At 71.8% G+C, this 56,034-nt stretch carries 52 protein-coding genes, 2 tRNA genes and 2 pseudogenes (2 of these 56 only partly in view); 18 read left to right on the forward strand and 38 right to left on the reverse strand.

The genetic code is table 11. The features are described 5' to 3' along the window. From ACZ4N4_RS19540 to ACZ4N4_RS19565, 6 genes are all read right to left on the reverse strand, one after another. Positions 1-61: the start of a hypothetical protein gene (locus ACZ4N4_RS19540; protein ID WP_467590245.1), read on the reverse strand. The gene continues 491 nt to the left of window position 1, outside the view; 61 of the gene's 552 nt are visible here — the first part of the coding sequence; its start codon is at positions 59-61; the stop codon falls past the left edge of the window. 119 nt (positions 62-180) lie between these two features. Next, positions 181-369: a hypothetical protein gene (locus ACZ4N4_RS19545; RefSeq protein ID WP_453567931.1), complete on the reverse strand. Its 189-nt coding sequence runs from the start codon at positions 367-369 to the stop codon at positions 181-183. Positions 370-484: 115 nt separating this feature from the next. Beyond that, positions 485-1,387, reverse strand: coding sequence for a sugar phosphate isomerase/epimerase family protein (locus tag ACZ4N4_RS19550; protein ID WP_467590248.1), 903 nt, complete (start codon positions 1,385-1,387; stop codon positions 485-487). A 3-nt stretch (positions 1,388-1,390) separates the two neighbouring features. Continuing rightward, positions 1,391-2,302: an ATP-binding cassette domain-containing protein gene (locus ACZ4N4_RS19555; protein ID WP_467590251.1), complete on the reverse strand. Its 912-nt coding sequence runs from the start codon at positions 2,300-2,302 to the stop codon at positions 1,391-1,393. Between the two features lie 4 nt (positions 2,303-2,306). Next, positions 2,307-3,383: an ABC transporter permease gene (locus tag ACZ4N4_RS19560; RefSeq protein WP_450758468.1), complete on the reverse strand. Its 1,077-nt coding sequence runs from the start codon at positions 3,381-3,383 to the stop codon at positions 2,307-2,309. Then, on the reverse strand, positions 3,383-4,402 hold the full coding sequence (locus ACZ4N4_RS19565) for a sugar ABC transporter substrate-binding protein (RefSeq protein ID WP_453567923.1): 1,020 nt from the start codon (positions 4,400-4,402) through the stop codon (positions 3,383-3,385). Before ACZ4N4_RS19565 ends, ACZ4N4_RS19560 begins: the two co-directional genes overlap by 1 nt. 311 nt (positions 4,403-4,713) lie before the next feature. On the opposite strand from ACZ4N4_RS19565, the gene iolD reads away from it, so the two are divergent. From iolD to ACZ4N4_RS19600, 7 genes are all read left to right on the forward strand, one after another. Next, positions 4,714-6,585: a 3D-(3,5/4)-trihydroxycyclohexane-1,2-dione acylhydrolase (decyclizing) gene (gene iolD, locus ACZ4N4_RS19570; protein WP_467590254.1), complete on the forward strand. Its 1,872-nt coding sequence runs from the start codon at positions 4,714-4,716 to the stop codon at positions 6,583-6,585. 29 nt (positions 6,586-6,614) lie between these two features. Next, on the forward strand, positions 6,615-7,400 hold the full coding sequence (locus tag ACZ4N4_RS19575; protein ID WP_467590257.1) for a GntR family transcriptional regulator: 786 nt from the start codon (positions 6,615-6,617) through the stop codon (positions 7,398-7,400). A 348-nt stretch (positions 7,401-7,748) separates the two neighbouring features. Beyond that, on the forward strand, positions 7,749-9,062 hold the full coding sequence (locus ACZ4N4_RS19580) for an ABC transporter substrate-binding protein (RefSeq protein WP_453567916.1): 1,314 nt from the start codon (positions 7,749-7,751) through the stop codon (positions 9,060-9,062). A 9-nt stretch (positions 9,063-9,071) separates the two neighbouring features. Next, positions 9,072-10,052 (forward strand): carbohydrate ABC transporter permease, encoded by a 981-nt coding sequence (locus tag ACZ4N4_RS19585; protein WP_453567914.1) that lies wholly within the window; start codon positions 9,072-9,074, stop codon positions 10,050-10,052. After that, positions 10,049-10,936 carry a carbohydrate ABC transporter permease gene (locus tag ACZ4N4_RS19590; protein ID WP_351705783.1) on the forward strand — a complete coding sequence of 296 codons (888 nt, stop codon included), beginning with the start codon at positions 10,049-10,051 and terminating at the stop codon, positions 10,934-10,936. Before ACZ4N4_RS19585 ends, ACZ4N4_RS19590 begins: the two co-directional genes overlap by 4 nt. Before the next feature lie 27 nt (positions 10,937-10,963). Then, positions 10,964-12,286, forward strand: coding sequence for a glycoside hydrolase family 36 protein (locus ACZ4N4_RS19595; protein ID WP_467590262.1), 1,323 nt, complete (start codon positions 10,964-10,966; stop codon positions 12,284-12,286). Further along, on the forward strand, positions 12,283-14,295 hold the full coding sequence (locus ACZ4N4_RS19600) for a beta-galactosidase (protein ID WP_467590265.1): 2,013 nt from the start codon (positions 12,283-12,285) through the stop codon (positions 14,293-14,295). The genes ACZ4N4_RS19595 and ACZ4N4_RS19600 overlap by 4 nt, the downstream gene beginning before the upstream one ends. Before the next feature lie 120 nt (positions 14,296-14,415). Here ACZ4N4_RS19600 and ACZ4N4_RS19605 read toward each other — a convergent pair whose 3' ends face one another. The 13 genes from ACZ4N4_RS19605 to ACZ4N4_RS19665 all read right to left on the reverse strand — a co-directional run bounded on the left by ACZ4N4_RS19605 (position 14,416) and on the right by ACZ4N4_RS19665 (position 29,901). Beyond that, on the reverse strand, positions 14,416-15,081 hold the full coding sequence (locus tag ACZ4N4_RS19605) for an NUDIX domain-containing protein (RefSeq protein ID WP_467590268.1): 666 nt from the start codon (positions 15,079-15,081) through the stop codon (positions 14,416-14,418). Between the two features lie 235 nt (positions 15,082-15,316). Continuing rightward, positions 15,317-17,083 carry an ABC transporter ATP-binding protein gene (locus tag ACZ4N4_RS19610; RefSeq protein ID WP_467590271.1) on the reverse strand — a complete coding sequence of 589 codons (1,767 nt, stop codon included), beginning with the start codon at positions 17,081-17,083 and terminating at the stop codon, positions 15,317-15,319. A 187-nt stretch (positions 17,084-17,270) separates the two neighbouring features. Continuing rightward, positions 17,271-18,275, reverse strand: coding sequence for a sugar kinase (locus ACZ4N4_RS19615; RefSeq protein ID WP_467590274.1), 1,005 nt, complete (start codon positions 18,273-18,275; stop codon positions 17,271-17,273). Next, positions 18,272-18,907, reverse strand: a complete 636-nt coding sequence (locus ACZ4N4_RS19620) for a bifunctional 4-hydroxy-2-oxoglutarate aldolase/2-dehydro-3-deoxy-phosphogluconate aldolase (RefSeq protein ID WP_453567899.1) — start codon at positions 18,905-18,907, stop codon at positions 18,272-18,274. Before ACZ4N4_RS19620 ends, ACZ4N4_RS19615 begins: the two co-directional genes overlap by 4 nt. A gap of 193 nt (positions 18,908-19,100) precedes the next feature. Further along, positions 19,101-19,907, reverse strand: coding sequence for a hypothetical protein (locus tag ACZ4N4_RS19625; protein ID WP_467590277.1), 807 nt, complete (start codon positions 19,905-19,907; stop codon positions 19,101-19,103). After that, positions 19,907-21,052, reverse strand: a complete 1,146-nt coding sequence (gene dgoD, locus ACZ4N4_RS19630; RefSeq protein ID WP_453567896.1) for a galactonate dehydratase — start codon at positions 21,050-21,052, stop codon at positions 19,907-19,909. The genes ACZ4N4_RS19625 and dgoD overlap by 1 nt, the downstream gene beginning before the upstream one ends. Continuing rightward, positions 21,049-21,792, reverse strand: a complete 744-nt coding sequence (locus ACZ4N4_RS19635; RefSeq protein WP_453567894.1) for a FadR/GntR family transcriptional regulator — start codon at positions 21,790-21,792, stop codon at positions 21,049-21,051. Before ACZ4N4_RS19635 ends, dgoD begins: the two co-directional genes overlap by 4 nt. A 40-nt stretch (positions 21,793-21,832) precedes the next feature. Next, on the reverse strand, positions 21,833-22,606 hold the full coding sequence (locus ACZ4N4_RS19640; RefSeq protein WP_467590281.1) for an SDR family NAD(P)-dependent oxidoreductase: 774 nt from the start codon (positions 22,604-22,606) through the stop codon (positions 21,833-21,835). 40 nt (positions 22,607-22,646) lie between these two features. Continuing rightward, a complete protein-coding gene (locus ACZ4N4_RS19645) occupies positions 22,647-24,692 on the reverse strand; it encodes an alpha-galactosidase (protein WP_467590284.1) in 2,046 nt (681 codons plus the stop codon). Then, on the reverse strand, positions 24,689-25,537 hold the full coding sequence (locus tag ACZ4N4_RS19650) for a carbohydrate ABC transporter permease (protein WP_467590287.1): 849 nt from the start codon (positions 25,535-25,537) through the stop codon (positions 24,689-24,691). The genes ACZ4N4_RS19645 and ACZ4N4_RS19650 overlap by 4 nt, the downstream gene beginning before the upstream one ends. Next, a complete protein-coding gene (locus ACZ4N4_RS19655) occupies positions 25,537-26,475 on the reverse strand; it encodes a carbohydrate ABC transporter permease (protein WP_467590290.1) in 939 nt (312 codons plus the stop codon). Before ACZ4N4_RS19655 ends, ACZ4N4_RS19650 begins: the two co-directional genes overlap by 1 nt. 1 nt (position 26,476) lies before the next feature. Beyond that, positions 26,477-27,766: an ABC transporter substrate-binding protein gene (locus ACZ4N4_RS19660; RefSeq protein ID WP_467590293.1), complete on the reverse strand. Its 1,290-nt coding sequence runs from the start codon at positions 27,764-27,766 to the stop codon at positions 26,477-26,479. Positions 27,767-27,780: 14 nt separating this feature from the next. Further along, positions 27,781-29,901 (reverse strand): DUF8189 domain-containing protein, encoded by a 2,121-nt coding sequence (locus ACZ4N4_RS19665; RefSeq protein ID WP_467590295.1) that lies wholly within the window; start codon positions 29,899-29,901, stop codon positions 27,781-27,783. 280 nt (positions 29,902-30,181) lie between these two features. Here ACZ4N4_RS19665 and ACZ4N4_RS19670 point away from each other — a divergent pair, with 280 nt between their 5' ends. Further along, positions 30,182-34,252, forward strand: a complete 4,071-nt coding sequence (locus ACZ4N4_RS19670) for a discoidin domain-containing protein (RefSeq protein ID WP_467590298.1) — start codon at positions 30,182-30,184, stop codon at positions 34,250-34,252. 149 nt (positions 34,253-34,401) lie between these two features. Here the strand turns inward: ACZ4N4_RS19670 and ACZ4N4_RS19675 are convergent. After that, positions 34,402-34,478, reverse strand: a tRNA-Pro gene (locus ACZ4N4_RS19675). A 104-nt stretch (positions 34,479-34,582) separates the two neighbouring features. Here ACZ4N4_RS19675 and ACZ4N4_RS19680 point away from each other — a divergent pair. Together ACZ4N4_RS19680 and cobF are read left to right on the forward strand one after the other, a co-directional pair. Continuing rightward, complete coding sequence (locus tag ACZ4N4_RS19680; protein ID WP_467590301.1) at positions 34,583-35,101, forward strand: DUF309 domain-containing protein; 519 nt, start codon at positions 34,583-34,585, stop codon at positions 35,099-35,101. A gap of 44 nt (positions 35,102-35,145) precedes the next feature. Further along, positions 35,146-35,928 (forward strand): precorrin-6A synthase (deacetylating), encoded by a 783-nt coding sequence (gene cobF, locus ACZ4N4_RS19685; protein ID WP_467590304.1) that lies wholly within the window; start codon positions 35,146-35,148, stop codon positions 35,926-35,928. 120 nt (positions 35,929-36,048) lie between these two features. Here cobF and ACZ4N4_RS19690 read toward each other — a convergent pair whose 3' ends face one another. From ACZ4N4_RS19690 to ACZ4N4_RS19710, 5 genes are all read right to left on the reverse strand, one after another. Beyond that, positions 36,049-36,795, reverse strand: coding sequence for a cobalt-precorrin-6A reductase (locus ACZ4N4_RS19690; RefSeq protein WP_467590306.1), 747 nt, complete (start codon positions 36,793-36,795; stop codon positions 36,049-36,051). A 91-nt stretch (positions 36,796-36,886) separates the two neighbouring features. Then, a complete protein-coding gene (gene ykgO, locus ACZ4N4_RS19695; protein ID WP_093497747.1) occupies positions 36,887-37,009 on the reverse strand; it encodes a type B 50S ribosomal protein L36 in 123 nt (40 codons plus the stop codon). A gap of 34 nt (positions 37,010-37,043) precedes the next feature. Next, entirely contained in the window at positions 37,044-37,304 is a 261-nt protein-coding gene (locus ACZ4N4_RS19700) for a type B 50S ribosomal protein L31 (protein ID WP_453567875.1), read from the reverse strand. A 70-nt stretch (positions 37,305-37,374) separates the two neighbouring features. Then, entirely contained in the window at positions 37,375-37,539 is a 165-nt protein-coding gene (gene rpmG / locus ACZ4N4_RS19705) for a 50S ribosomal protein L33 (RefSeq protein ID WP_046728127.1), read from the reverse strand. Positions 37,540-37,642: 103 nt separating this feature from the next. Continuing rightward, entirely contained in the window at positions 37,643-38,416 is a 774-nt protein-coding gene (locus ACZ4N4_RS19710) for a sulfite exporter TauE/SafE family protein (protein WP_467590311.1), read from the reverse strand. Positions 38,417-38,597: 181 nt separating this feature from the next. Between ACZ4N4_RS19710 and ACZ4N4_RS19715 the strand changes: the two genes are divergently transcribed. Continuing rightward, complete coding sequence (locus ACZ4N4_RS19715) at positions 38,598-39,068, forward strand: Dps family protein (RefSeq protein ID WP_453567871.1); 471 nt, start codon at positions 38,598-38,600, stop codon at positions 39,066-39,068. A gap of 13 nt (positions 39,069-39,081) precedes the next feature. Here the strand turns inward: ACZ4N4_RS19715 and ACZ4N4_RS19720 are convergent, their stop codons facing one another. After that, a complete protein-coding gene (locus ACZ4N4_RS19720) occupies positions 39,082-40,014 on the reverse strand; it encodes a LysR family transcriptional regulator (protein ID WP_467590314.1) in 933 nt (310 codons plus the stop codon). 71 nt (positions 40,015-40,085) lie between these two features. Here ACZ4N4_RS19720 and ACZ4N4_RS19725 point away from each other — a divergent pair, with 71 nt between their 5' ends. Continuing rightward, positions 40,086-40,973, forward strand: a complete 888-nt coding sequence (locus ACZ4N4_RS19725) for an SDR family NAD(P)-dependent oxidoreductase (protein WP_467590317.1) — start codon at positions 40,086-40,088, stop codon at positions 40,971-40,973. A 60-nt stretch (positions 40,974-41,033) separates the two neighbouring features. Beyond that, positions 41,034-41,192, forward strand: a complete 159-nt coding sequence (locus ACZ4N4_RS19730; RefSeq protein WP_467590320.1) for a hypothetical protein — start codon at positions 41,034-41,036, stop codon at positions 41,190-41,192. Positions 41,193-41,251: 59 nt separating this feature from the next. On the opposite strand, the gene ACZ4N4_RS19735 is transcribed toward ACZ4N4_RS19730, so the two are convergent. Continuing rightward, positions 41,252-42,106 carry a Cof-type HAD-IIB family hydrolase gene (locus tag ACZ4N4_RS19735; RefSeq protein ID WP_450757716.1) on the reverse strand — a complete coding sequence of 285 codons (855 nt, stop codon included), beginning with the start codon at positions 42,104-42,106 and terminating at the stop codon, positions 41,252-41,254. A 137-nt stretch (positions 42,107-42,243) separates the two neighbouring features. Between ACZ4N4_RS19735 and ACZ4N4_RS19740 the strand changes: the two are divergent. From ACZ4N4_RS19740 to ACZ4N4_RS19755, 4 genes and pseudogenes are all read left to right on the forward strand, one after another. Continuing rightward, positions 42,244-42,333 (forward strand): annotated as a pseudogene (locus ACZ4N4_RS19740) (SAM-dependent methyltransferase); the annotation flags it as partial. Between the two features lie 43 nt (positions 42,334-42,376). Next, on the forward strand, positions 42,377-43,780 hold the full coding sequence (locus tag ACZ4N4_RS19745) for a type I glutamate--ammonia ligase (RefSeq protein ID WP_467590323.1): 1,404 nt from the start codon (positions 42,377-42,379) through the stop codon (positions 43,778-43,780). Then, a complete protein-coding gene (locus ACZ4N4_RS19750; RefSeq protein ID WP_467590326.1) occupies positions 43,780-44,922 on the forward strand; it encodes an amidohydrolase family protein in 1,143 nt (380 codons plus the stop codon). The genes ACZ4N4_RS19745 and ACZ4N4_RS19750 overlap by 1 nt, the downstream gene beginning before the upstream one ends. A gap of 42 nt (positions 44,923-44,964) precedes the next feature. Beyond that, positions 44,965-45,492: an NUDIX hydrolase family protein gene (locus tag ACZ4N4_RS19755; protein WP_351705827.1), complete on the forward strand. Its 528-nt coding sequence runs from the start codon at positions 44,965-44,967 to the stop codon at positions 45,490-45,492. A 566-nt stretch (positions 45,493-46,058) separates the two neighbouring features. On the opposite strand, the gene ACZ4N4_RS19760 is transcribed toward ACZ4N4_RS19755, so the two are convergent. Further along, entirely contained in the window at positions 46,059-46,967 is a 909-nt protein-coding gene (locus tag ACZ4N4_RS19760) for a TIGR01777 family oxidoreductase (RefSeq protein ID WP_467590329.1), read from the reverse strand. Between the two features lie 130 nt (positions 46,968-47,097). Between ACZ4N4_RS19760 and ACZ4N4_RS19765 the strand changes: the two genes are divergently transcribed. Then, a complete protein-coding gene (locus tag ACZ4N4_RS19765; protein WP_467590332.1) occupies positions 47,098-47,685 on the forward strand; it encodes a muconolactone Delta-isomerase family protein in 588 nt (195 codons plus the stop codon). Positions 47,686-47,766: 81 nt separating this feature from the next. Here ACZ4N4_RS19765 and ACZ4N4_RS19770 read toward each other — a convergent pair whose 3' ends face one another. The 10 genes and pseudogenes from ACZ4N4_RS19770 to ACZ4N4_RS19815 form a co-directional block, all read right to left on the reverse strand. Next, entirely contained in the window at positions 47,767-49,542 is a 1,776-nt protein-coding gene (locus ACZ4N4_RS19770) for a tannase/feruloyl esterase family alpha/beta hydrolase (RefSeq protein WP_467590335.1), read from the reverse strand. A gap of 475 nt (positions 49,543-50,017) precedes the next feature. Next, positions 50,018-50,091 (reverse strand) — tRNA-Pro (locus ACZ4N4_RS19775). Between the two features lie 144 nt (positions 50,092-50,235). Beyond that, positions 50,236-50,595 carry an MmcQ/YjbR family DNA-binding protein gene (locus tag ACZ4N4_RS19780; RefSeq protein ID WP_453567855.1) on the reverse strand — a complete coding sequence of 120 codons (360 nt, stop codon included), beginning with the start codon at positions 50,593-50,595 and terminating at the stop codon, positions 50,236-50,238. A gap of 30 nt (positions 50,596-50,625) precedes the next feature. Beyond that, positions 50,626-51,162: a GNAT family N-acetyltransferase gene (locus ACZ4N4_RS19785; RefSeq protein WP_467590338.1), complete on the reverse strand. Its 537-nt coding sequence runs from the start codon at positions 51,160-51,162 to the stop codon at positions 50,626-50,628. Then, positions 51,159-51,716: pseudogene (locus ACZ4N4_RS19790) on the reverse strand (helix-turn-helix domain-containing protein); the annotation flags it as partial. The pseudogene ACZ4N4_RS19790 and the gene ACZ4N4_RS19785, both read right to left, overlap by 4 nt. A gap of 287 nt (positions 51,717-52,003) precedes the next feature. Then, positions 52,004-52,906 (reverse strand): LysR family transcriptional regulator, encoded by a 903-nt coding sequence (locus tag ACZ4N4_RS19795; RefSeq protein WP_467590341.1) that lies wholly within the window; start codon positions 52,904-52,906, stop codon positions 52,004-52,006. A 30-nt stretch (positions 52,907-52,936) separates the two neighbouring features. Continuing rightward, positions 52,937-54,130: a glycine C-acetyltransferase gene (locus ACZ4N4_RS19800; RefSeq protein ID WP_450758462.1), complete on the reverse strand. Its 1,194-nt coding sequence runs from the start codon at positions 54,128-54,130 to the stop codon at positions 52,937-52,939. Positions 54,131-54,149: 19 nt separating this feature from the next. Beyond that, entirely contained in the window at positions 54,150-55,178 is a 1,029-nt protein-coding gene (gene tdh, locus ACZ4N4_RS19805) for an L-threonine 3-dehydrogenase (protein WP_467590345.1), read from the reverse strand. A 176-nt stretch (positions 55,179-55,354) separates the two neighbouring features. Then, positions 55,355-55,726, reverse strand: coding sequence for a YybH family protein (locus ACZ4N4_RS19810; RefSeq protein ID WP_467590348.1), 372 nt, complete (start codon positions 55,724-55,726; stop codon positions 55,355-55,357). 32 nt (positions 55,727-55,758) lie between these two features. Next, positions 55,759-56,034, reverse strand: partial view of an SDR family NAD(P)-dependent oxidoreductase gene (locus ACZ4N4_RS19815; RefSeq protein WP_467590351.1) — the end only. Its footprint extends 438 nt past the window's final position; 276 of the gene's 714 nt are visible here — the last part of the coding sequence; its start codon lies off the right edge, out of view — the gene reads right to left on this strand; the stop codon is at positions 55,759-55,761.

Raw genomic sequence — 56,034 nt, forward strand, 5'->3', positions numbered from 1 at the left:
GCGGCTCCGCTTCCGGGACCCCGCGCTGCGCGAGATCACCCCGGCCCTGGGCCGGCGCCATCGGCACAGCACCGAGAAGGCGGCGCGGCTGCTGGACTGGCGGCCGCGCCCGGCCCGGGAGACCGTGCTGGACTGCGCCGAGAGTCTGCTCGCCCACGGCGCGGTCCCGGTCCCGGCGGCTCAGAGGCCGTAACGCATCGCGAACTCGTCCGGGTCGTAGGCCTCCCGGTCCGGGTCGTGCCGGATCGCCGGCGTGGTCTCGACCATGTCCTCCGGGCGGATCCGCTCCGGCAGCGCCCCGAACCGCTGGTGCCGCAACACCTCGGCAGCCGCGTCGACGTCCGGCTCCGCGTGCTGTTCGTCTGTCATCCTCGACCCCATGTCCCGTGTCGCCCGCCGCGGCGGCATGGTGACCGCCGCGGCGGAGTCCGGTTTCGTGCCGTCGTCCCGAAGAACGTCCGGGTCGCGACGCCTGTTCCCGGGCTCAGGCGCCGCAGGACCGCAGGAACTGCCGGGTGCGCACCGCGATGGGCAGCGGCTTGTCCGGCTCGCAGGGGTACATGTCCTGCTCGACGATGGCGAACAGGTCGACACCGAGCCGCTGCGCCGCCTCCATCACCGGGCCCAGCTCCGGTACCCCGGTGGGAGGTTCGCACATCACGCCCTGGGCCACGGCCGGCCCGAACGGGGTGCCCTTGGACTGGACGTCGGCGAGGATCGCCGGGTCCACCTGCTTGAGGTGGAGGTAGCCGATCCGCTCGCCGTAGGTCTCGATCAGCTTGACGCTGTCGCCGCCGCAGTAGGCGTAGTGGCCGGTGTCCAGGCAGAGGTTGACCAGGTCCGTGTCGGTCGAGTCGAGGAAGCGCTCCACGTGGTCCTCGGTGTCGATGTGGGTGTCGGCGTGCGGATGGACGACGATGTCCAGGCCGTACGTCTCCTTGACCTCGTGGCCGAGCCGTTCCATGCCCTTGGTGAGGTGGGCCCACTGCTCCCCGGTCAGCTCGTGCGGCTCCAGGATCTCGGCGGTCTTGTCGTCCCGCCAGAAGGACGGGATGACCACCAGGTGCTTCGCGTCCATCGCCTGGGTGAGCGCGGCGACCTGGCTGACGTGCTCCCAGGTGGACTCCCAGACGGCCGGCCCGCGGTGCAGTCCGGTGAAGACCGTGCCGGCCGAGACCTTCAGGTTCCGCCGGGCGATCTCGTCGGTGAGGCGGGCCGCGTCGGTGGGGAGATACCCGTAGGGGCCGAGCTCGATCCAGGAGTACCCGGCCTCGGAGACCTCGTCGAGGAAGCGTTCCCAGGGGACCTGCTGGGGGTCGTCCGGGAACCAGACGCCCCAGGAGTCGGGGGCCGAGCCGACGCGGATGCGGTCGAGGGCGTTCACCATGGGTCAGGACTTTCCTTCCGGACCGGTCACCGCGGGGGCGGTGAGGTCCTCCTCTTCCGGGAGTTCCTCGGTGTCGACTCCGCGGACCTGGGACAGTTCGTGCTTGAGGGCGGCGAGTTCGGCACCGCCCGCCATGTGGTTGGTGAGCTCTTCGAGGGTGATCTCGCTGCGCTCGGCGGAGAGTTCGAGGGTGCCCAGGCGCAGCACGCTGAAGTGGTCGCCGACCATGTAGGCGTGGTGCGGGTTGTGGGTGATGAAGATGACGCCGAGGCCGCGTTCGCGGGCGGCGGCGACGTACTTCAGGACCACGCCGGACTGCTTGACGCCGAGGGCGGCGGTGGGCTCGTCCAGGATCAGCACCCGGGCGCCGAAGTAGACGGCGCGGGCGATGGCCACGCACTGGCGCTGGCCGCCGGAGAGGGTGCCGATGGGCTGGTCCAGGTCGTCCAGGATGATGCCCATGTTGCGCAGTTCGCGGTCCGCGGTCTCCTTCATCCTGGTGATGTCCAGACGCCGGACCGGCCAGGGGCCCCTGGTCATCTCGGAGCCGAGGAAGAAGTTGCGCCACACCGGCATCAGCGGGACCGTCGCCAGGTCCTGGTAGACGGTGGCGATGCCCTTGTCGAGGGCCTGGCGGGGGGTGGTGAAGCGCACCGGCTCGCCGTCGACGAGGAAGTCGCCCTCGGTGTGCTGGTGCAGCCCCGAAATGATCTTGATGAGGGTGGACTTGCCGGCGCCGTTGTCACCGAGCACACAGGTGACCTTGCCGGGGAAGACCTTCAGGTCGACGCCGTGCAGGGCGCGGATGTTGCCGTAGGACTTGCCCGCGTCGCGCAGTTCGACGATCGGGGCGCCCTCGGCGGGTGCCGTGTCCTGGAGGACGGCGCCGTGGGTTCCGGTTCCGTTGTCTGTCATCGGGTCACCTCCTGGTCGCGGTGCGCTGGACCCACAGGTTGATCAGGACGGCGCCGAGCAGCATGACGCCGAGGAAGGCCTTGAACCAGTCCGGGTTCCAGCCGGCGTACACGATGCCCTGCTGCACCATGCCGAACATGAACGCACCGAAGACCGGGCCGATCGCCGAACCCGCACCACCGGTCAGCAGGCAGCCGCCGATGACGGCCGCGGAGATGTAGATCAGCTCCTGGCCCACGCCCTCGCCGGACTGCACCGTGTTGAAGGAGAACAGCTGGTGCATCCCGACGAACCAGGCACCGAAGCCGACCAGCATGAACAGCGAGATCTTGGTGAAGGTCACCGGCACGCCGACGGCCCGCGCCGACTCCTTGTTGCCGCCGACCGCGAAGATCCAGTTGCCGTACTTGGTGCGCAGCAGCACCCAGGTGGCGATCGCCGCGAAGACCAGCCACCACACGATGGTGATCTTCACTTCCACGCCGCCGATGTGGAAGGAGGAGGCGAAAACGCTCCTGACCTGGTCGAAGCCGTCCATGTTGCTGATGTCGTCGGTGGCGACGTTGCCCGTGACCAGCTTGGTGACGGCCAGGTTGACGCCCTGGAGGATCAGGAAGGTGCCCAGGGTGACCAGGAAGCTGGGCAGCCCGGTCCTGACCACCATCCAGCCGTTGAAGGCACCGATGGCGAGCGACACGATCAGGGCGACGATCACGCCCACCCACACGTTCAGGGTCAGCTGGTAGCTGAGCATGCTCGCGGTCAGCGCCGAACTGACCACCGCGACACCGGCCGAGAGGTCGAACTCGCCGCCGATCATCAGCAGGGCCACCGGCAGCGCCATGATCCCGATGGTGGACGACTGGTACAGGATGTTCGCCATCGAGCTGGCTTCGCGCACCGGCGGGGCCGCGATCAGGAAGAAGACGTACACCGCGACGGCGCCGAGGAAGACGCCCACGTCCGGACGGGCCAGCACCCGCAGCACCAGGGGGCGTTGTGCGGTACGGCCGTCCTTCTCCTTGGGGCCGGGGGCCGGCGGTGTGGCCACCGCCGGCTGTGCCTGCTGGCTCATACCGATCACCGTGTGCCCTTCGCGGCGAACTCGGCGACCTTGTCGACGTTGGACTTGTCGACGAAGGCCGGCCCGGTCAGCACCGGCTGCTCACCGCCGCCCATGTAGTTGCCGTTGTTCTTGTAGAGCCACAGCGAGTCGACCGCCAGGTAGCCCTGCAGATACGGCTGCTGGTCCACGGCGAACTCGATGGTCCCCTTGCTGATGGCGCCGGTCAGGTCCTTGTTCAGGTCGAAGGTCGCGATCTTCGCCTTGCTGCCCGCGTCCGACACCGACTGCACGGCGATCAGCGCGATGGGGGCGCCGAGCGTGATCACGTGGTCGATGGAGCCGTCCGTCTTGAGCTTGGCGGTGATCGTGGACTTGACCGAGGTCGGGGACGTGCCGTCGACGTACAGGGTCTCCGTCGTTCCCGAGAACGTCTTCTTCACACCGTCGCACCGCTGGGTGAGGCCGACGTTGCCCTGCTCCTGGATGACACAGACGACCTTCTTGGCGCCTTCCGTGTTCAGCCGGTTGCCGAGCGCCTCGCCCGCGACCGTCTCGTCCTGGCCGAAGAACTCCAGCAGGCCGAGCTTCTTCCAGTCGCTCACACCGGAGTTGAGCCCGACGACGGGGATGTTCGCCGCGGTCGCCTTGCCGATGACGGCCTTCAGGGCGTCCGGCTTCGCAAGGGTGACGGCGATCCCGTCGACCTTCTGGTCGATCGCGTTCTGCACCAGGTTGGCCTGGTTGCCGGCGTTCGGGTCGGCGGAGTAGACGAGCTTGACGTTGTCCTTGGCGGCGGCCGCCTCGGCACCCTTGCGGACGATGTCCCAGAAGGTGTCGCCGGGCGCCTGATGGGTGACCAGCGCAACCGTCATGCGGGGGGTGCTCGCCTTGCCGGCGGCGGCGGACGCACCGCCCTCCTCCGACTTCTTTCCGCCGGAGCTGCTGGAGCAGCCGGCGAGGGTCAGGGTGGCCGCCACGGCCACGGCCACGAAGGGGGCCAGTCTCCGCGGACGGATACGGGATGAGCGGTCCATCTTGCCTGCACCTCACTGTGCGACGGGAAAGAAAGGGAATCCATGAGGATCCTGGACCCGGTCCGGAAAGCGCCGGTCCGGGTCGGTGCTGTGCGTTGGGACGGGATACAAGTCCCTGCGCGGCCCGCTGTCAATACTTTGTTAAGACATCATTTCACACTCAGGTCCGAATGTAAGTACAAACCATTGACAGTTCGACCTGCCCCGATCTACACCTGAGAGGCATCCCGCCCCACCCGGGGAGCCTCGCGATCCCTACCCGCTCCCGCCCGGCGTACCCCTGCACACCACACCGCCCGAATGAGGTCCCCATGAGCCAGCCGACCACCCGCCTGACCGTCGCCCAGGCACTGGTGCGGTTCCTGTCCGCCCAGTACACCGCGCGCGACGGCGTCCGGCACCGGCTGATCGCCGGCACCTGGGGCATCTTCGGCCACGGGAACGTGGCCGGGATCGGCCAGGCGCTCCTGGAGTACGCCGACGTCATGCCGTACCACCAGGGCCGCAACGAGCAGGCGATGGTGCACGCGGCCGTCGGCCACGCCCGCCAGCTGGACCGGCTCTCCGCACAGGCGGTGACCACGTCCATCGGCCCGGGCGCCACCAACCTGGTGACCGGCGCCGCGCTCGCCACCGTCAACCGGCTGCCGGTGCTGCTGCTCCCCGGCGACTACTTCGCGAGCCACGCGCCCGACCCGCTGCTGCAACAGCTGGAGCACCCGGTCGAGTTCGACGTCTCCGTCAACGACACGCTGCGCCCGGTCTCCCGCTACTTCGACCGGATCACCCGCCCCGAGGCGCTGATCCCCTCCGCGCTGAACGCCATGCGGGTGCTCGCCGACCCGGCCGAGACCGGCGCGGTCACCCTGGCCCTTCCGCAGGACGTTCAGGCGGAGGCGTACGACTGGCCCGAGGAGTTCTTCGCCGAGCGGATCTGGCGGGTCCGGCGGCCCGCCCCCGACCCGGTCGAGCTGGCGGCCGCCGTGAGCGCCGTACGGGCCGCTGAGCGGCCGCTGATCGTGGCGGGCGGCGGAGTCCACCACAGCCGCGCCGAGGACGCCCTGAGGGCCCTTGTGGAGGCCACCGGCATCCCCGTGGCCTCGACCCAGGCGGGCAAGGGCTCGCTGCGCCACGACCACCCGGCCGACCTGGGCGGTGTCGGCCACACCGGGACCGCCGTCGCCGACGACCTCGCCCGCACCGCCGATCTGGTCATCGGCGTCGGTACCCGGTACACGGACTTCACCACGGCCTCCGGCACCCTCTTCCAGAACCCGGACGTCCGCTTCCTCAACCTGAACATCACCGGCTTCGACGCGCACAAGCTGTCCGCCCGCACCCTCGTCTGCGACGCGCTGGCGGGGCTGGACGCCCTCACGGAGGCGCTCGCCGGGCACCGGGTGGCCGCGGACTACGAGGCCGAGTACCGGGCCGGCAAGGAGCGTTGGGAGGCCGTCGTGGCGGCGGCCTACCGCGCGGACGACGAGGACGCGGTGCCGACCCAGACCCAGGTGCTGGGCGCCCTGGACGCGGTGGTGGGCGATGGCGACGTTGTCATCAACGCGGCCGGCTCGCTCCCGGGCGACCTCCACAAGCTCTGGCGGGCCCGCTCGCCGCGCCAGTACCACCTGGAGTACGGCTACTCCTGCATGGGCTACGAGATCCCGGCCGGCATCGGCGTCCAGCAGGCCGCCCCGGACACCGTGGTCTGGTCGCTGGTCGGCGACGGCACCTACCTGATGAATCCGACCGAGATCGTCACCGCGGTCCAGGAGGGCCTGCCCGTCAACCTGGTGCTGATCCAGAACCACGGGTACGCCTCCATCGGCGGCCTCTCCGAGTCGGTGGGCGGCGAGCGGTTCGGCACCGCCTACCGCCACCGCTCCGCCGACGGCACCTTCGGCGGCGCCCCGCTGCCGGTCGACCTCGCCGCCAACGCGGCCAGCCTCGGCATGGAGGTGCTGCGCGCCAAGACCGTGCGGGAGCTGCGCGAGGCGCTCGCGGCGGCCCGGGCGAGCGACCGGCCGACCTGCGTGTACGTCGAGACGGACCCGGCGCCCACCGCTCCCGGGGCTGAGGCCTGGTGGGACGTGCCGGTCGCCGAGACCGCCACCCGCGAGGCCGCCGTACGGGCCCGCGAGGACTACGACCGACAGGTCGCCGGCCGCCGCCGGCACCTGTGAACCCACGATCCCCGGAAGGAGGTGTCCCGGTGGCCCGAACCGGTGGTTCCGCCCGCACCGCGACCGTCTCGGCGCTCGACTCCCTGGACTTCGCCCTGGACCGCGGCAGTCCCGTACCGCTCTACTACCAGCTCGCCCAGCAGTTGGAGGAGGCCATAGAGCACGGCGTGCTGGCTCCGGGAAACCTCCTGGGCAACGAGATCGACCTGTCGGTGCGGCTCGGCCTGTCCCGGCCCACGGTCCGCCAGGCCATCCAGTCGCTTGTCGACAAGGGCCTCCTTGTGCGCCGCAGGGGCGTGGGCACCCAGGTGGTGCACAGCCAGGTCAAGCGGCCGCTGGAGCTGAGCAGCCTCTACGACGACCTGGAGTCGGCCGGGCAGGGCCCGACCACCCGGGTGCTGCGCAACGAGCGGATCCCGGCGACCGCCGAGGTGGCCGCCGCGCTCGGCATCGCGGAGGGCGCGGAGGTGATCGTGCTGGAGCGGCTGCGCTGCACGCACGGCCAGCCGGTGGCGTTCCTCTGCAACTACCTGCCCGCCGACCTGCTCGAGCTCGACACCGAACGCCTGGAGTCGACGGGTCTGTACCGGATGATGCGCACGGCCGGCATCACCCTGCACAGCGCCCGGCAGACCGTGGGCGCCCGCAGCGCCACCGCCGAGGAGGCCGGCCGCCTCGACGAGAAGGAGGGCGCCGCCCTGCTCACCATGCGGCGCACGGCCTACGACGACACCGGGCGGCCGGTGGAGTACGGCAGCCATGTCTACCGGGCGTCCCGGTACGCCTTCGACTTCCAGCTACTCGTACGGCCCTAGGGCGAGCCGAGCGCGGAACGGCGCGTGGAACGGCGCGTGGCGGTGCGGCCGCCGCGGGCTTAACCGCTGGTCCCGCCACGGGAAACCAACACGCCCGCACACGGGCGCCCACGGAGTTCGCCCCCTGGGGGCTCGGTCGCACCCCCCTGTTCAACAAACCGGCAGGCAACCATGTCGATTACGTTTCGGGCAAGAGACGGGTGAGAGGGACGCAGGCTATTGACGCATGAGCGGACAAGCGGCTGTTATTGCGCCCACGATGTTCGGCCGAGTTGGTTTCTGATCGGTTTCGGGACCTTTCGAAGACCAACTCTTCCCCTTGCCGAACCCTGTTACTCAGGAGCCGCCATGCGCATCTCCCCGTCCGGTCTTCACCTGCCGGGTCCGAGCCGCCGTAACGTTCTGCGTGGGGCCGGTTCGGCCGCCCTCCTCGCCGGTGCCGGCATACCCCTGCTGTCCGCGTGCGGCGGCAGCGGGTCCTCCTCCGACCCGAAGACGGTCACTCTTGGCTCCAACGGCTCGGACGCCGTGCCGAAGAAGGCCTACGCGGAGATGTACGCGACCTTCAAGAAGCAGTCGGGCATCACGGTCGACGTCAACACGAAGGACCACAACACCTTCCAGGAGCAGATCAACTCCTACCTGCAGGGCACGCCTGACGACGTGTTCAACTGGTTCGCCGGGTACCGGATGCAGTTCTTCGCGAAGAAGGGCCTCGCCACCCCGATCGACGAGGTCTGGGACAAGATCGGCGACGGCTTCCCCGACGCGATGAAGAAGCTCAGCAAGGGCGAGGACGGCAAGTACTACTTCGTGCCGCTGGACACCTACCCCTGGGCGATCTTCTACCGCAAGAGCGTCTTCCAGCAGCACGGCTACAAGGTCCCCACCACCTGGGACGACTTCGTGGCCCTGTGCAAGCAGATGAAGAAGGACGGCCTGGTCCCGATCGCGTTCGGCGACAAGGACGCGTGGCCGGCGATGGGCACCTTCGACCAGCTCAACTTCCGCATCAACGGGTACGACTTCCACGTCGACCTGATGGGCGGCAAGGCCGAGTGGACCGACCCGAAGGTCAAGGCCGTCTTCGACCACTGGGCCGAGATCCTCCCCTACCACCAGGACGGCTTCATGGGCCGCACCTGGCAGGACGCCGCGCAGAGCCTGGTCTCCAAGAAGGCCGGCATGTACCTCCTCGGCTCCTTCGTGGCCCAGCAGTTCACCAACAAGGCCGACCTGGACGACCTCGACTTCTTCGCCTTCCCGGAGATCAACTCCGCGTACGGCCAGGACACCGTCGAGGCGCCCACCGACGGCTACATGGTCAGCAAGGCCCCGAAGAACAAGAGCGGCGCCTTCAAGCTGATGGAGTACCTCGGCACCCCCGCGGCCGAGCAGATCTACCTCAAGGCCGACTCCAGCGTGGTCGCCGCCTCCTCCAAGGCGGACACTTCGTCGTACTCCGCCCTGCAGAAGAAGGCGTACGACATGATCAGCAACGCCAAGAGCCTCACCCAGTTCATGGACCGCGACTCCCGCCCGGACTTCACCTCGACGGTGATGCAGCCCGGCCTGCAGAAGTTCCTGCAGAACCCGAAGGGCGTCGACAGCCTGCTCTCGTCGATCGAGCGCCAGAAGAAGACCATCTTCGCGTCCGAGTGAGCCTGCTGAATGACGACTGAAACCACCACGAAGTCCCAGGAGGCGGCCGCCGTGCCGCCTCCTGGGCGCGCGTCCGAGAACAAGCGGGTCCGGCAGGGGCACAAGCGCCTGCTGACCCGCCGCGACCGCATCACGCTGGCCTTCATGGCCGGCGTGCCGACGGTTCTCCATGTCCTGCTCGTCTGGGTGACCGCACTCGCCTCGATCCTGCTGGCCTTCACCACCTGGGACGGCATCGGCTTCGACTCCATCAAGTGGGTCGGGTTCGACAACTTCCAGCAACTCTTCAGCGACAACCCGCAGTTCTGGCCCGCGGTCCAGCACAACGTCATCTGGTTCGTCGTCCTCATCCTGATCCCGACGCCGTTCGGCCTCTTCCTGGCCGTGCAGTTGGACAAGAGGATCCGGTTCACGCGGGTCTACCAGACGGCGTTCTTCCTGCCGGTCGTCATCTCCATGGCGTGCATCGGGTTCGTCTGGCAGCTGATCTACAACCCGGACACGGGCCTGATCAACAGCATCATCGGCGCCAACAAGCCGGGCCACTACATCGACTGGATCGGTGACCCGAAGCTCAACCTGTGGGCGGTCCTGATCGCCGCGTCCTGGCGGCACGCCGGCTACATGATGATCCTGTACCTGGCCGGTCTGAAGAGCGTCGACCCGTCGCTGCGCGAGGCCTCGGCCCTCGACGGCGCCAACGAGTGGCAGACGTTCAAGAACGTCATCTTCCCGACCCTGCGGCCCACCAACACGGTCGTCCTGGTCGTCACCATCATCGAGGCGCTGCGCGCCTTCGACCTGGTCTTCGTCTTCAACAAGGGCGCCCAGGGCACCGAGTTGCTCTCCATCCTGGTGACCAACAACATCATCGGCGAGTCCAGCCGCATCGGTTACGGCTCGGCGATCGCGGTGGTGCTGCTGTTCATCTCCCTGATCGTGATCATCCCGTATCTGATCGCGACCTTCCGGAAGGAGCGGCGCGCATGAGCACCGTGAGCGCGCTGGCCAAACAGCGCACCCCGATCCGTCCGGCCCGCGTCCTGCTGCACGTCTTCCTCGCCGTCACGGCGCTGGCGTGGCTCGCCCCGCTGCTGTGGGCGATCTTCTCGGCGCTGCGCCCGTACAGCGAGACCAGCGACCGCGGTTACGTGTCCTGGCCGCACACGCTGAACTTCGACAACTTCAAGAACGCGTTCACGCAGTCGGACATGACCCACTACTTCATGAACACGCTGATCATCGCGGTCCCGGCCGTGCTGCTCACGCTGTTCCTGTCGTCGATGGTCGCGTTCTACGTCAGCCGCTTCGACTTCCGGCTCAACCTGGCGCTGCTGCTGGTGTTCACCGCGGGCAACCTGCTGCCGCAGCAGGTCATCATCACCCCGCTGTACCGGCTGTACCTGCTGACGAACCTGCCGGGCATCACGCAGAGCGGCAAGCTGTACGACTCGGCGCTCGGCCTGGTGCTGATCCACGTGGCGTTCCAGTCCGGGTTCTGCGCGTTCGTGCTCAGCAACTACATGCGGTCGCTGCCGCACGAGCTGACCGAGGCCGCGCTGGTGGACGGCGCGTCGGTGTGGCGGCTGTACTGGCAGATCACGCTGCCGCTGTGCCGGCCGGCGATGGCGGCCCTGGCGACCCTGTTGTCGATCTGGATCTACAACGACTTCTTCTGGGCCCTGGTGCTGATCTCGACCGGGGAGAACATGCCGATCACCTCGGCGCTGAACAACCTCTCGGGCCAGTACTTCACCGACCCGAACCTGGTCGCCGCCGGTTCGCTGCTCACCGCGATCCCGACGCTGGTCGTGTACTTCGCGCTCCAGAAGCAGTTCGTCAGCGGTCTGACCCTGGGCTCCGCCAAGGGCTGACCCGGCCTCCTCCGAAAGAGAAACCCCGTGCACAACCCGTTCACCCCGGTCGCCTCCTTGCCCGTGGACACGCGCACCGCCCGTGTTCACGAGGAGGGCTGGCAGTCCTGGTCGCCGAGCGGCTCCTACGCCCTCGGCGCCGCCCCGTACCGCCCGACGAACGACAACTGGGCGACCGTGTGCTACCGCCCCGGCCGCGGTGTGCCCGCCGGGGCCCTCCAGGGCGAGGGCCTGCTGGCGCTCGACCCGGGCGACGGCTCCCCGGTCCGGCTCTGGGCGGCGACGGACCCGTTGCACGAGGTGCCGTCGGTCCGGCTGACCGTCGCCGGCGGTGTCGCGGAGGTCGAGGCCGACGGCCCGGTCAAGGAGTGGACCGGCGCGGGCATCCAGTCCGTACTGGCCGACTGGGCCGACTCCCTGGCGCTGCCGGCGCCCCGCCCGGCGCCCACCGTCTGGTGCTCCTGGTACGAGTACTTCACGGCCGTCACCGAGGACGACATCCACGAGAACCTGCGCGCGATGGACACCCTCGACCTGCCGATCGACGTGGTGCAGATCGACGACGGCTACCAGAGCGCCCTGGGCGACTGGCTGAACCTCTCCGGACGCTTCCGCTCGCGGCGGGGCATCGCGGACGCCATCCGCGCCCGCGGCCGCCGGGCGGGCATCTGGACGGCGCCCTTCCTGGTCGATCCGGCGAGCGCGCTCGCCGAGACGTACCCGGACTGGCTGGTCCGCGACCCCGAAGGCAACCCGCTGCACGCGGGCCGCAACTGGGGCCACGACCTGTACGTCCTGGACACCACCCACCCGGCCGCCGCGGCCTACCTCACCGACGTCTTCGCCACGCTGCGCGCCGAGGGCTACGACTACTTCAAGGTCGACTTCCTGTACGCGGGCGCGATGGACGGCGTACGGCACTCGGGCGCCGACCCGCTCACCGCGTACCGGCTCGGCATCGCCCTGATCCGGGAGGCCATCGGCGCCGACGCCTACCTGCTGGGCTGCGGTGCGCCGGTCCTGCCCTCCATCGGCCTGTTCGACGCGATGCGGGTCAGCCCCGACACGGCCCCGCACCGCCGCCCCGAGGCCGGCGACTACAGCCAACCGGGCCAGGACCCGGCCGAGTTCACCGGGGTCGGCCGCCAGTGGCAGCACGGCCGGCTCTGGATCAACGACCCCGACTGCCTGATGGCCCGGCCCGCCGTGGAGACCCGCGCCCGCTGGGCGGCCCATGTGGAGGCCGTCGGCGGCCTGGTCGCCTCCAGCGACCGGCTGCTCTCCCTCGACCCGTGGGGCGTGGACACGACCCGCCGCCTTCTCACCGGAGTTACCGGAGTCAACCGATGAGCGACCGCACCCTCTCCGTCCCGGGCATCGTCTACGGCGGCGACTACAACCCCGAGCAGTGGCCCGAGGAGGTCTGGGCCGAGGACGTCCGCCTGATGCGCGAGGCGGGCGTCAACATGGTGAGCGTCGGCATCTTCTCGTGGGCGCTGATGGAGCCGTCCGAGGGTGTCCACGACTTCTCGCGGATGGACCGGATCCTCGGTCTCCTCCACGAGAACGGCATCGCCGCCGACCTCGCCACCCCGACGGCCGCCCCGCCGGCCTGGTTCTTCCGCGCGCACCCCGAGGCGCTCCCGGTGGACCACGACGGCCGCACCCTGTCCTACGGCAGCCGCCAGACGTTCTGCCCGAGCAGCCCCGCCTACCGCGAGGCCGCGCTCAGGATCGCCGGCGCCATCGCCGAGCGGTACGCGAGCCACCCGGCCGTGAGGATGTGGCACGTCCACAACGAGTACGGCTGCCACAACGCGGCCTGCTACTGCGACACCAGCGCGGAGTCCTTCCGCCGCTGGCTGCGTGCCCGGTACGGCGACGACCTGGCCGCCCTCAACCACGCCTGGGGCACCACCTTCTGGAGCCAGTGGTACTACGACTGGGACGAGATCCTGCCGCCCCGTGCGACCGGTGCCGTACCCAACCCGACACACCAGCTGGACTGGCGGCGGTTCTGCTCGGACGAGCTGCTGTCGCTGTACACGGCGGAGCGTGACGTGCTCCGGGAGGCGGCCCCCTCGATCCCCGCCACCACCAACTTCATGGTGATGCACAACTTCGACGCCCTCGACTACTGGCGCTGGGCACCCGAGCTGGACGTGGTGGCCAACGACCACTACCTGATGTCCGCCGACCCCGAGTCGCAGATCGACGTCGCGCTCAGCGGGGATGTGATGCGCTCGCTGGCGGGCGGGCCGTGGCTGCTGATGGAGCACTCGACGGGCGCGGTGAACTGGCAGCCCGTCAACCGGGCCAAGAAACCGGGCGAGTTGCGGCGCAACGCGCTCGCCCATGTGGCGCACGGCGCGGACGGCATCTGCTACTTCCAGTGGCGGGCGGCGAAGGCCGGTGCCGAGCAGTGGCACTCCGCGATGCTGCCGCACGCGGGGACGGACAGCCAGATCTGGCGGGACGTCGTCCGACTCGGCGCGGATCTGCGGGCGTTGGCGGAGGTGCGCGGCAGCACGGGCACCGCCGAGGTGGCGGTGGTCTGGGACTGGGACGCCCGCTGGGCGGTGGAGCTCCCCTCCCAGCCGAGCGGCGAGCTGCGCTATCTGGACCTGGTCCGCTCCTGGTACGAGCCGCTGTGGCGGGCGGGCGTGGCCGTGGACTTCGTCCGGCCGGAGGCGGACCTGTCGGCGTACAAGGTGGTCCTGGCCCCCAGCCTGTACCTGGTGGACGACGCGGGCGCGGCGAACCTGACCACCTTCGCGGAGGCCGGCGGCACGCTCGCCATCGGTTTCCACAGCGGCATGGTGGACGAGCACAGCCACGTGCGGCTGGGCGGTTACCCGGGGGCGTTCCGGGAGGTGCTGGGCGTCCGCACGGACGAGCTGTTCCCGCTGCTGCCGGGTGAGCGGGTGGCGCTGAGCGAGGGCGGCACCGGCTCGCTCTGGTCGGAGCGGGTACGGGTGGAGGGCGCCGAGGTGGTCACGTCGTACGCCGCCGGCGAGCTGGCCGGCGTCCCGGCGGTGACCCGGCACGCGTACGGCACGGGCAGCGCCTGGTACCTGGCGACCCTGCCGGACGCGGAGACCCTGGCGGGGCTGCTCGACCGGATCCGCGCGGAGGCGGGCGTGGCCGCGGGCCGTACCGCGCCGGACGGTGTGGAGGTCGTCGTGCGGCGCGGAGCTGACGCGGACTACGTGTTCGTGATCGACCATGCCGGCCGGGGGGCCGAGGTCGCGGTGGCGGCCGGGGCGGTGGAGCTGCTGTCCGGGAAGCCGGCCGACGGGGCGGTTGTGGTGGCCCCGGGCGAGATCGCCGTGGTCCGGGAGCCGCGCCGGAGCGCGTAGCGCCGGGGGCGGGAAGGCGGTCGGGCTGCTGCGGGTTCGTCGTGGCCGGTGGCGCAGTTCCCCGCGCCCCTGGAGGGGAACGACAGCCCCCGCGTCCTGGAAGGTGCGCGGGGGCTGGTCTCACTTGGATGCGAACGGGCCCTCCAGGGCCGCCCATTGCAGCAGCATGATCGTCTTGGCGTCGGCGATCTCCCCGGTGCGGATCATCTGCAGCGCCCGTTGGAAGGGGAGTTCGAGGATTTCGATGTCCTCGCCCTCCTCGTCCAGGCCGCCGCCCTCGTGGGTGCGGGTGGCGGGGGTGTAGGCGGCCGCGTAGAAGGAGATCCGTTCGGTGACCGAGCCGGGGCTCATGTAGACGTCGAAGACGTGCTGGACGGCGCCGACGGTGTGGCCGGTCTCCTCGACCACCTCCCGGCGGACCGCCTGTTCCGGGTGCTCGTCCTCGGCGTCCAGGAGGCCCGCCGGGGTCTCGATCAGCATGCCGTCGGGGTGGCCGTTGACGTACACGGGGAAGCGGAACTGGCGGGTGAGCAGGACGGTTTCGTGCTCGGCGTCGTAGAGGAGGAGGGTGGCGCCGTTGCCGCGGTCGTGGGTCTCGCGTTCCTCGGTGTGCCAGGTGCCGTCGGCGTGCCGGTAGTCGAAGGTGGTGGCCCGCTCGACGTACCAGTGGCTGGAGAGCAGTCTCACCTCCCGGACCCGCACGCGCGGGTTGCCGGTCAGGTCAAGGCCGGTGCGGTCGAGTCCGGTGCGGCCGCGGCGGTCGGGGGTGTCGGTCCCGGCGGTCATCGCGGGCCCGCCGGGCGGGCGGGGGCGTTCACATGGCTCATGATCACCTGTGTACCACCCGCCCGCGTCCGGCAGGCGTCTTCCGAGCCGGCCGGGCGAAGTCCGCCGCGGTTCGGCAGCGCGCCCCCGAAGGGGCGCGGGGCCGTATCACCGGGCGGCTCCCCGGCGTGAGCGCGACCAGCCACGACGAAGCCGCCGACAACCGACAACACCCTCCGCTCCTCCAGCGGAGCGCCTAGTGCACTTCGGCCGGTGCCGGGCCCTCGTCGAGGAAGCCGCCCGACTGGTGCTGCCAGAGCTTGGCGTAGGCGCCCTCGGCGGTGAGCAGTTCGTGGTGCGTGCCCTGCTCGACGATCCGGCCGCGGTCCAGGACCACGAGCCGGTCCATGGAGGCGACCGTGCTCAGCCGGTGCGCCACCACGAGTGCCGTACGCCCCTCCATGAGCCGCCACAGCGCCTCCTGGACGAGCATCTCGCTCTCGGAGTCCAGCGCGCTGGTCGCCTCGTCCAGGAGCAGGATCGGGGCGTTGCGCAGGATCGCCCGGGCCAGGGCGACCCGCTGGCGCTGGCCGCCGGAGAGCTTGACGCCACGCTCGCCGACCATCGTCTCGAAGCCGTCCGGCAGCGCGTCGGCGAACTCCGTGACGTGGGCCGCTTCGGCGGCGAGCCGGATCTCGGCGTCGCCGGCGTCGGGCCGGGCGAAGGCGATGTTGTCCCGCAGGGTGCGGTGGAACATCGCCGGGTCCTGCGGGACGTAGGCGATCTGGCTGCGCAGGTCGCCCTGGCGCAGCCGGCTGATGTCCTGGCCGCCGATGGTGATCCGTCCGGCGTCGATGTCAGTCATCCGCAGCAGCAGCCGGGTGAGCGTGGTCTTGCCACCGCCGGACCGGCCGACGAACCCGAACTTCGAGCCGCTGGGCACGTCCAGCTCCAGTCCTTCGAACAGCGGTTTGGCACCCGCGTGGGTGAAGGAGACCTTTTCGAAGCGGACGTCGGCGGCCCGCGGCGCGAGCGGCTCCGGGGTCACCGGGTCCAGCACGGTCGGCGGCTCCAGAAGCAGCTCGGTGAACTGGGCCGCCTCCGTCATGGAGCTCTCCATGCGCCGGTAGATCTGGTTGAACTCGAACATGATCCGGGTCGCGTTGGTGTAGTAGGTGAAGGCGACCACGACCGCCTCCACACCGTGGCCGCCGCCGGCCAGCCCCACCGCGAGCAGCAGGCCCAGCGCGTTGGTCGCGACGGACATCGGCGCGACGAACGTGTCGATGCGCAGGTTGCCGTAGTCCCAGGAGCGCAGGGTGCGCCGCCTCGACTCGGCCACCCGGGACCGGTGTTCGGCGGCCTCCCGCCCCTCGGCGGCGAACGCCCGGACCGTGTCCATGTTCATCAGACTGTCGGCGACGTGGCCGGACACCCGCGCGATGGCCTCCTCCCGCTGGGCGACCAGCCGCTGCCGCCGTCGGATCAGCGGCACGACGCACACCGCGGTGACCGCGATCATCGACAACAGCGCGACGACCAGGAGCGGTTCATAGCGCCAGAGCACCACCGACCCGAACAACAGGGGCACGAAACTGCCCACGATGTTGAAGGTGAGCGTGTCGGCGAACTCCTCGAAGCGGGTGGCGAAGCTCAGCACCCGCTTGGTGAGCGACCCCGCGAAGTTGTCGTGGAAGAACGCGGAGTCCTTGGCGAACAGTTCGTCCATGCCGATGACGTACAGCTGCTCGATGCCGAACGCGTCCAGGCGGTTCAGGCAGTGCAGACCGATTCGCCAGAACACCTCCGCCAGCAGCAGGACACCGCCGAAGCCGAGGACGTACGGCAGTGCGGCACCGAAGCCCAGTCCGTGTCCGTCGGCGATCCGGCCGACCAGCTTGGCCACGACCAGCGGGGCCCCGTAGTTGATTCCGATGTTGCCGAGCGCCGGCAGCAGCATTCCGGGCAGGGTGAACCGCTTGAGCCGCGCCAGTTCCCGTCCGTAGTAACGAAGCGCGAGCATGACGGCACCTTTTTGCGGTCCGCTCGCAGGTAAATCGACTGAGGATGTCATGTCAACCCTGTGTAGTCGTCGTACGGCATGCCGAGCCGGCCGGCGCATGGTCTGCGGCGGCCTCGAATCGGCAGGTCAGGAAAGGGAAGTGTGCCGTGACGACGGTCACGGAGTCCACGTGTTTTCCGGACGGCGGCTACTGTGCGAACACGCGGTCGATCCCGTCCTCGTACCGCTCCCACTCCGCGTCCGCGAGGCCGAGGAGCCGCTCGACCGCCGCCGGGTCGGGCAACGGACCGTGGTCCCCGGTCACCTTGAGGGCGGAGACCGCGGTGATGTGGCCGAGCCGCAGGGCACGCGCGGTCGTCCCGCCGTGCAGCAGTCCGGCCAGGAAGCCCGCCGCGAACGCGTCGCCCGCCCCCACGGGTTCCACCACCGTCGTACGCAGCGCGGGCACCGTGCACCCGCCGTCCGCGGTGACGGCCGTGGCGGCCCGGCCGCCGTCCTTGACGACGAGGATCCGCGGACCGGGCAGCAGGTTCCGCACGCCGGTGACGGTCAGGTCGTCGCCCCACAGCCGCTGGGCCTCGTCCAGGCCCACGAGAACGATGTCGGCCCGGTCGGCGAGAGCGCGCAGGGCCCCGGGTGCCGTGCCCTCCGGCCACAGGGCGGGGCGGTGGTTGACGTCGAAGCTGATGGCGTACGGCCGTTCACCGGCCGGCGCCGCGAGGGCGCGGGTCACCAGGTCGCGACAGGACGGCGAGAGGGCGGGGGTGATGCCGGTGAGGTGCAGAAGGGCCGCGGAGCGCAGCGGTTCGGCGTCCAGCAGGTCCGGGCCCAGGGCCGAGGCCGCCGAGCCGGTGCGGTAGTAGTGGACGCGGGTTCCGGTGGGGCCGGGGTTCTTGACGAGGAGTCCCGTGGGCCGGTGCGGGTCGGTGCGCACCTGGCTGACGTCGACCCCGGCGGCGGCGACCGCCGCACGCACCCGGTGGCCCAGCGGATCGTCGCCGACGGCCGAGAGCCAGAGCGCCGGGATGCCGTGGTCCGCGAGGTACATGGCCACGTTGGACTCCGCGCCCGCCGTGGACAGCCGCAGTTGCTCCGCCTCGGCCAGCGGGCGGGGCGGGTCGGGGGCCAGGGCCGCCATGGTCTCGCCGACGCAGACGACCCGACCAGGTCGCGGCCGCCAGGGTGCCGTCATGCCGTTCCGTCCTCCGCCACGGCGGCGCGGAACGCCCGGGCCCGGTCGCGGAGCCCGGCGATGCCGCCGCCGTCGGCCGCGTCGCCGACCAGGGGTGAGCCGACGCCGACGGCGGTCGCCCCGGCCGCCAGGTAGGCCCGCGCGGCGGGCACGTCGACGCCGCCCACCGGGACCAGCACGGCGTCGGGGAACGGGCCGCGCAACGCCTTCAGATAGGCCGCTCCCCCGGCCTCGGCGGCGGGGAAGAGCTTCAGCGCGGCCGCGCCCCGGGCCTGCGCGGCGATGACGTCGGTGGGGGTCAGCACGCCCGCCAGGACCGGCATGCCGAGGTCCAGCGCGGTGTCGACGCCGGCGCCGAGGCCGGGGGTGACCGCGAAGGTGGCGCCCGCGTGGTGGGCGGCCCGCGCGTCAGCGGCGGTCAGCACGGTGCCGGCGCCCAGCGGCCGGTCGGGCCCCAGCTCCTTGCGGGCCCGGGCCAGGACGGTGAGCGCGTCCGTGCCGCTGAGGGACACCTCGATCAGTTCGATGCCCTCCTCGGCCAGGGTCAGCACGGTGCGCAGGGCGGCGTCCGGGTCGGTGCCGCGCACGATGGCGAGCAGTCGGCGGGAGGTGAGAGCGGCGCGCAGATCCACGGCCAGGGCTCCTTCTACGGTTCGGGACTCTCGGAGAGGGCGTCGGTCGCCTCTTGAGGTTCGGGGCTCTCAAGGGGCGCCGGTCGCCTTCCGCGGTTCGGGATTCTCGGGGAGGGCGTCGGTCGCCTCTTGAGGTTCGGGGCTCTCAAGGGGCGCCGGTCGCCTTCCGCGGTTCGGGACTCTCGGAGGGCGCTCACAGGCAGCGGCAGGCCGCGCTCACGGTGAGGCGCCAGCGGACCTCGCCCGAGGCGCCGACGCGGGCCGCGTCGTCCGGGCCGGCGTCGGCGAGGTCGAAGACCCGGCCGAGCATGGGCTCGACGCCCGTACTGCGGTAGGGCCGGTCGGCCGGGAAGCCGCCGAGGTTGCGCCACAGGGCGACGGAGAGGGGCTGTCCGTCCGCCTCGACGGTGAAGGAGAGCCGGTCCCCCGCGTCGTGCACACAGCACCGGCCGCCCGCCACCACGGCCCCGGCCGCCGTACCGTCGTCCGGCCCGAACCGGTCGAGGCGCAGCCCCAGCGGTGCGGGCCAGGCGCCCTCCAGCCAGCGGGCGCCGTCCGGCCATGGACGGTTCACCAGGGGCGCCGCCTCCGGGAACAGCCGGGTCGGTGCCCCGTCCCGGGCCTTCACCACGGCCTCCTCGGAGAGGTCCAGCAGCGCGTGCGCGGCCCAGAGGAAGCGGAAGCCAGGCTCGGCCGTCAGGACGTAGTCCACCCGGACCCCGTCGGCCATGCTGCTCGGCGTGCGGGTCAGGGTGAAGCGTTCGCAGTCCACGCGCTCGCCGTCGCCCTCCCGGGTCCAGGGCCGGGACCAGACGTCCCCGTGGTCGGGGGTGCCACGCACGGTGGGGACACACTCCTCCAGTCCCCCCGCGTCCACGAACGCGTCGCCAGGTGCCACCCCGTCGCGTTCGGCGGCCTCGCGCCGCCACAGCCATTCGCGGCCGCCGTGGCGCAGCGAGGTCCAGCGGCCGCCGTGGGCGAGGTCGGTCAGGACGTCCATCACCACTCCGCGAACGAGCCGTCGGGGTGCCGCCACACCGGGTTGCGCCAGTGGTGGCCGGCCCGGTCGGCCGCGCGTACGGCCGCCTCGTCGACGGTGATGCCCAGCCCCGGGGCGTCACCGCGCCGGGCGTGCCCGTCGACGAACCGGAAGGGTTCGGGGTCGACCAGGTAGGAGAGGAGGTCGGCTTCCTTGTTGTAGTGGATGCCCCGGCTCTGCTCCTGGATCAGGAAGTTGGGTGTGGCGAACGCGACCTGGAGGCTCGCCGCCAGCGCGATGGGCCCGAGCGGGCAGTGCGGGGCGAGCTGTGCGCCGTAGGTCTCCGCGAGCGAGGCGATGCGGTGCACCTCGGAGATGCCGCCCGCGTGGGACAGGTCCGGCTGGGCGACCGCGATGCCGGCGGCGAGGACGGGCAGGAACTCGGCGCGCGAGTACAGGCGTTCGCCGGTGGCCAGCGGTACCGGGCTCGCGGTGACCAGGCCGGGCAGCAGGTGGCCCTGCTCGGGGACGACGGGTTCCTCCACGAACAGCGGGTGCAGGGGCGCGAGTTCGGTCAGGACGCGGCGGGCGCTGGCGGCGGTGAAGCGGCCGTGGAAGTCGACGGCGACGTCGCGGTCGGGGCCGAGCGCGTCCCGGGCGGCCGCCACCCGGGCGACCACGGCCGCGGTCTCCGACGCCGTGGTGATCGGCGAGGTGGCCCCGGCGGCGTTCATCTTCACCGCGGTGAAGCCCGCCTCCACCTGGGCCGCGACCTGCTCGGTGAGCTCGGCCGGTTCGTCGCCGCCGACCCAGGCGTAGACCCGGACCCGGTCCCGTACCGGACCGCCGAGCAGGGCGTGCACGGGCGCGCCGTAGGTCTTGCCGGCGATGTCCCACAGCGCCTGGTCGAGTCCGGCGACGGCGCTGGACAGGACGGGGCCGCCCCGGTAGAAGCCGCCCTTGGTGAGCACCTGCCAGTGGTCCTGGACGCGCAGCGGGTCCTGCCCCACCAGGTACTCGGCGAGCACCTCGATGGCCGCGCGCACCACCTCGGCGCGGCCCTCGACGACGGGTTCGCCCCAGCCCACCACGCCTTCGTCGGTCTCGACGCGGCAGAACAGCCAGCGTGGCGGGACGAGGAAGGTCTCTATTCGTTCGATCTTCACTGGCCGCCGCTGCCTTTCGGGTCGTCGTCGGTGCCGTCGAGCCGGGCCAGGTCGCGGCCCGCCTGGTCGAGCAGGGCACGCATGGCGCGCTCGGCCGCCGCGGGGTCGCCGTCGCGGACGGCGTCCAGGACGGCACGGTGGGCGGGGACGGGGGGCTCGCTGTGCGGGGAGCTGTGCACCAGGCGGTCGCGGTGGGCGAGCCCCGACTCGATCACCATCTCCATGCGTTCGAGCAGTTCGTTGTGGGTGGCGGCGAGCAGGGCGCGGTGGAAGGCGAGGTCGGCGTCGACGGCGTGGCCCGGGTCGGCGGCGTCGTGCCGTCCCATGGCGTCCAGGGCGTCCTCCAGGGCCACCAGGTCGGCCTCGGTGCGGCGCTGGGCGGCGAGCCGGACGGCGGCCGGTTCGATGATCGCCCGGACCTCCGCGAGGTTGTGCAGCAGCGACCGGTCGGCGTCGGCCGTACCGGCGCCCTCGAACTGCCAGCGCAGCACGTCGGCGTCGAGCAGGTTCCAGTCCGCTCGGGCCCGCACGAAGGTGCCGCGTTTCTGGCGGGCGTCGACCATGCCCTTGGCGGCGAGCACCTTGAGGGACTCGCGCAGGGCGGTGAGGCTGACGTCGAGTTCGCTCTGCAGGGCCACCAGGTCGAGCGTGGCCCCTTCCGGGATCGCACCGCCCAGGATGCGGCGCGCCAGGGCCTCCACGGTCTGGCCGTGCACACCGCGGCGGGCGTAGGGCGTCATGTCGTACAGCCTTTCTGTTCACGACGTGGTTCGGCGGCGCTCACACGGAGTCCTTCACGACACTCCAGCCGCCGTCCACGACCAGCCTGGACCCGGTGATGAAGGAGGCCTCGTCGGCGCAGAGGAAAGCGATCGCCGCGGCCACCTCCTCGGGTGTGCCGAACCGGCGGGCGGCGGTCTGCGCGACGCTGCGCTCCCGCTCCTCGGGTGTCACCCCGTCCCAGGCGCCGGTCAGGATCGGCCCGGGCAGCACCGCGTTGACGCGTACCTCGGGCCCGTACTCGACGGCGAGCTGCCCGCACAAGGAGAGCAGGGCGCCCTTGGCCGCCGCGTAGGCGGGGTGGCCCGGGATGCCGGCGTGGGCGTGCACCGAGGAGGTGAGCACCACGGCCCCGCGGCCGGCCCGCAGGTCGGGCAGGACCGCCTTGAAGCCGAGGAAGCTCGCGGTGAGGTTGACGGCGAGCTGCCGCTGCCAGGACTCGGCCGACATCTGGTGCGCCGGCACGACGTCGACGGTGTAGGCGTTGCTGACGAGCACGTCGACCGGGCCGTAGGCGTGGGCGGCGGTGACGATCCGGGCCCAGTCGTCCTCGGCGGCGACGTCGGCGTGCACGTAACAGGCCCGTCCGCCGTCTTTGGTGATCCCGTCCACCACGGCCTGCCCGCGTTCGTCCGCGATGTCGACGAGGACGACGGCGGCCTCCTCGCGGGCGAGGCGTTCGGCGGTGGCGGCTCCGATGCCGGAGGCGGCTCCGGTCACCACGGCGGTACGGCCGGTGAAGCGGGCACCGTACCGTCGTACGGACTGGTCCATCGGGCTCCTTAGAGGGTGAGCTGCTGGAAACATATGCGTCCTACCGGCGGGTCAGCACCACCAGGTCCGCATCGTGATCGGCGCTCCAGGCGAACGGCAGGCCGTAGTGGAGCAGATGGGCTCCGCTGTACGTCGTTCCCGTCGCCGGGTCCCGGTAGCGCGCCGCCGGGTCCAGTCCCCGCAGCCGGAGCCGGTCGGGGCGGCCGGGCAGCAGCGGTGCGCCGTCGAGGCGGCCGGTGGAGAGCGCGGCGACGACGGTTCGGTCACCGTGGTCGTACTGGACTCCGCAGCTGGTGTCGTCCGGGGTGCCGAGCAGCCGGGCCTCGCCGAGGTGGACGACGTCCCGGATCTCCTTGTAGCGGGCGATCCACCGGGCTGCCTCGGCCTGCTGACCGGGGGTCCAGGCGCGCAGGTCGGCGCCGATCCCCAGGACCCCGCACATCGCGTTGACGAAGCGGAAGGCGAGGCTGCGCGGTCGCGGGTCGAAGATGCCGGGGGCGTCGGTGACCCAGGAGCTCATGACGTGTGGCGCGTGGGCGTGCAGGAAGCCGTGCTGGATGCGCAGCCGGTCCAGGGGCGCGGTGTTGTCGCTGGGCCAGACGACGTCGGTGCGGGCGACCGTGGCGTGCTCGATCCGGCCGCCGCCCCCTGCGCAGCCTTCGACGGTGACGTCGGGGTGGGCGGTGCGCAGGTGGTCGAGGACGCGCAGGTATCCGGCGACGTGCTCGGCGTCCAGGTCGACGGGGCCGGCACCGGGACGGCCGCGCTCGGTGGGCGGCCGGTTCATGTCCCACTTGAGGTAGCCGATGTCGTAGTCGCCGAGCAGCCGGTCCAGGGTGCCGATGACGAACTCCTGGACGTCGGTACGGCCCAGGTCGAGGAGCAGCTGGTTGCGGACCAGCCGGGACGGGCGGCCGTCGACGCGGTAGATCCACTCGGGGTGTTCGGCGTACAGCCGGCTGCCGGGGCTGACCGCCTCCGGTTCGACCCACAGCCCGAAGTCCAGGCCGAGGGCGCGGACGTCCCGCACGAACCGGTCGAAGCCCTCCGGGAACGCCTCCGGGTCCGGATACCAGTCGCCCAGTCCCCCGGTGTCGTCGGCGCGGCCGGTGAACCAGCCGTCGTCCACGACGAACAGCTCGGCGCCGATGTCCGCGGCCGCCTTCGCCAGCTCCAGCTGTCCGGCCGCGTCGACGTCGAAGCCGGTGGCCTCCCAGGAGTTGTAGAGCACCTTGCGGGGGCGGTGCAGCCGGTCGCCGGTGAGCCGGCGCTCGTAGCGGTGCCAGACCCGGGCCAGGCCGTCGAGGCCGTCCGGGCTGAACGCGCAGGCGAGACGGGGGGTGGTGAGGGTCTCCCCCGGGGCCATGAGGACGGCGCCCTCGTGCGGGACCCGTCCGGCGCGGACGCGTACGGCACCGCCGGGCTCGGCCTCCGCCGTGATGTGCCAGTTGCCGGACCATTCGAGGGCGACGCCGTAGGTCGCGTCCTCGCTCTGCACGGCCAGCCAGGGCGCGTACGCGTGCCCCGGAGCGCCCTGGAGGCTGCCGATGGTGAACGTGCCCCGGGTCAGGTCGAGTCGGGTGAGCTGGAACTCCTGCGACCACTGCCCGCAGAGGTACGTCAGCCGGGCCTCGCCGGCCACCGGGATGTTCACGGCGGCCGAGTCGAGCCGTTCCAGGCGGAGTTCCCCGGTTGCGGTGAACTCGGCCCAGCGCAGGATCACATCGGTGCCCGGCACGGTCTCGTAGCACAGGACCGTACGCAGCCCGATCGACCGGTCGGTGAAGGCGAGCCGCAGCGCGCCCTCCGTCTCCTGTGCGCCGTCGAACTCCCACCAGACGCCCCGCTCCGCCCCGGCGACCAGCTCGGAGCCGGTGAACGGCCGCAGCCCGTACGGCAGATACTCGGCCGGGGCGGCGTCGGAGGGGGTGATGAAGTGGGTGCGGTGGGACCAGTCGAGGGCGGACGGCCCGTCCTCGACGCCGAGCGGACCCCAGGCGTCGAGCTCGGCCCACGGGCCGTCCGGGGAGAGGCGGACGGTGTAGGAGGTGTGCTCCGTGCGCAAGGTCCAGCGTGTGTACGTCACTTGACGGCCCCCAGGTTGAGTCCGGCCACGAAGTGCCGCTGGAAGCGCAGGAACACGGCGACGGTGGGTGCGGCGGCGATGACCGATCCGGCGGCGATCACGTTCCACATCGACACGTACTGGCCCTGGAGTCCGATGAGGGCGGCGGTGATCGGCATCTTGGAGTCGCTGCGCAGGACGGTGATCGCCCAGAGCAGGTCGTTGAAGATCCAGGTGAAGGACAGGGCGCTGAGCGCGGCCAGGGCGGGCCGGGTCAGCGGGAGGATGATCCGCCAGAAGATCTGCCATGGCCCGGCGCCGTCCACGACCGCCGCCTGCTGGATCTCGACCGGGATCGACCGCATGAACCCGTGCAGGACGAAGACGTAGAAGCCGACGCCGAAGCCGATCTGCACACCGATGAGCGCGGGCAGGGTGTCGTAGACGCCCATCAGCTCGCTCAGCTTGGAGACCGGGATGAGCAGGATCTGCGGCGGGAGCAGGTTGCCGCCGAGCATCAGGAGCAACAGGGAGCGCCGGAGGGGAAGCTCGTAGCGGCTGAGGGCGAACGCGGCCATCGCGGCGAGGGCGAGGGTCACCAGGACGCTGGGGACCGTCACCAGCAGGCTGTTGATCAGCGCGCGCTGCTGGCCGCCGTCGGTCCAGGCCTGCCCGAAGTTGCCGAGGGTGAAGGAGTGCGGCCAGCTGCCCAGTCCGTGCGCGGCGATGTCGTCGAAGGTGCGCAGGCTGGTGACCAGGACCAGGGCGATGGGCAGCAGCCACAGCACGGCCAGCGCACCGGCGCCCAGGTGGAATCCGGCGGTGGCGGCCCGCCTGCGGCGCAGTGCCGTCGAGTCGGCGGACATCAGTCGGCCTCCCGGAAGGCGCGGACCAGATAGGAGGCGATGACCCCGAAGGCGAGGACGAAGATGACGACGGCCAGGGCGGAGCCGTAGCCGAGTCGCAACGACTGGAAGGCGGTCGAGTACATGTAGGTGCTCAGCAGTTCGGACGAGTGGTAGGGGCCGCCGCGGGTGAGCGACCAGACGACGTCGAAGGAGCGCAGCGAGTCGATGACGATGACCGACAGCACGACCGCGTTGACACTGCGCAGCTGGGGCAGGGTCACGTGCCGGAAGCGCTGCAGGGCGCTCGCTCCGTCGACCTTGGCGGCCTCGTAGAGCGCCGGGTCGATGCCCTTGAGGCCGGCGAGGTACAGCACCATGACGTAGCCGATCTGCCGCCACAGGGCGGGCACGATCACCGCGTACAGGGCGGTGTCCTGGTCGGCGAGCCAGGCGTGCCGGAGGCTGCCGAGGCCCACGCCCTGCAGCAGCCGGTTCAGGACGCCGTCGGGCTGGTAGATCGCCTGCCAGACCAGGGCGGTGGCGACCAGGGAGAAGACCACCGGCAGGAACAGCGCGGCCCGGTAGAAGCCGACCCCGCGCCGCTCCTGCTGGAGCAGCAGCGCGGCGGCCAGGCCCAGTACGGCGGACAGGCCGCCGAACAGGACCAGCCACAGCACGGTGTGGCCGGCCGCGCTGCGGAAGACGTCGTCGTGGGCCATCTCCCGGAAGTTGTCCAGGCCGACGAACTGCGGCGCGGAGACGCCGTCCCACTTGGTGAGGGCGAGGTAGAAACCCTGCAGGGCGGGCCAGAACACCCACACGGCCTCGGCCAGGAGCGGGACCAGGACGAAGGCGAGGACCAGGGGCGGGGTGCGCCGGGGCCCCCGGCCCGCCCGCCACGTACGGGCGGGCGGGCGGGCCGGGGACTTCCGGTCGGGCGCGGTCAGGACGGCCATCTCAGGCGTTCCAGATCTTCTCGGCGTCCCGCTGCCAGTCGGTCAGGATGCTCCCGACCGACTTGGGCTTGGCGAAGAACTTGGTGAGCGCGGTGTCCGCGGTGGGCTGCAGGGCGTCACTGGAGTCCCGGTTGAAGAACTGGGTGATCTCGGCGGCCGCGTCGACGTGCGCACGGCCCTTCTTCACGAGCGCGGTGCCGGCGTCCTTGGCGTCCGGGTTGCAGGGCAGGACGGTGCCGGAGGAGCCCTTGATGTAGATCTCCTGGGCCTCGGCCGTGGCGAGATAGCTCATCAGGTCGCGGACCTGGTCGCCGCGGCCGGTCCGGGCGCTGGCGAAGTAGCCGTCGACGGGCGCCTCCTCGGCGAGCGGGACCTTGGAGTCGATGACGGGGAAGCGGAAGAAGTCGATGTCGTCCAGGGCGCTCTTGGGCGCCGAGTCGGCGAAGAAGGTGCCGATCAGCATCATGCCGGTTTTGCCGTTGAGCAGGGCGGTCGTCGCGTCCTGGAAGGCGAGTGCGGTGCCGTTCGGGTCGAAGTACGGCAGCACCTCCTGCCAGCGGTCGAAGACCTTGCGCACCTCGGGGTCGTCGAACCGGTGCTTCCCGGCGAGGAGTTCACGGTGGTACTGGGCGCCGTTGATCCGGATGTCCAGGTAGTCGAACCAGGCCGACGCCACCCAGGGGGTGTTGCCGCCCGCGCCGAGCCCGATCGGCGCGACGCCCCTGCTCTTGAGCTTGTCGCACAGGTCGAGGAAGCCGTCCCAGCTGGTGGGCTCGCTCACGCCCCACTTGGCGAAGTGGGACTTCCGGTAGAACATGCCCCACCAGTAGTAGGTGTTGGGCACGAAGACCTTCTTGCCAGAGCTCGCGGTGCAGAGCGTGTTCAGTGCCTTTGAGTAGCGCTTGAGGTCGGGCGAGGAGGCCCACACCTCGTCGAGGTCGAGCAGCAGGTTCTTCTTCGCGTAGGCGTCCGCCACCGAGCCGGGGTACCAGGTGTACACGTCCGGCGGGTTGGCCGAGGTGAGGTAGGTCGGCAGCTGGGTGCGGAAGGTCTCGGCGGCGACGGTGTTGAGACTCGCCCTGCCGGATCCCTTCTTCGCGTATGCCGCGACCAAGTCCTCCATCGCGGCCTTGGCCTGCGGGGCGGACAGGTTGGACTGGAGGGTCACCGCGCCCTTCGAGGAGCCCTTGGCGGAGGAGGTGTCGGTGACGCAGCCGCTGAGCAGGGCCGCTGTCCCGGCGGCCCCGAGTCCGGCGAGGAACCGGCGTCGGCTGGGCTGATGGTTGGCCATGGTTGTTTCCTCAGTCACTTGAGTCGGGTGCGGTACACGTGGCCGTCGACGCCGCGGAACACCGCGTCGACGGCTCCGTCCGGGCCGGCGGCCGCGCCGAGGGCGCCGTCGAAGGCCGCGCTCGGGAACTCCTGCCGTTTACTCCAGCCCTGCCAGGCGCCGTCGCTGTACCGCTGCTGCCAGAGGGTGTAGTCGGCGGCCCGCACGTACAGCAGCACCGCGTCCCCGGCGGCGACCAGGGTCGGGCTGCCGCTGACGGTCCCGCCGAGGGCGGCCCAGTCCGACCACTGCCCCGAGGTGTCCCGCGTCCGCGTCCACACGTCGTCGGCGGCGGTGCGTACGGCGACGTGGACGCTCCCCTGCGCGTCGACGACAGCGGACGGGTGTCCGTACACCTGCCGGTCGCCGGGCGCGCCGAGCGAGGACCAGCCGGACGCCGGCCCGCGCTGGACGACCGTGCCGTCGGTGCCGCGCGCGAACAGCGTCCAGTGCCCGGGGTCGGTGAAGGCGACGGAGGGGGCGTCGGTCAACTGCCCGCCCAGGGACTGCCAGTGCCCCCAGCGGCCGTCGGTGTAGACCCTCCGGTAGGCCCGGGAGTCGGCACCGCGTACGAAGACGTCGATCCGGCCGCCGACGGAGGCGTACACGGCGGGCTGGCCGAGGATCCCGCCCCGGACCGGCCCGCCGAGGTCCCGCGTCCCGCCGTCCGCCTTCTCGACGAGCGAGCCGTGCGGCCCGCGGAAGAACGTGGCACCGCCGCTCGTCACGGCCGGGCTCGCCGTGGCCGTCACGCCCAGGTCGGTCCCCGGCAGGGCGTCGGCGCCGGTGAGCTTCAGGAACGCGGTGCCGTGCGCGGGGACCTCGACGGTGTACGACCCGGTGTGCGTGCCCCGGTCGGCACGTGCCCGCAGGTCACGGACGCGCACCGGACCGCCGAGGCCGGTGTCCGAGAACCGCACGGTGCGCTGGGCGGCCTGGTCGGACCGGTTGAGCAGGACGACCGCGCGCTGTCCGCGGTCCCGCAGCACCTTGCTGTAGACGTCACCGACCGAGTCGGTGGCGACCCGCACGCCCTGGACGGCGAGGGGGTCCTGGTCCACGGCGATGATCTCCGGGTTGCGCAGGGTCGCGAGCATGGAGTCGGAGAGCGTCCGCGGGTCGGAGCCGAGCACCAGCGGCGAGCCCATCTCGGCCCACATCACGAACTGGCTGGTGGACTCCTCCTGCGTCAGCTCGTACGACCCGTCGGTCATCTTCCGCATGGGGATGAGGTAGTCCGGGTCGTTGTAGTGGCCGGGGCCCTGCGCCTCGGGGTGCCAGGCGTTGGCGTCCATGTTGCGCAGGATGTTGGGCCACTCGCCGGGGCTCGGGGTGCCCCAGGCGATGTCGGTGCCGGTGCGCCAGGAGTCGGCGATCGCCGGGGCGTAGACGTAGGTGTTGTGGGCGTCCTGCTCGGGGGTGTGCGGCAGGCCCCAGTCGTCGGTGAGCGGGTTGCAGAGGTTCAGCAGCATCTTGCGGCCGGACTTGGCGACCGCGTCGCTGAACTCCTTGTAGGCGGGTCCCGGATCGAGCTTCGCGCCGATCCCGCAGAGGAAGTCGACCTTGATCGCGTCGATCTTCCAGCCGGCGAACTGCCGTGCGTCCTGGTCGTAGTGGCCACGGCTGCCGAGGCCGCAGCTCTTGCCGCCGTCGTAGGTGCCGCCGTCGGTGTAGATACCGGCCCGCAGTCCGCGCTTGTGCAGGTAGGAGACGAGGGCCGGGATGCCGGACGGGAAGCGGTCCGGACTGGCGACCAGCCGCCCCTGCGCGTCACGGGGGTTGTCGGCCTGCCAGCCGCCGTCCAGCCATACGATGTCGTATCCGCTGTCGCGCAGACCGCTGCTCACCAGCCGGTCGGCGACGGAGCGCACCTCCTTCTCGGTGGGCGCGCCCAGTCCGTAGTAGGTGTTCCATCCCATGTAGGGGGTCGGCGCGAGGCCGCTGTCGTAAAAGTCGGGTGCGCCCTGGTCGACGGCCGTCCCGGCGACGGCGTCGGGGGTCACGGTGGCGGCCAGGACCGCCGCGATCGCGGCGGCGAGTGCGGGCCGGGTGAACCGGTGGTGCGTGGGCCTGTGTACGGGCGGGTGCAAAGTCACGTACCTCTCCCGGGGAGTGGGAAGCAGGAGAACGTGACGCGGGCCGCTCCGCGGCAGAGGCCTACGACGTCACGGCGATGACTGTGGCCTGTGGCCGAAACAGTGTCAAGATTAATTACTAATTTACTAGAAGCCAGACGGAAGCGATCGCAGGACCTTGACAGGGTCACTGCGGCGGTGCAGTGTTCGGCAACGTTGTCATAGGCCATGGCAACGTTGTCATCGCCTGGTGTCCCCGGCCGTGCCGTTCTTCGAACTCCCCCGATCGGAGCGCTCGTCCATGTCGGATCAGTCAACCTCGCCCTCCCGTCGTGCCGTTCTGTCCGCCGGCACCACTCTGCTGGCCGGCTTCGGGCTCGGTGCCGGCCCGCTCGCCACCGCCGCCACGGCGGGATCCGGACAGCCGCACCCGGCTGCCTCACGGGGTGAACTCGCCGCCTATCGGCCGGTGTCGGTGTCCTCCACCGACTACGCGCCCACGCCCGCGGAGTTCGCCGTGGACGGTCTCGACACCGTCGGCGTCCGGGGCACCGGATGGCGGGCCGCGGCGGGCGATCCGCAGTGGATCTCCGTCGACCTCCAGGCGCAGTGCCGGGTGGAGTCGCTCCGGCTCGTCTTCGAGGCGAGTGCGGACGACCCGCCGTTCACCGAGTCACCGAGCGGCAGCCCCCGGGACAACACCACCGGGCAGGAGATCCTGTCGAGTTGCGCGGTCGGCTTCGTGGTCGAGACATCCACCGACCACCGGTCCTGGACCACGGTGTACCGCACCGAGTCCGGCACCGGCGGGATCATGGAGATCGCCCTGTCCGAGCCCACCACCGCGCGCTGGGTACGCATGACGGTCCACAAGCGCTCCAACAGCAACCCGCTGGGCCTCAACGGCTTCCAGGTGTACGGCAGCTGCCGCACCGCGCGCCCCGAGGTGACCGGCTGGACGGACTGGGAGACCCGGCACCGCACGCCCGAACCGCTGCGGGTCGGCACGGACGGCACGGTTGCGGTGGACTCCGGCTGGGACCTGACGACGGACGACCGGGCGGGCGGGGACGGTGCCTCGCTGTCCAGGCCGTCGGTCGACACCAGCCGCTGGCTGCCGGCCACGGTCCCCGGCACCGTGCTGGGCTCGCTGGTGGAGCAGGGCAGGCTGCCCGACCCGGTGGCCGGCTTCGGCAACCTCCACGTTCCGGAGGCGCTGTCCCGGCACTCCTGGTGGTACCGCCGCGAGTTCCGTCTCCCCAAGGGTCTGCGCACCGGCTCGGGACGTCATGTCTGGCTGGAGTTCGACGGGATCAACCACAGGGCCGAGGTCTGGCTCAACGGCGCCCAGGTCGGCGACCTCACCTCCCCCTTCGCCCGTGCCACCTACGACGTCACCCGGCTGCTCGGCGACGGCGAGCAGGCCCTCGCCGTCCGGATCACCCCGATGCCGTTCCCCGGCAGCCCCGGGGACAAGGGCCCGGCAGGGCTGGCGTTCGTGGACGCGGGCGCGAACATGATGAACCGCAACTCGCCGACGTACCTGGCCTCTTCGGGCTGGGACTGGATGCCCGCGGTACGCGACCGGGCGGCCGGCATCTGGAACCACGTACGGCTGCGCTCCACCGGCGCGGCGGTCCTCGGCGACCCGCGGGTGGACACCGTGCTGCCCGACCTGCCCGACACCGGCACGGCGGAACTGACCGTGGTGGTCCCGGTGCGCAACGCCGGCACCGGGACCACGCGGATCACCGTCGCGGCGGCCTTCGGGAAGGTGCGGGTGGAGCAGACGGTCACCGTGCCCGCCGGCGAGAGCACCGACGTCGTGTTCACCCCGGCCGGACATGCGCAACTCCGGTTGCGGAATCCGGAGTTGTGGTGGCCCAACGGCTACGGCGAGCCGGCCCTGCACCGGCTGACGCTCACCGCGTCCCTGGACGGCGTGGAGAGCGACCGGCGCACCACCCGCTTCGGGATACGTCAGTTCGGCTACGCGTACGAGGTGCCGCTGACCTTCCAGACGGGCAGCGACGCGTACGCGCAGACCGTGGACTTCACCCGGCGGACGGCACGGTACGTGCGCATCCTGTGCCGCACCCGCGCGACGGACTGGGGCTCGTCCATGTGGAGCCTGGCCGTGCTGGACAGCTCCGTGCCGACGAACGACCTGGCCCTGCACAAGGAGGCCACCGCCTCCTCCGTCGACGATCCCGGGAACGCGCCGGGCAACGCCACCGACGGTGACGCGGGCACCCGCTGGTCCTCGGCCTTCGAGGACGACCAGTGGATCCAGGTCGACCTGGGGTCCCAGGTCGCCTTCGACCGCGTCGTCGTCACGTGGGAACGGGCGTACGCCGGGACGTACACCGTCCAGGCCTCCACCGACGGCACCGACTGGACCGATGTGCGCGGTGTCGACAACACGGCGGTTCCGCTCCCGTTCCGGACGTCCGGTGCCGCGAGCCTGCAGACCGTCGAGCTGACCGCGGCGACGGCCCGCTACGTGCGGGTGTTCTGCCGTACCCGGGCGACCAGTTGGGGCTCGTCGCTGTGGAGCCTGTCGGTCGTGGACAGCGGTGCGCCGGGCACCGACCTCGCCCTGCGCAAGGAGGCCACCGCCTCCTCCGAGAGCGACGGGACCCGGGCGGCCCAGGCGGTGGACGGGAATCCCGACACCCGCTGGTCCTCGGCCTACGAGGACGACCAGTGGATCCAGGTCGACCTGGGCTCGTCGGTGCGGTTCGACCGGGTGCTGCTGCTGTGGGAGCAGGCCTATGCGAAGACGTTCACGGTCCAGGTCTCCGACAACGGCTCCGACTGGAAGGACGTCGAGTCCGTCGACAACTCCACCGTGCCGCTGAAGATCAGCGTCAACGGCGTCCGGGTGTTCTGCCGCGGCGGCAACTGGGGCTGGGACGAGTTGCTGCGGCGGATGCCCGCCACACGCATGGACGCGGCCGTGCGCATGCACCGCGACATGAACTTCACCATGATCCGCAACTGGGTGGGCTGCTCCGACCGCGAGGAGTTCTACGCCAGTTGCGACGAACACGGTCTGCTCGTGTGGAACGACTTCCCCAACGCCTGGGGCATGGATCCGCCGGACCACAAGCTCTTCCTCGACATGGCCCAGGACACCGTACGGCGCTACCGCATCCACCCGAGCGTGGCCGTGTGGTGCGGCGCCAACGAGGGCAACCCGCCCGGCCCGGTGGACGACGGCATGCGGGCCGCGGTCCGGGCGGAGGCGCCGGCCGTCCTCTACCAGAACAACTCGGCGGCCGGGATCGTCTCCGGCGGCGGCCCCTACGGCTGGGTCGAGCCGGAGCGCTACTACTCCGCCGCGACCTACGGCGGCGGGACCTTCGGGTTCCACACGGAGATCGGCATGCCGGTCGTGCCCACCGCGGAGACGATGCGCCACCTCGTCGGCGACGAGCCGGAGTGGCCCGTCGGCGGCGCCTGGTACTACCACGACTGGAGCACCAAGGGGAACCAAGCCCCGCAGAACTACCGGGCCGCCATCGAGTCACGGCTGGGCGCGGCGACGGACCTGGACGACTTCTGCGGCAAGGCTCAGTTCGTCAACTACGAGAACTTCCGCGCCATGTTCGAGGCCTGGAACGACCGGCTCTGGGACGACGCTAGCGGACTGATGCTGTGGATGTCGCATCCCGCCTGGTACAGCACGGTGTGGCAGACCTACGACTACGACTTCGACGTCAACGGCGCCTACTACGGTGCCCGCAAGGCCGCCGAACCCGTCCATGTGCAGGCAGGTCCCGTCGACGGCAGAGTGCTCGCCGTCAACCACACCGCGCGGCCGATCAGCGGCGCGACGGTCGTGGCGCGCCGGTACGACCTGTCCGGCCACCAGGTCGCCCCCGAGCAGCGCGCGATCGTCGACATCGCGCCGTCCGCCGCGACGACCGCGTTCACCGCCGGCGACGACGGGCTGCCGGACCTCCACCTGCTGCGTCTGCGTCTCACGGACGCGCGGGACACGCTCCTCTCGGAGAACACCTACTGGCGCTACCGCGCTCCGGAGGCCATGCAGGCCATGAACCGGCTGCAGCGGACACGGGTCTCGGTCGACGTCACCGGCACGGACCGGGATGCGAGGAAGCAGCGGCACACGGTCACCGCCCGATTGACCAACCGCGATTCGTCCGTCGCGGCCATGCTCCGCGTCTCGCTCCGCGACGCCCGCTCCGGACACCGGGTCCTGCCCACGCTCTACAGCGACAACTACCTCTGGCTGCTGCCCGGTGAATCGCGGACGGTCACGGCCTCCTGGCCGGCCGACGTGCCGGTCTCACAGCCGAGCGTGCGCGTCGAGGGTCACAACGTGCCACGGTCCACGGCACCGTAGCCGCCGAGGGCTCTCGCCTCAGCCGGTGCGGGCCACGACGGCGTCGGTGGTCTCGGGCCAGGGCCGGGGCGGGCGGTCGTGGTCCATGTCGGGCACACGGAAGGCCGCCCTCCCCAAGCGGGAGAACGGCCTCCGACCTGCCACAAGGCTGGTCGGGACGACAGGATTTGAACCTGCGACCCCTTGACCCCCAGTCAAGTGCGCTACCAAGCTGCGCCACGTCCCGGTGCGCTCACTCGCGGTGAAACCGCGTGATCACGCGGACAGCACTTTACCCCACGTCCCCGGGCGGACCGAAAGAGGGCGCCAGGACGGGGGACAATCGGTCGTATGGGCCGTATGGGAAACGCCGGAGCAGGAGCACGTGACCGGGACGCCGAGGGGCGGGCACGCAGTGCTCGGCCGCGGGACGGGCTGGGGCGGCCGCTGCCGTACGGCGCGCCGGGCGTCGAGCGGCAGGCCGAGGGGGTCGTACGGACCCCGGCCGAGACGGTCGCCGAGGCGCAGGCGCTGCTCGACGCCGGGAAGCCCTTCCACGCGCACGAGGTGTTCGAGGACGCCTGGAAGTCGGGGCCGGAGGAGGAGCGGACGCTGTGGCGGGGGCTGGCCCAGCTGGCCGTGGGGCTCACGCACGCGGCCCGGGGGAACGTGACCGGCGGGGCGCGGCTGCTGCGGCGCGGCGCGGGCGCGGTCGAGGAGTGGGCGGCCGGCAGCGGGGTCCGGCGGCCGCACGGGATGGAGCTCGACGGGCTCGCCGCGTGGGCGCGGGAGCTGGCGGGGCGGGTGGAGAGCGGCGCCGGGAGAGTCGAGGCCGGGGTCGAGGCGCCGCGGCTGCGCGGCACCCGGTAGCACCGGGGTGACCCGCTGTCAGTGGGATGCGGCAGACTCGGGGCGTGCGAAAGATTCATGTCATCGGTATCGGCGCGGGCGACCCCAACCAACTCACCCTCCAGGCGGTCCGGGCGCTGCAGAGCACGGAGGTGTTCTTCCTCCTCGACAAGGGCGAGGTCAAGAGCGACCTCACCCAGCTGCGCCGGGACATGCTCGACACGCACATACCGGACGGCGGTTACCGGCTGGTCGAGGCGCGGGACCCGGACCGGGACCGGGGTGCGAGCGGCGGGGCGTACTCGCCGGCCGTCGGGGACTGGCGCAGCGCCCGCGCGGACATCTACGAGCGGCTGATCCGCGAGGAGCTCGGCGCCGAGCAGACCGGCGCCTTCCTGGTGTGGGGCGATCCCTCGTTGTACGACAGCACGCTGGCGATCCTCGAAGAGGTGCTGGCCCGCGGCGCGGTGGCGTTCGAGTACGACGTGGTGCCGGGGATCAGCAGTGTCTCGGCGCTGGTGGCCCGGCACCGCACCGGGCTGAACCGGGTGGCCCGGCCGGTGCAGATCACCACCGGCCGGCGGCTCGCCGAGGGGCTCCCGGACGGCGTGGACGACGTGGTCGTGATGCTGGACGCGCACCAGGCCTTCCGGCAGTACGCGGACCAGGACATCGACATCTACTGGGGCGCCTACATCGGCACCCCCGACGAGATCCTGGTCTCCGGTCCCATCGCCGAGGCCGGTCCACGTATCGAACGGCTGCGGTCCGAGGCGCGAGAGCGCAAGGGATGGATCATGGACACCTATCTGCTGCGCCGCCACCCGGGGGTTCCTAAGGAGGGCTGAGCGGTACGCCTTCGGCCGACAGCGGCCCACACGGCCACGGTCACCTCCGAGGCCCCGGTCGGGCTCGGTGGGTTTCCCCCCGGCCGGACCCGGGCCCCGGCCGGACTCGGGCCCTGGCCGTCACGCCGGGCCGAGCCCCAGCCGGTCCAGCGCGGCCGCGACGTCGGGCACCGCCGTCACCCCCGCCGGCAGCGGTGGCCGCCGTACGACGACCACCGGCAGGGCCAGCTCGCGTGCCGCCGTGAGCTTGGCCGCCGTCGCCGCTCCCCCGCTGTCCTTCGTGACCAGTACGTCGATCAGGTTCTCGCGCAGCAGCGCGGTCTCGTCGGCCACCGTGAACGGCCCGCGGGCCAGCAGCACTTCGGTGTGCGGGGGCATCGGGGGCTCGGGGGGCTCCACCGAGCGCACGACGAAGTGCCGGTCGGTCAGGTGGGCGAAGGCGGACAGGCCCAGCCGTCCGGTGGTCAGGAGGACCCGGGGGCCGAAGCGCGGCAGCAGGTCCGCGGCGGCCGGCAGGGACGCGACCGAGTGCCAGCGGTCCCCCGGGCCGGGGCGCCAGCCCGGGCGGCGCAGTACGAGGGCCGCGACGCCGGTCCGGGCCGCGGCCACGGCCGCGTTCGCGGTGATCGTCTCGGCGAAGGGGTGGGTGGCGTCCACGAGGGCGGCCACGCGTTGTTCGCGCAGCCAGTCGGCGAGGCCTTCCGCCCCGCCGAAGCCTCCGACGCGCACCTCCCCGGCAAGCGCGCCCGGCCGGGTGACGCGCCCGGCCAAGGAGGTCGTGACGCGGACACCGGGGTGCGCGGCGAGCGCGGCGGCCAGTTCGCGGGCCTCGGTGGTGCCGCCGAGGATGAGGACGTGCGCGGACATGGGGGGAGCGTACGGGGCCCGTCGGCGGGGCCGGGACGCGGGACGGCCGCCCGGCGCGGGGCCGGGCGGCCGTCGTGGGAAGCGACTCCCGTCAGCCCTGGCGGGCCTTGAAGCGGGGGTCCTTCTTGTTGATCACGTAGACCACGCCGCGTCGGCGGACCACCTGGGCGCCGGGCTTGGCCTTCAGTGAGCGCAGGGAATTGCGTACCTTCATGGTTCTGCTCTCCTCGTGTGGGTCGCCGGCCGGTTCAGCCGCGGGCGGCGGCGGTACGCCCGTAGCGGCGCTCGAAGCGTTCCACCCGGCCGGCGCTGTCCAGGACCCGGGTCCTGCCGGTGTAGAAGGGGTGCGACGCGGACGAGACCTCGACGTCGATCACCGGGTACGTGTTGCCGTCCTCCCACTCGACCGTCCGGGACGAGTCGGCGGTGGAACGGGTCAGGAACGCGACGTCCGCGGCCCGGTCACGGAAGACGACGAACCGGGAGTCGGGATGGATGCGGGGCTTCATGGGGTTTCCTTCCTGGGGCCTCGCTCCGGTGGTGGTTCCGGAGGGTTCGGGCCCGGTCGTTCTCGGCGGTTCAGCGCTCTTCGCGGAAGTCCACGTGCGCGCCGGCCACCGGGTCGTACTTGCGCAGGACCAGCCGGTCGGGGTCGTTCCGGCGGTTCTTGCGGGTCACATAGGTGACTCCGGTCCCGGCCGTCGACTTCAGCCTGACGACGGGACGCGCGGTACTGCGTGCCATGAGGTTCTCCCTTCGCCCACGCCCGGGATCACTGATCCGAGCATGTCAATCACGATGGCTGTAACAACGACTCCCCCGGTCGCATTCCCGGGTGCCGGACCGGCTAGCGCAGGAGCAGCTGGAGGCCGCCGACGATCGTCGCCGCGATGACCAGCTGCTCGAACAGCCGCTGGTTGATCCGGTCCACCGCCCACTTGCCGAACAGCGCGCCGGGCACGACGAAGACCACGAGGGCGGCGTCGAGCAGCAGTGAACGGCCGTCGATCAGCCCGAGACCGGCGCTGAAGGGGACCTTGGAGACGTTCACGATCAGGAAGAAGAACGCCGAGGTGCCCAGGAAGCCGAGCTTGCGGAAGCCCGCCGACAGCAGGTACATCGACATCACCGGGCCGCCCGCGTTGGCGACCATCGTGGTGAAGCCGCCGAGGACGCCGTACGAACCGGCCTTCACCCGGCCCGCACGGGTGGTGACCGCGTCCGGGTCGTCGGGGCGGTCGGCCCTGCGGCGCCGCCACAGGGTGACACCGGCCATCAGCAGCAGGATCGCGCCGATCGAGGTCCGTACGACCTGGTCGTCGACCCACACCAGGAACAGCGTGCCGATCACCACGCCGGCCGCGACCGCGGGGAACAGCCGCCACAGCGTGGGCCAGTGAGCGTGCCTGCGGTAGGTGGCGACGGCCAGTACGTCGCCCGCGATCAGGATCGGGAGCAGGACGCCGGTGGAGGCGCGGGCCGGGAGGATCGCGGCGAAGACGGCGAGGCTGACGGTGTTGGCCCCGCTGACGGCGGTCTTGGAGAAGCCGACGAGCAGCGCGGCGAGGGCCAGGGCGGCGAACTCCCAGCCGGATATGTGCCAGAGGGTCATGGTGTTCATGCGGGGACCGATGTTATGTCCGGACAAGCCGATCCGGTAGGTGCCGTCCCACCGACCGACCTGCGGACCCGCGGCCCTCCGAGCGGTGCGGACCGCTGCGGCAGAGAGGCCCCTCCCGTTTGCGGCTGCCCGGCACGGGCACCCGATCGGCGACCACAGCACGACGAAGGGAATCGCACGCATGACCGTGGTGAAGAGCACGCTGGCCGAAGGAGCGCTCCGGGTCACCGGGACCGCCCTCCAGGAGACCCTGGTGGATCTGCTCGGGCTGTCGCTGATCGGGAAGCAGGCGCACTGGAACATCGTGGGGCCCCGGTTCCGTTCGATCCATCTGCAGCTCGACGAGGTGGTCGCCACCGCACGCACCTACTCCGACACCGTCGCGGAGCGTGCCGCCGCACTGGGCGTATCCCCGGACGGCCGCCCGGAGACGATCGCCGCGGCCTTCTCGCTGCCCGGCACGAAGGACGGCTGGCTCCGGGACGACGAGGTCGTCGACCTGATGGTGCGCACGCTGGAGGCGGCTATCGGGCGGCTGCGCGAGCGGATCGCCGCGACCGACGAGGCCGACCCGGTCACCCAGGACCTGCTGATCTCCGTCACCGCCGACCTGGAGAAGCAGCGCTGGATGTTCGCGGCCGAGAACAACTGAGATCCGGGAGGGCTCACCCGGGCCCTTCCGGCACGTCCGTTTCGAGCGCCGCCGCCCGCAGGGCCGCCGCCACGCGGGTGACCGCCTCCGTGGGCGGGTGAGGCAGCCGGGCCAGCAGCTGGCGCCGCTGTTCCTGAGGCCCGCCGCGCACCGGCAGGATCCGTACGCCCGGCGGCGCGGCGGCGGCGAGGGCGGCCGGTACGGTGGTCAACCCGCAGCCGGCCGCGACGAGATGGAGTTTGGCGAGCCAGTCACGGGCGGTGTGGACGATCTCGGGCCGCTCGTCCAGACCGGGCCATACCCCCATCAGCCGGTCCTCGCCGGCCGCGGGGCCGGCGATCCAGCGCTGTCCGTGCAGGTCGGCCACATCGACGAAGTCCCCGCGGGCCAGCGGATGGGCGGACGGCAGCGCGAGGCACAGGGCGCGTTCCGTGAGGGTCTGGAGCGCCAGCGGCGGTGACTCCGCGTCCGGCGCCCGGAACGGCGGCGCCGACGCGATCAGCGCGAGGTCCAGGCTCCCGGCGCGCAGTGCCCGGACGAGCGCCGGGGTGGTGCCCTCGCGGCCGGTGACCAGCAGTCCGGGGTCGGTCCGGCGGAGCGTGGTCAGGGCCCGGGGCACCAGTACGGCACCCGCGGTGGGGTACCAGCCCAGCCGGACCGTCCCGGCCCCTTCGGGCAGGCCGGAGAGTTCCCGCGCGGTCGCCTCGATCTCGTCGAGGACGACGGTCGCGCGCCGCATGACGACCCGTCCGGCCGGGGTGAGCCGCACTCCGTCGCGCCGTCGCTCCAGCAGTTCCGCGCCCGCCGCCCGCTCGATCGCGGCGATCTGCCGGGAGACCGCGGACTGGGTGTAGCCGAGCGTGGCGGCGGCCGCGGTGAAGGTGCCCTGTTCGGCGACGGCACGGAAGACCCGCAGCGCGGTGAGTGACACGTCGTTGAAGTCCATGACGTTTACGCATACTAGCCGTGCCGAACTTTCGTTGGACTCATGGAGTCGGCGTTCCTAGCGTGGTGGGCATGAAGACTTCCCGTATCGCCCTGGTGACCGGCGCCAACCAAGGCCTCGGCCGCGCCCTCGTCGAAGGCCTCGCCGGCGGGCTGGCCCCGGACGACCTGGTCCTGCTCACCGGCCGCGACCGGCGGCGCGTGACGGAGGCGGCCGTCGAGGTCGCCCGGCTGCCCGATACCCGCGCCCGGGTCGAGGGCCGCGTCCTGGACGTCACCGACACCGACGCCATCGCCCGCCTCGCCGGCGAACTCCGCGCCCGCCACGGCGGGGTGGACATCGTCGTCTCCAACGCGGTCGCCCGCGTGTTGCCCGACGAGTCGCAGTCGGAGCGGGCCGACGAGTTCATCGACGTCTCCAACACCGCCACCCACGCGCTCCTGCGCTCCTTCGGTCCCGTCCTGCGCCCGGGCGGCCGGCTGCTGGTCGTCGCCAGCTCGCTCGGCACGCTCGGTCATCTCGACCCCCGGCTGCACCACCTCTTCGACGGCGCGAGCCTGGACCAGGTCGAGTACGCCGTGGAGTCCTGGCGCAGCGCCGTCCACCACCGCACCGCCGCCGAGGCGGGCTGGCCCGTGTGGCTGAACGTGCCCTCGAAGGTGGCCCAGGTCGCCGCCGTCCGCGCCCTCGCCGCCGAACGCCGGGAGCAGGACCTGGCCTCCGGCACCCTGATCGCCTCGGTCTGCCCCGGCATGGTCGACACCGCCACCTCCCGGCCCTGGTTCAGCGACTACAGCCAGGCCCAGTCCCCCGCCGACGCCGCCCGCGCCGTCCTCGACCTGGTCTTCGCCGACCGCGTCGACCCCGCCCTGTACGGCGAGCTGGTCCGCTTCGGCAAGCCCCTGCCCTGGCACGACGGCACACCCCCGGTGGAGCAGGACCGCCTGGTCAAGCCATGAGCGTCGAACCGTGAACATCGAGCACAGCGCCGTCCGGCAGCACACGGCAAGAGTTCCCCCATGACCGCCGTCAGCACCCCCTTCGGCTTCTCCAGCTTCGACGAGAGCGAGGTCGTCGACCGCCGTACCGGCAAGCTCGACGGCGTCGCCCGCTACGCCGTCGACCCGGACAACGGCCGCCGGCTGTGGGACCTGCCGGAGGAACTCCTCGCCGGCTGACCCCGGCCCGGGGCGAGATCACCGTCCGGGTCCGGCGCGACGGCCGCGCCTCGGCCTGCTCAGAGGCCCAGGACCCGGGCGACGGTGCGCAGCACGCCGTTGTCGTTGTTGGACGGGGCGAGGTGGCGGGCCCGGCCGATGACGTCCGGGTGGGCGTTGGCCATGGCGAAGGACCACTCGGCGGCGTCGAGCATCTCCAGGTCGTTGAGGTAGTCGCCGAAGACCATGGTCTGGGCCGGGGTGATGCCCAGCTCGCGCTGGAGGCCGCGCAGGGCGGTGCCCTTGTTGGCGGTGCGGTTCATCACATCGACCCAGTGTTCCCCGGAGACCACGACCTGGTGGGTGCCGGCGAAGCCGGCCAGCGCCGGGGCGGTGGTGCGCTCGGCCGGCCCGAAGTCGAAGAGCGCGACCTTGATCACGTCGTCGTCGACGGCCGTGAGGTCGTCGACGACCCGGTGCTCGACGTAGTAGCGGCGGACCTCGGCGAGAAACGCCTCGTCCGTGCGCTCCACGTACGCGGACCGCTTGCCGCAGACCACGGCGCCCACGTCGACGCCGTCCGCAACCAGCCGCCGTACGGTCCGGGCGAGGCCGGCCGCGACGGCCGGGTCCAGGACGTCCGAGCTGAGCTCGACGCCGTCGCGCACCACGTAGGTGCCGTTCTCCGCGATGAAGACCATGCCGTCGGCGACGTCGGCGAACTGGCGGGCCAGGGTGGCGTACTGGCGTCCGCTCGCCGGGCTGAACAGCACACCGCGGCGGCGCAGTTCGGCCAGCATCGGCCAGAGTCCCCCGGGGATGCGCTTCTCGTCGTCGAGGAGGGTGCCGTCCATGTCGGTGACGACGAGGCGGATGTCGGCGGGGCCGGCCGGGAGGCCGGGCGTGGTGAGGAGGGACGCGGGCGTGACGGGCATGTCCTGCTTCCGGTGGGAGACGGCATTCGCACACCAGTGTCCCTCACGCGGCCGACGGGACCGGAAACGGCCGTGGGGATTGCTGTGACAGCGCGATCACCGAACGGCACGTCACCGGCGGGCTCGAGGTGCCGGCGCCGGGTCCGGTGCCCTGCTCGCGGTGGCGCGCCGGGGCCGACTCCCCGGCGCCGGTGCCGCAGTTCGGCGCGGTCGCCGTGAAACCCTGACCGGGACGTGTGCATCCGAGCCCGTCGAGGAGGAGGACGTCGTATGCCACCCCTTGTCGACCCCGTGCCCGGCGGGCGCCCCGGTGATCTCGCCCGGGCGCATGCCCTCGCCCATGAGCTGTCCGCGCAGGGGGTGCGGGCGATCGTGCTGTCCTATGTGGACACCGCCGGGATCTGCCGGGTGAAGACGGTCCCCTGGCAGCGGCTCCAGCAGGCGGTGGCGTGGGGCGTCGGCATGTCCCCGGTGTTCGACACCTTCCTGGCGAACGACGCGATCGTGCGCACCGACGTCCTCGGCTCGCCCGACGGCGATCTGCGCCTCTACCCGGACCTGGACCGTCTGGTGGTGCTGGCCGCGCAGCCCGGCTGGGCCTGGGCCCCCGTCGACCGGATCACCCAGGAGGGCCACCGGCACCCGGGGTGCAGCCGCACCTTCCTGCGCCGGACCGTCGCCGACGCCGAGGACCGGCTCGGCCTCACCTTCAAGGCGGGCGTCGAGATCGAGTGGGCGCTCGGCCGGGCCGCCGCCCCGGCCGACGAGTTCGCCCCGGCGGCCCAGGGCCCGGCGTACGGCGCCGCCCGGCAGATCGAGCTGAGCGACTACGCGTCCGACCTGCTCGCGGCTCTGGACGCGCAGCAGGTGCCGGTCGCCCAGTTCCACCCCGAGTACGCCCCCGGCCAGTTCGAGCTCTCCACCGGGGCGCTGGATCCGGTGGCCGCGGCCGACCAGAGCGTGCTGGTACGGCAGACCATCCGCGCGGTCTCGCAGCGGCACGGCCTGCGGGCCTCCTTCTCCCCGGCCGTCACCGAGCGCGGCGTCGGCAACGGCGGCCACCTCCACCTCTCCGTCTGGCGTCACGGGGTCAATCTGCACGCCGGGGGCGAGGGCCGGTACGGCATGACGGGCGAGGCCGAGTCCTTCGTGGCCGGTCTGCTGACCCATCTGCCCGCGCTGACGGCGGTGATCGCGCCGAGCCCGGCCAGCTATCTGCGGCTCAAACCCTCCCAGTGGGCGGGGGCGTTCACGGCCTGGGGCCGGGAGACCCGGGAGAGCGGCGTCCGAGTCATCACCGGCACGACCGGCCGCCAGAGCCAGGACGCCAATCTGGAGGTCAAGCCGGCCGACCTGGCCGCCAACCCGTATCTCGCCCTCGGCTGCGTCATCGCGGCGGGACTCGACGGGTTCGTCTCGGGCGCGGCCCTCCCCGAGGAGGTCGTCGACGACCCGGCCCGGCTGATCCCCGACGAGGCGGTGGCCCGGGGTGTACGACGGCTGCCGGCCTCGCTGACGCAGGCCGTGGACGCGTTCCGCGAGGACAAGGTGGTGCGCATGGCCCTCGGCCCGGTCCTCGCGGACGCGGTGGTCGCCGTACGCGAAGGCGAGACGGCGGCCGTCGCCGGGCTCGACGACGCCGGGGTGGCGGCGGCCTACCGCTGGAAGTACTGATGGCGGGAGCGGTCCGGGAGGCTCTCGACGCACTCCCCCTCGTCGACCACCACTGCCACGGCGCGGTCATCGCCGACCTCGGCCCGGCGGAGTTCGAGTCGCTGCTCACCGAGGGCACGGTCCGGCCGGGCGTGTCCCCGTTCGACAGTCCGGTCGGGGTGGCCGTACGACGGCACTGCGCGCCCCTGCTCGACCTGGAGCGGCACGCGCCCGCCGCCGACTACCTGGCGCGTCGGGCGGAACTGGGCTGGCGGGAGGTCAACCGCCGGTTCCTCACGGCCGCGCACGCGGACACGTTCTGCGTGGACACCGGGTACGCCCCGCACCCGGTCACCTCGCCGGCCGACCTGGCGGACGCGTCCGGCGCCGCCGCCTACGAGGTGGTCCGGCTGGAGAGCATCGCCGAGGCGGTGGCCGGGCGTGGCATCGACGCCGGCGAGTACGCGGCCGCGTTCCGGGCGGCGGCCGAGGAGGCGGTACGGCGGCCGGGGGTGGTCGCGGTCAAGTCGGTCGCCGCCTACCGCACCGGCTTCGACCTGGATCCGGCACGGCCGACGTACGCCGAGGTGACCCGGGCGGCCGCGCTGTGGTTCGCGCGCGGCGGCAGGCTCACGGACCCGGTGCTGATGCGGCATCTGCTGTGGACCGCCGTCGGCCTCGGGCTGCCGCTCCAACTCCACGCCGGTTTCGGGGACTCGGACCTGCGGCTGCACCTCGCGGACCCGGCCCTGCTCACCGACTGGCTGCGGCTGACCGCGGGGACCGTCCCGGTGCTGCTGCTGCACTGCTGGCCGTTCCAGCGCCAAGCCGCCTATCTGGCGGCCGTGTTCGAGCATGTGCACCTCGACGTCGGGCTCGCGCTGCACTATGTGGGGCCCGCCCGGGCGGGCGCGGTGCTGGCGGAGGCGATGGAGATCACTCCGTTCCGCAAACTGCTGTACAGCTCGGACGCTTATGGTGTGGCTGAGTTCCACCATCTCGGTGCGCTGTCCTTCCGGCAGGGACTGGCCGGAGTGCTCCAGGAGCGGGTGGACGCCGACGAACTGAGCGCCGCCGACGCAGTGAGGATCGCCGCCTGGACAGGACGCGACAACGCCCGTCGCCTCTACGGACTTCCCGTATCGGACCCCGGCCGCGACTGAGCGCGTGCCCCACCCGGAAAGTATGATCAAGCAATGTCTGACATGACCGAAACCACGCCTGGTTGGCTGTCCTCCGACGAGCTGGAGATGGCTCGCGCCCGTATGCCGATCCTGTACGTGGAGGCCGTGCCCGTACGTGTGGACGACAGCGGCGAAGTCACCAGCATCGGGCTGCTGCTCCGCATCGGCCCGGACGGAACGGTCAGCCGGACCCTCGTCTCCGGCCGTGTCCTGCACCACGAGCGGGTCCGCGACGCCCTGTTGCGCCACCTGGAGAAGGATCTCGGCCCGGTCGCGCTGCCCCGGGTGCCGGCCTCCCTGCAGCCGTTCACGGTGGCCGAGTACTTCCCGACGCTGGGCGTCACGCCGTACCACGACCCGCGTCAGCACGCGGTGTCGCTGGCCTACATCGTGCCGGTGACCGGGGACTGCCGGCCCCGTCAGGACGCCCTGGACCTGGTGTGGTTCAGCCCGCGGGAGGCGGTCTCCGAGGCCGTGCAGAGCGAGATGCCCGGCGGCCACGGCGTGCTGCTGAAGCAGGCCCTGGCACACGTGGGGTGCGTGGGCTGAGTAGGCCGGGGTGCCGCCGACGCCGCTCAGCCGAGCTGTTCGGCGGCCCAGCGGGCCCACTCGCGCTCCGTCTCGGCCGGCGCAGGGCGTATTCGAGGGCGATCCGGCCGTTGCCGGTCAGCGGGCCGTACCCGTCGGGCGGACCGGATCCCAGCGCTGTGAGCCACCGGTGGCCGGCCGTGGCCCGCTCCGCCCGCTCGGCGAGGACCGCGCGGGCCTGTTCGTCCGTGGCCAATTCCAGGAAGAACACCTTGAGCAGCGGTTCGCTGCGGCGCGGCTGCCGTCGTGCCGGCGTGCCCAGCCGGTCGCGCGGTTCCTGGAGCCCCCGCTCGGTGACCGTGTATTCCTTGCCCCGCCGCGGCCCCTCCGCCGAGACGCCGACCAGCCCGGCCGCCGCCAGTCGGTTCAGCTCCCCGTAGAGCCGGCTCCGGGTGGTCGGCCAGACAGGGGCCGGCGTGGTGTCGAAGAGCTTCAGCAGGTCGTAGCCGCCGGCGGCCCGGTCGGCCAGGAGACCGAGGAGTGCGTGGCGAATACTCCTGCGGCCACCGGGGAGCCGGGCCGGTCGGCTAGCTCTTTCGCAGGGCCGCGCGAAGGGCGTCGTCGATGCCGGGCTGCCGGAAGGTGAAGCCCGCCTTCAGCAGGCCCGCGGGCACCGCGCGGCAGCTGCCGGTGACCCCCACGGAGAACTCGCCGAGAACGGCCTTGAGCGCGAAGGAGGGGACGGCGGCGAGGGTGGGCCGGCGCAGGATCCGGCCCGTCGCACGGGTGATCTCACGGTTCGTCAGCGGTTCGGGGGCCGTGAAGTTGAGCGGTCCGGCGATGTCCTCGTGGTCGATCACGTGGCGGAGCGCGGCGATGTGGTCGGGCAGGGAGATGAAGGGCCAGAACTGGTCGCCGGAGCCGAGCCGGCCGCCGAGGCCGAACCGGAAGAGCGGGAACAGCTTGCGCCAGGCGCCGCCGTCGGCGGAGACCACGAGACCGGTACGCGGGTGGACGACCCGGACGCCGGCCCGCTCGGCCGGCCCGGCGGCGGCCTCCCAGCCCACGCAGACGGAGGCCAGGAAGTCGCTCCCGGCCGGGTCGGCCTCCGTGACGACGCGGTCGCCGGTGTCGCCGTAGTAGCCGGTGGCCGAGGCCGAGACCAGGACCCGGGGCGGCTCGGCGGCCTCGGCGCAGGCCTCGGCGACGGTGCGCGTCCCCTGGAGACGGCTGAGCCGGATCTGCTGCTTGTACGTCTCGGTCCAGCGCCGGTCGCCGATCCCGGCTCCGGCCAGGTGCACCACGGCGTCGACGCCATCCAGCACGGCCGGGTCCAGCCGGGTACCGGGCTCCCAGGACGCCGATTCGCTGCCGTCGGCGGGTCGTGGCGCGCTCCGGCCGCGGGTCAGCCGCAGCACGCGGTGGCCGTCGGCGAGGAGGGAACGGGTGAGGGCGGAACCGATGAGTCCGGTGGACCCGGTGATCGCGACGCGCATGACGTTCTCCGATGAGCGAATGTTTGAGATTTCAAACTCTCACTCTCCAGACTACTCCGGCCGGACGCCGGAAGAGCGCGGGATGCCGGCCGGGCCGATCCTGGAAGGGCGACCACCGAGGAGGGCCGAGATGGAGTACCTGGTCACGATGACCACCCGGGTGCCGGACGGCACGACGGAGCGCGAGGTGGCCGAGGTCCGGACGCGGGAGGCCGCGCACAGCCGCGAACTCGCCGCGCAGGGGCGGCTGCTGCGCCTGTGGCGGCCGCCGCTGGGGCCGGGTGAATGGCGCTCGATCGGCCTGTTCGACGACGCGGACCCGGACGCGCTGGAGCGCACGCTCGCCGCGATGCCGTTGCGCGTCTGGCGGACCGACGAGCCCACCGAGCTCGGCCCGCACCCCGCCGATCCGGGCCGGGGCGCGGTCCCGGTCGCGGCGGACAGCGAGGAGTACCTGGTCACGTTCGCCGCGGAGGGACCGTCCGGAACGGGCTCCGACAGCCCGGCGGGGTCGAAGCAGGCAGGTGACGTGGCCGCCGAGGGTGGGCTGATCCGCCTGTGGACGCTGCCGGGACGGGGCCGCGCCATCGGTCTGTGGCAGGCGCCCGGGGCCGACCGGCCGCGGGAGATCCCGCACTCCCTCACGGTGGCCGGCTGGCGCGGGGTCGAGGCGGTGCCGCTGACCCGCCACCCCAGCGACCCGGCGCAGGTGACGTGAGCGGCTCCCGCCTCCGACGCCGTCGCGGCCCCCGTCCGAAACGGGGGCCGCGACGGTCTCAGCGCTCGAGGTGGACCGGGGTCAGGACTTGCCCCTGGTGACGAGCCACTTGCCGCCGACCCAGTTGCCGACCGTCTCGTAGCCGGAGCGGAAGGAACCGAGCCAGTCGAGCTTCAGGCCGGCCTCGGCGGTGGATTTGACGGGGGTGTAGCTGCTCGCGTCGGCGGCCGAGCCGCCCGTGGTGTTCTTGGCGTAGTACGGGAAGGGGTAGACCGGACGGGACGCGGTGGTGTTGCCGCCGCTGTCGACCGAGCGGGTCGTCAGGCTGTCCGGGGCGTCGCCCTGGGTGACCCAGTCGGTGATCGCGGTCAGCGCGTCGAAGGTGTCCGGGCCCTGGCCGCCGCCGCAGTGCGCGACACCGGGGAGCAGGAACAGCCGCGCGAAGCTCTTGGTGGCCGCTTCGCCGCCCATGACCTTCTCGACCGCCTGGTAGTAGGCCATGGTTCCGACCGAGGGGATGTGCTGGTCGCCCAGTCCGTGCCAGAGGATGAGCTTGCCTCCGGCCTTCTTGAACGCCCTGAGGTCGGGGTCGGTGGCGTCGTACATGCCCTCGTTGGGCTGCATGACCTTCTTGTAGTAGGCGGCCGTGAACTTGATGTCCTTGTACGTCAGGGCCGGCTGCGGGCTGTCGAAGACCTGGTAGCGCAGGGTCTCGCGGACGAAGCCGATGTCACCGGAGGCGCCGGTGGCGGTGGCCGGGGTGATGATCCCGGCCCAGTTCAGCTCGGAGCCGCGCAGTTGGTAGCCCGGGTAGAGCAGCTTGCCGTGCTCGTCGGTCGGTCCGGCGTAGATCCGGCGCAGGGTGGTCACCTGGTCGGCGGTCAGGCAGTAGGCGTCGGACGTCGAGGTCCGGCCGGCCTCGCACTGGATGGTGCCCGGGTCCCAGGTGCAGCTCAGCGGGTCCGCGATGATCCCGTCGGCGGGGGCGCCGCAGCCCTTCAGCACGGCCTTGTGCAGGTCCGCGAGGTCGGCGTTGGTGATGGTCGCCGGGCCGCCGTCGAGGTAGACGGACTGGGCGGTCCAGGCGTGCGAGAAGGTGTTCAGCGCGGTGAAGTTGTTGGCCGGGGCGCCGGCGATGATGCCGTCGAAGTCGGTCGGGTAGCGCTGGGCCTCGGTGAGAGCCTGGTGGCCGCCCTGGGAGCAGCCGTCGAAGTAGGAGTGGGTGGCCGCCTGCCCGTAGTACTTCTCGATGACGACCTTGGACGCCTGCGCCAGCTCGTGGTCGGACTTGTAGCCGAAGTCGGCGCGCAGCGTCGGGTCGCTGGAGAAGAGCCCGCCGCCCTGGTAGTGGCCCTCGTCGCTGGAGGCGACGGCGAAGGCGCCGGTGGTCAGGGGGACGCAGCCGGTCGAGGCGGGCGCGTTGGTCACGTTGGTGTTGCCGCACAGGCCACCGCAGCCCACCTGGAGGTAGTCGCCCTGCCAGCCGGTCTCGGGCAGCTTGATCTCGAAGTGGATCTGCGGGGCGATCACGCCCTTCACGTCACAGGCGGCCCAGTTGCCGAGCGTGTTGCCGCTCGCGGCCAGTTCGGTGGCCGAGGTGATCTCGAAGGGGACGCCGGGGACGGCGCTCGCCAGGTCCAGCTGGGCTGTCCCGGAGCAGGACATGGCCGGCGCGATACCGGAGGAGGTGCTGCTGGTCGTCGTGGCATTCGCCGACACCGAGTCGGCGGCGTGCGCGTTGCCGGTCGCACCGTAGGCGAGTGCGAGGCTCGCGCCGGTCACGAGCGCCACGGTGGCGGCGAGGGTGGCCAGGAAGGCCGCCGACTTCGCCCTGCACCATCTCAACAGCCGGGGCATGCTCGAATCTCCGTTCGATCGACGGATCGGGAAGCGTGCGGGGCACCACGACACCGGTGAGGGGCCGGCAGCCCCGCTCCACCTCGGCCATGGCCGTACGGCGCAGGAACGTAGCCTTCCGGCAAACTCGGCGCAATACCTGTCGACCAGATTGTTGACGATTTCGTTCAGACTTTTCCGGTGGATATGCGGTCACCCGCGGATGCGGGGCGCCTCGCGGATCTCGCCGGTGAGACGCGGCGACGGCTACGCCACGGGCCTGAGGGCCGTCCAGGGGCGGGCCGAGTCGCCGGCCGGGCAGAAGATCCGGGCCGTGGCATGGGAGGGTGACGCCGAGATGCCCCGGCTGGTTTCGTGGCGCCGATGAAGGGGGCGGCGGACAGGAGCCGGTCACGCCACGGCGGTCGCACGCCGGGTGCGGTCCACGCGAAAAAGGGCCCCCACAGGCTTCCGCCTGCGACGACCCTTCGCACCGTCGGGACGACAGGATTTGAACCTGCGACCCCTTGACCCCCAGTCAAGTGCGCTACCAAGCTGCGCCACGTCCCGGTGCCGTCTGACCTGGGATTTCCCCGGTCGAAACGCGCAAGGAAACAATACCGCACTCGGGCAGGTGGTCGCGCACGGCTTTTGCCCGGGCGGGGTGACGACCCGACCTGGAGACCACAGCCGTACGCGCCGGGGCGGTGGGTCTCAGTCCGGGCCCGGCAGCCCCACCTCCGGGTAGGCGTCCAGGAGTCGGGGCGGGGCCGCCTGTCTCCAGGAGTCGGCGAGAATGTCGCGCAGCTCGGCCTCGCCCTCCAGGGCGGCGAGCCGCACCCGGACCCAGGCGAACTGGGCCTCGTGACCGGCGATCCAGAACTTGTCCGGTTCGGCGAGCACCAGTTCGTCGCGCTCCTCCTTGGGGCAGCGCACGGCGATGGAGGTCTCGTCCTCGGGCAGCGTGGCGAACATCTTCCCGGCGACCCGGAACGTGGGCATGCTCCAGGCGGTCTTCTCGCTGGTGTCCGGCAGGGACAGCGCGACACGGCGTACGTCTTCGGCTTCCGGCATGCCCAGCACCGTAGCCCCTGCCACTGACAGTCAGCTGGTCAGAGCTCCGACGTGCTTGTAGTAGAGGGTCGTGGGCCGCAGCACCCCGCCGGGGTCGGCCGCGTAGTCCGGGATGACTCCGGCCCGGGTCCAGCCGGCCGTGCGGTAGAGGTGCTCCGCGGGGCTGTCGGTCTCGGTGTCCAGATGGAGCAGGATGACGCCGGCGGCGGTCGCCGCCTCTTCGGCGACGGTCAGCAGCCGCCGCCCGATGCCCTGGCCGCGGGCCTCGCGGTGGACCATCAGCTTCACCAGCTCGGCACGGTGCCGGCTGTTCGGCTTGTCCGGGAAGGGAAAGGCCAGGCCGACCGTGCCGACGACGCGGTCGGCGTCGTCCAGCGCCACCCAGACAGCGAGGCTGCCGGCGGCCACGGCCTGCGACCGCCCCCGCCACCAGGCGGCGGCCTGCTCCCGCCCCAAGGGCGCGAGGAAGCCGATGGACGCCCCGCCGTTCACGGTGTCGGCAAGCAGCTCGGCCAACTCCCCCATTCGCTCGGCCAGTTGGTCCGCCCCGAGGCGCAGTGCCGTCATGGCCGCACCACCGCCAGGACGTACCGCGTCTCCCCCGGGCCGGCGCTCCGGAACCGGGTCGGCCCCCACACCCGCAGCCGCAGACAGTCGCCGGTGTCCAGGAGGTGCTCGACGTCCTGCGCGGTCACCGCGAGGCTCCCGTCGAGCACCCAGAGGTGCTGCTCCAGGCCGGGCACCGGTGGGCGGTCGTAGGCGATGTCCGCGCCCGCCGCGAGCCGGCCCTCCACGAGTTCACCGCGCAGCCCGCCGTGCGGTGGTGACACGGACCGCCGGACGAAACCGGCGGCGCGGTCCTCCCAGACCTGCTGTTCGGCGGCGCGCAGCACCGGCGCGGGTGCCGCCTCGACCTCACTGAGCAGCTGGGACATGGTCCGCCCGTAGACGTTGCAGAGCCGGTTGAGGAGGGCTGCGGTGGGGCTGGTCTCGGCCCGTTCGGCCCGGGACAGGGTGGACTTGCTCACTCCGCTGCGCTCCGCCAACTCCCCCAGGGACCAGCCGTGTTCGGACCGCAGTTCGGCGAGGCGGCTGCCGAGGCGGGCGTCGACGGGATCGGGGGCGGGGCCGAGGACGAGCGTGAGGGCGGCACCGAGGGCGGGAGTGAGGGCCGCGTCCGGGGTGGGGGTGGGTGCGGCCGTCTCGCCTCGTTCCGCCGCCGGTTCGCCTCGTTCCGCCGCCGTCTCGCCTCGTTCCGCCGCCGTCTCGCCTCGTTCCGCCGCCGGTTCGCCTCGTTCCGCCGCCGGTTCGCCTCGTTCCGCGGCCGTCTCGTCTCGTTCCGCCGGTTCGTCATGTCTCATATCCGGGACGGTATCCCTGATATGAGACGCCGGCGTTTAAGGAAGGCTCACAGCCGGGCCGCCTCGCCCAGTGCCTCCAGCACCGGGCGGATCAGCGGATGACCCTCCGCTCCGCGTCGTACGGCGGCGAAGACGCGGCGGGTCGGGGCGATGCCGTCGACGGGACGTACGACCACACCGGTCAGGTCCATGCCGCGCAGCGCGGAGCGGGGCACCAGGGCCACCCCCGCGTCGGCCGAGGCCAGCGCCACCACGGCCCGGAAGTCGTCGGAGGAGTGTTCGAGGCGGGGCTGGAAGCCGGCGCTCTCGCAGGCCAGGACGACCACGTCATGGCAGGGGTTGCCGGGGTACGGGCCGATCCAGGCGTCCTTGGCCAGCTCGGCGAGGGGGACCTCGTCGGCCCCGGCCAGGCGGTGGTGGAGCGGGACGACCGCGTCGAAGGGTTCGGCGTACAGCGAGACATGGGTGAGGCGGGGGTCGTCGGCGGACGGCGCCCCTCGGTACTCGACGGCGACGGCGACGTCGACCTGCCGGTCCAGGACCATCGGCAGGCTGGCGTCGCCCTCGGCGTCCTGGACGCGGATGCGTATGCCGGGGGCGGTGCGGGCGAGGTGGGCCACGGCCGGGGCGACCACCTGGGCGATGCCGGTGGCGAAGGCCGCGACGGTGACCGTGCCGGCGTCGCCCGAGCCGTAGGCGGCCAGTTCGGCCTCGGCCCGCTCCAGCTGGGCGAGGACCGCGTTGGTGTGGCCGAGCAGGATCTCACCGGCCGGGGTGAGCCGTACGCCCTTGGCGCTGCGCTCGACCAGGCGGTGACCGGTCTCCTGCTCGAGCGCCGCCAGCTGCTGCGAGACGGCCGACGGGGTCAGATACAGCGCGGCGGCAGCCGCCGTCACGGTGCGGTGGTCGGCCACCGCACGGAGGATGTGGAGCCGCCGCGCCTCGATCATGGCTCGATTATTGCAATATGTCCGGGGTGCTCAGGCCGCCAGCTCCGCCCGGGCCGCGACGAAGGCGTCCACCGCGCGGTTGACGTCCTCCGTCGAGTGGGCCGCGGACAGCTGCACCCGGATCCGGGCCTGCCCCTGCGGCACCACCGGATACGAGAAGCCGATCACGTACACGCCCCGTTCCAGGAGCAGCTCGGCCATCCGGGCGGCGCGCGCCGCGTCGCCGATCATCACCGGGGCGATGGCGTGGTCGCCGGGGAGGATGTCGAAGCCCTCCTCGGTCATCCGGCGGCGGAACAGCGCGGTGTTCTCCGCGAGCCGGACCCGCAGGTCGTCCGCGGACTCCAGCAGGTCGAGGACCTTCAGCGAGGCCGCCGCGATCACCGGGGCGAGGGTGTTGGAGAACAGGTAGGGGCGGGAGCGCTGGCGGAGCAGGGCGACGATCTCGGCGCGGGCCGCGACGTAGCCGCCGGAGGCGCCGCCGAGGGCCTTGCCGAGGGTGCCGGTGATGATGTCGACGCGGTCCATCACACCGTGCAGCTCGGGGGTGCCGCGGCCGGACGGGCCCACGAAGCCGACGGCGTGCGAGTCGTCGACCATGACCATCGCGTCGTAGCGGTCGGCGAGGTCGCAGATCTCGCGCAGCGGCGCCACATAGCCGTCCATGGAGAAGACGCCGTCGGTGACGACCAGCCGGCGCCGGGCGCCCTGCGCCTCCTTCAGCTGGCGTTCCAGGTCGGCCAGATCGCGGTTGGCGTAGCGGAGGCGGCGGGCCTTGGAGAGGCGGATGCCGTCGATGATCGAGGCGTGGTTGAGGGCGTCGGAGATCACCGCGTCCTCCTCGCCGAGGAGGGTCTCGAAGACACCGCCGTTGGCGTCGAAGCAGGAGGAGTAGAGGATCGTGTCCTCCTGGCCGAGGAAGCCGGCGAGGCGTGCCTCCAGCTCCTTGTGGACCTCCTGGGTGCCGCAGATGAAGCGGACGGAGGCCATGCCGTAGCCCCAGCGGTCCAGGGCCTCGTGGGCGGCGGCGATCACCTCGGGATGGTCGGCGAGACCGAGGTAGTTGTTGGCGCAGAAGTTGAGGACCTCGCCGGGGCGGCCGCCCGCGGTCACGTTGACGGTCGCGGACTGCGGGCTGCCGATGACCCGCTCGGGCTTGTGCAGGCCGGCCGCGCGGATCTCGTCGAGGGTGGCGCGCAGGTCGTCGCGCACGGAGTCGAACATCATCAGTCCTTGGTTGTCGTCAGAGGGTCCAGTCGAGGATGACCTTGCCGCCACGCCCGCTGGCGGCGTCGGCGAAGGCCGCCTCGAAGTCGCGGTACCCGTAGCGGCCGGTGATCACGGGGGCGAGGTCGAGTCCACCCTCCAGGAGCACGGACATCGCGTACCAGGTCTCGAACATCTCGCGGCCGTAGATGCCCTTGATGGTGATCATCGAGGTGACGATCCGGGCCCAGTCGACGGGGAAGTCCTGGGCGGGCAGGCCGAGCATGGCGATACGGCCGCCGTGCGTCATGTTGGCGATCATGTCCTGGAGCGCCTCGGCGCGGCCGGACATCTCCAGGCCGATGTCGAAGCCCTCGCGCAGCCCCAGCTCCCGCTGTCCGTCGGCGATCCGGGCCTGCGACACGTTCAGGGCGAGACTCACCCCGATCTTGCGGGCGAGGTCGAGGCGCTCCTCGCTGACGTCGGTGATCACGACGTTGCGGGCGCCCGCGTGCTGGGCCACGGCGGCGGCCATGAGACCGATCGGCCCTGCCCCGGTGATCAGGACGTCCTCGCCGACGAGCGGGAAGGAGAGCGCGGTGTGCACGGCGTTGCCGAACGGGTCGAAGATCGCGGCCACGTCGAGGTCGACGGGGACGCGGTGCACCCAGACGTTGCCGGCGGGCAGCGCGACGTACTCGGCGAACGCGCCGTCGCGGCCGACGCCCAGACCGACCGTGGCCCGGCACAGGTGGCGCCGCCCGGCCAGGCAGTTGCGGCACTTGCCGCAGACGAGATGGCCCTCGCCGCTGACCCGGTCGCCGGTCTTGATGTCCACGACGTCGCGGCCGGTCCCGACGACCTCGCCGACGAACTCGTGCCCGACGACCAGCGGTGTGGTGATCGCCTGCTGGGCCCAGCCGTCCCAGGCCCGGATGTGCAGGTCGGTTCCGCAGATACCGGTCCGCAGCACCTTGATCAGTACGTCACCCGGTCCGACCGTGGGTTCCGGCACGTCCGCGAGCCACAGGCCGGGCTCCGCCTTCTGCTTGACCAGTGCCTTCAACGCTACGGCTCCTGTGCGTGAGGTCCCGGCCGCGGGCACGCCTAAGCGTCCCGCGGCCGGGGAGGGGGGTGGAATCGCACAGCAATCTGCCGTATCCGGGCGCCTCGGGTCCATCGAGGATTTCTTAACCGCCGCCACAGCTCCACTTCACGCCCGCAGGACGCCGCGCGCCGGGCCTAGTCGAGGCGGGAGACCTGGTAGTGGCCGATGTACCAGTCGTCCCCCGCGCGGGTCACGAGGACCGAGAGCTTCACGTCCAGCGGGGGCCGGTCCGTGAAGGAGAACTCGACGGCGAGGTAGCCGAGGACGACGCCGTCCGCGGGCCGCCGGGTCTCCAGGACGCGGTACGCGGCCTTCATCCCGAGGGGCTGGGAGTCGTAGTAGTCGGCGACGCCCTGCCGTCCGACGCTGTAGGGGTGCAGTCCCTGGAAGACGGCGTCCTCGGTGAACTGGGCGGCGACGCGCTCGGGTTGGTGTGCGTTGACGGCCGCCTGCCACCGGTCGAGCACCCCGCTCAGGATCGCCGAGTCGCCCGTGTTCGTGGTCATGTCCGCTCCTTGGCTGATGATGTGACGAACTGTCAGTGTCCGGCGCTCATACCGCCGTCGACGTGCAGGATCTCGCCGGTGACGAACGGCGCGTTCTCCAGGAAGAGCACGGCGTCGACGATGTCGCTCACTTCACCCATCCGGCCGACCGGGTGCAGGGCGGCGAGGTATTCGTGGGTCTCCGCGGGGTGCATGGGCGTCTTGATGGTGCCGGGCGACACCGCGTTGACGCGGATGCCGCGGGTGGCGTACTCGATCGCCAGGGACTTGGTCGCGGACTGCAGACCGCCCTTGGTGAGGGAGGCCAG

This window comes from Streptomyces sp. NPDC026538 (assembly GCF_055567535.1).

Coding starts and splice junctions, on each gene's coding strand:
- ACZ4N4_RS19795 (WP_467590341.1), bottom strand. CDS start 52,906: ATGATCGAGGCGCGGCGGCTCCACATCCTCCGTGCGGTGGCCGACCAC.
- ACZ4N4_RS19605 (WP_467590268.1), bottom strand. CDS start 15,081: ATGACCGCCGGGACCGACACCCCCGACCGCCGCGGCCGCACCGGACTC.
- ACZ4N4_RS19800 (WP_450758462.1), bottom strand. CDS start 54,130: ATGTTCGACTCCGTGCGCGACGACCTGCGCGCCACCCTCGACGAGATC.
- ACZ4N4_RS19625 (WP_467590277.1), bottom strand. CDS start 19,907: ATGGACGTCCTGACCGACCTCGCCCACGGCGGCCGCTGGACCTCGCTG.
- ACZ4N4_RS19710 (WP_467590311.1), bottom strand. CDS start 38,416: ATGAACACCATGACCCTCTGGCACATATCCGGCTGGGAGTTCGCCGCC.
- ACZ4N4_RS19545 (WP_453567931.1), bottom strand. CDS start 369: ATGACAGACGAACAGCACGCGGAGCCGGACGTCGACGCGGCTGCCGAG.
- ACZ4N4_RS19670 (WP_467590298.1), top strand. CDS start 30,182: ATGTCGGATCAGTCAACCTCGCCCTCCCGTCGTGCCGTTCTGTCCGCC.
- ACZ4N4_RS19600 (WP_467590265.1), top strand. CDS start 12,283: ATGAGCGACCGCACCCTCTCCGTCCCGGGCATCGTCTACGGCGGCGAC.
- ACZ4N4_RS19640 (WP_467590281.1), bottom strand. CDS start 22,606: ATGGACCAGTCCGTACGACGGTACGGTGCCCGCTTCACCGGCCGTACC.
- ACZ4N4_RS19785 (WP_467590338.1), bottom strand. CDS start 51,162: ATGACGGCACTGCGCCTCGGGGCGGACCAACTGGCCGAGCGAATGGGG.
- ACZ4N4_RS19780 (WP_453567855.1), bottom strand. CDS start 50,595: ATGCCGGAAGCCGAAGACGTACGCCGTGTCGCGCTGTCCCTGCCGGAC.
- ACZ4N4_RS19750 (WP_467590326.1), top strand. CDS start 43,780: ATGGCGGGAGCGGTCCGGGAGGCTCTCGACGCACTCCCCCTCGTCGAC.
- ACZ4N4_RS19550 (WP_467590248.1), bottom strand. CDS start 1,387: ATGGTGAACGCCCTCGACCGCATCCGCGTCGGCTCGGCCCCCGACTCC.
- ykgO (WP_093497747.1), bottom strand. CDS start 37,009: ATGAAGGTACGCAATTCCCTGCGCTCACTGAAGGCCAAGCCCGGCGCC.
- ACZ4N4_RS19715 (WP_453567871.1), top strand. CDS start 38,598: ATGACCGTGGTGAAGAGCACGCTGGCCGAAGGAGCGCTCCGGGTCACC.
- ACZ4N4_RS19765 (WP_467590332.1), top strand. CDS start 47,098: ATGGAGTACCTGGTCACGATGACCACCCGGGTGCCGGACGGCACGACG.
- ACZ4N4_RS19585 (WP_453567914.1), top strand. CDS start 9,072: ATGACGACTGAAACCACCACGAAGTCCCAGGAGGCGGCCGCCGTGCCG.
- ACZ4N4_RS19590 (WP_351705783.1), top strand. CDS start 10,049: ATGAGCACCGTGAGCGCGCTGGCCAAACAGCGCACCCCGATCCGTCCG.
- ACZ4N4_RS19660 (WP_467590293.1), bottom strand. CDS start 27,766: ATGGCCAACCATCAGCCCAGCCGACGCCGGTTCCTCGCCGGACTCGGG.
- ACZ4N4_RS19635 (WP_453567894.1), bottom strand. CDS start 21,792: ATGACGCCCTACGCCCGCCGCGGTGTGCACGGCCAGACCGTGGAGGCC.
- iolD (WP_467590254.1), top strand. CDS start 4,714: ATGAGCCAGCCGACCACCCGCCTGACCGTCGCCCAGGCACTGGTGCGG.
- ACZ4N4_RS19770 (WP_467590335.1), bottom strand. CDS start 49,542: ATGCCCCGGCTGTTGAGATGGTGCAGGGCGAAGTCGGCGGCCTTCCTG.
- ACZ4N4_RS19555 (WP_467590251.1), bottom strand. CDS start 2,302: ATGACAGACAACGGAACCGGAACCCACGGCGCCGTCCTCCAGGACACG.
- ACZ4N4_RS19615 (WP_467590274.1), bottom strand. CDS start 18,275: ATGACGGCACCCTGGCGGCCGCGACCTGGTCGGGTCGTCTGCGTCGGC.
- ACZ4N4_RS19720 (WP_467590314.1), bottom strand. CDS start 40,014: ATGGACTTCAACGACGTGTCACTCACCGCGCTGCGGGTCTTCCGTGCC.
- ACZ4N4_RS19680 (WP_467590301.1), top strand. CDS start 34,583: ATGGGCCGTATGGGAAACGCCGGAGCAGGAGCACGTGACCGGGACGCC.
- ACZ4N4_RS19745 (WP_467590323.1), top strand. CDS start 42,377: ATGCCACCCCTTGTCGACCCCGTGCCCGGCGGGCGCCCCGGTGATCTC.
- ACZ4N4_RS19760 (WP_467590329.1), bottom strand. CDS start 46,967: ATGCGCGTCGCGATCACCGGGTCCACCGGACTCATCGGTTCCGCCCTC.
- ACZ4N4_RS19735 (WP_450757716.1), bottom strand. CDS start 42,106: ATGCCCGTCACGCCCGCGTCCCTCCTCACCACGCCCGGCCTCCCGGCC.
- ACZ4N4_RS19755 (WP_351705827.1), top strand. CDS start 44,965: ATGACCGAAACCACGCCTGGTTGGCTGTCCTCCGACGAGCTGGAGATG.
- ACZ4N4_RS19700 (WP_453567875.1), bottom strand. CDS start 37,304: ATGAAGCCCCGCATCCATCCCGACTCCCGGTTCGTCGTCTTCCGTGAC.
- ACZ4N4_RS19810 (WP_467590348.1), bottom strand. CDS start 55,726: ATGACCACGAACACGGGCGACTCGGCGATCCTGAGCGGGGTGCTCGAC.
- ACZ4N4_RS19690 (WP_467590306.1), bottom strand. CDS start 36,795: ATGTCCGCGCACGTCCTCATCCTCGGCGGCACCACCGAGGCCCGCGAA.
- ACZ4N4_RS19610 (WP_467590271.1), bottom strand. CDS start 17,083: ATGCTCGCGCTTCGTTACTACGGACGGGAACTGGCGCGGCTCAAGCGG.
- ACZ4N4_RS19730 (WP_467590320.1), top strand. CDS start 41,034: ATGACCGCCGTCAGCACCCCCTTCGGCTTCTCCAGCTTCGACGAGAGC.
- ACZ4N4_RS19580 (WP_453567916.1), top strand. CDS start 7,749: ATGCGCATCTCCCCGTCCGGTCTTCACCTGCCGGGTCCGAGCCGCCGT.
- ACZ4N4_RS19655 (WP_467590290.1), bottom strand. CDS start 26,475: ATGGCCGTCCTGACCGCGCCCGACCGGAAGTCCCCGGCCCGCCCGCCC.
- rpmG (WP_046728127.1), bottom strand. CDS start 37,539: ATGGCACGCAGTACCGCGCGTCCCGTCGTCAGGCTGAAGTCGACGGCC.
- ACZ4N4_RS19725 (WP_467590317.1), top strand. CDS start 40,086: ATGAAGACTTCCCGTATCGCCCTGGTGACCGGCGCCAACCAAGGCCTC.
- ACZ4N4_RS19565 (WP_453567923.1), bottom strand. CDS start 4,402: ATGGACCGCTCATCCCGTATCCGTCCGCGGAGACTGGCCCCCTTCGTG.
- ACZ4N4_RS19650 (WP_467590287.1), bottom strand. CDS start 25,537: ATGTCCGCCGACTCGACGGCACTGCGCCGCAGGCGGGCCGCCACCGCC.